Consider the following 57,046-nt stretch of genomic DNA (forward strand, 5'->3'; position numbering starts at 1 on the left):
TGGTGAGTGAGCGGACGCGGGCGTAAAGCCCGCGCCTACCAAGATCAAGAAGCGCCGGCCTCGGGTAGCCGCACCCTTTATGGGTGCGTCTTCGGACGCAGGCATAAAGCCCCATGCCACGGAGGGCATGGGACCATGAGATGTCGCCGCGCCCAGGATGGCGCGGCATGTAACATGGCCCGCGCCTACCAAGATTTATTGGCGAGGACAGATCAGTTCTCCGGGGTTCTCCGGGGTTCTCAGATGCTCCCCCATGCCGTACCCTCCGTGCATCACTCCACATGCGTTGACGCATGAGAGTCCTTTAGCCCATTTTACCGCTCGTTGTCAAGTGGTTGTTAATTCCCGTCGCGGCAATCGCGGCGTGAGTCTTCGGCCTTGGACCCTCCTCCTATGGAGACTGGACCTCGATAGCGGCTATCGAGGACTAACCTCGGGACCTGAGCCGGTCTGCCCGGAACCTTGCCGCAGAACATTCAGTAATCCAGGTTGGACGAAGTACCCGCGCGTGGGGCCGAGACCGGCAGGCTTGGGGGAGATCCGAGAGAAGCGGCGTCAGCCGCTCTTCTTCTTACGGAGGATCCAGATTTCGACGCGGCGGTTGCGAGGATCGTCGGGCGTCAGATCCTGGAGTGGATCGTAGTGGGCGCGACCCGACACGGCCATTCTAAAAGGGTCCACGCCCTTGAATTCCATGTAGCGCGCCACCGATGCCGCGCGCGCGGAGGAGAGTTCCCAGTTGGAAGGATAGATCGGGCTGGAGACAGGCTCCGGATCGGTGTGGCCCTCCACGCGAACATCGTTGGTCAACCCACGGAGGAGTTCCGAAATCTTGTTGAGCACCGGCAGCGACTCCGCGCGCAGCCGCGCGCTCGCTGGATCGAAAAACAGAGACTCGTTCAGGATTTGCAGGACAAGGGCCTCCTCGCGGGTTTCGATCTTGACCTCTCCGCGCTTGAGTTCCTGGCTCAGTCGCTCGTAGAAAGCCTCTTCAATCTTCTTGAGCTGATTTATTTCCGGAATGGGATTCGGACGCGAGTGAACCGGCTCTTTCCCGATGATCGTGAACGCCTCCCGCCACTGCTGAAGAAAACTGACCATCCTTGATTCACTCACCTCCGAAACCGAGTACAAGAAAATGAAGAGTGCAAGAAGGAGCGTGATCATGTCCGCGTAGGTGAGGAGCCATCGGAGCCCCCCGCCCGCGTCGTGGCCTCCCCCTCCCCCTTCGCCGTGACCGCCTTTCTTTCTCATGTTCGTATGAGGGTAGCGGAGCCTGAAGGCCCCGCTGCGAGATGAATGGCCCGCAGATTCAGCGTCAAACCGCCGGCAACTCTAGGCCGCTTTCCGCTCTTCACCGGCCGCGGCCGCCGCGCGGCCCTCCTCCTCCCGTTTGAAGGCGAAGAAGGAGTTCACCCGGTCCTGGATGTAGGTGGGGTGCTCGCCCTGCTGAAGCGAGAGGAGCCCTTCCATGGCCACTTCGAGCATGAACCGTTCGTTTTCCGAGCGGGCTTTCAGTTTCCGCTGGATTGGGAGAAAAAGAATGTTTGCGCTGAGAATCCCATAGAACGTGGCGATGAAAGCCGTGGCAATCGCGCCGACGACCTTCGATGCTCCTTCCCCTCCAGCGGCGCCCGCTTCGCTCAACGCAGCGATCAGGCCTACGACGGTGCCGATGATACCCATCGTCGGCGCGTATCCTCCCATGGACCCCCACACCTCCGAGCCGATGTTGTGGCGCTGCTCCATCCGCGAAACATTGTTCTCCAAGACCTCACGGACGAGCTTGGGATCGACGCCGTCAATGATCATACGAAGTCCTTTGTAGATGAAGGCGTTGTCCAATGCGGCGAGGTCCGATTCCAGTTGAAGGATGCCGCCGCGACGCGCGCGTTGAGCCCAGTTGACCAGCGTGTTCGTCAGGTCGTCCTTGTCGATGGAAATCTGCGAGAAAGCCATGAAGAAAAGGCGGGGCACTTGGAGCATGTCCTTCACGGGAAACGAAAGCATCGTCGCCCCGTAGGTGCCGCCGAAAATGATCATGATCGGCGAGATCTTCAGGAAGGCCGATCCAAAGTCAGGATTCATGTGATTGAACTCAATGACAATGGCGCCGACGATCGAGATCATCCCGATGGCCAAGCCGAGCGGAGTGGAAGGTTGGAGTCCCTTGTTGATCCTCATGTACTACATTCCTATTTCGGAAAAAATTGGAAAAACTCTGCTATTTTATCGCGATAGATATCTGAAGTCAACTCGACTCACTCGTGAGTGTGGTGGCTCAGTGAAAAGGTCCTGCCATGACTGCCGCGCACGATTGGAAAAAATCTTCGGAAGGATTTGCTCCTGCCCGATCGGATCCTCGCGTTGAAGAAACCGCCCCCCCCCGTTCCTGGAGCGGAATCAAAGACTCAGCCGGGAAGCAACACCCCTATGCGGCGCAGAGGTGGCGGAGGACGGCTTGGAGGATGCCGCCGTGGCGGTAGTATTCGACTTCGACGCGGGTGTTGAGTCGCGCGATGGCCCGGAACTCAGTGGTCTTCCCCTCCCCCGTTTTCACCCGGACGGTCAACATTTTTCGCGGCTCGATCCCTTCGGAGACGCGGACGATGTCGAAGGTTTCCCGCCCCGTCAGGCCGAGTGATTCCCTCGACTGCCCGCTCTCGAACTGAAGCGGGAGCACGCCCATCCCAACCAGATTGCTCCGGTGGATTCGCTCGTAGCTCTCGGCGATCACGGCGCGCACGCCGAGCAGGCTCGGCCCCTTGGCCGCCCAATCGCGCGAGCTCCCCGATCCGTATTCCTTGCCTGCGAGGATGATCGAGGGCACGCCCTCCTTCCGATACTGCATGGCGGCATCGAAAATGGACATCTGCGCGCCATCCGGCATGTGGACCGTCACGCTTCCTTCGACTCCCGGCAGCAGAAGATTCTTCAGTCGGACGTTCGCAAAAGTGCCGCGCATCATTACGTCGTGGCTGCCGCGGCGGGCGCCATACTGATTGAAATCCTTCGGCGATACTCCGCGCTGGATCAGGTAGCGGCCCGCCGGGCTGTCCTTCCCGATCGAGCCGGCCGGCGAAATATGGTCCGTGGTCACGGAATCGCCCAGCACGGCGAGGACACGCGCCCCCGCGATGTCGGCCAACGCCGGCGGCGTAAGCGTCATGCCCTCGAAAAACGGCGGTGACTGAATGTAGGTCGAACTGGAATCCCACGCGTAGAGATCACTGGCCTCAACCTTGAGCGCGTTCCAACGTCCATCGCCTTCGAAGACCGAGGCGTATCGTGAAGAAAACATCCTTGAGTTGAGCGCGCGGCCCATGACAGCCCGCACGTCGTTGAGTACCGGCCAGATCTCACGGAGGAAGACCGGCTTGCCGTCCAAACCCGTCCCCAACGGCTCTGATTCAAAATCGATGTCCACCCGGCCCGCGAGAGCAAAGGCGACAACGAGCGGAGGCGACGCCAGATAGTTCGCACGGACGTTCGCGTGGATCCGTCCCTCAAAATTCCGATTGCCGCTGAGAACGGCCGCCGCGACGAGGTTCCCTTCTTGAATGCCCCGAACGATCGGTTCGGGCAACGGCCCGCTGTTCCCGATGCAGGTGGTGCAACCGAAGCCCACGAGATGAAAATTGAGCCGTTCGAGTGGTTCGAGGAGTCCCGCCGATTTCAGATAGTCCACCACCACGCGGGAACCGGGAGCAAGGCTTGTCTTGACGTGCTTCGGAACGCGGAGTCCCCTCTCCGACGCCCGTTTCGCAAGCAGGCCCGCGCCCACAAGAACGGCCGGGTTGGACGTATTGGTACAACTCGTGATTGCGGCGATGACGATCGAGCCGTGCCGGAGAGCGGCGGATTGGCCATCGAGTTCGACGTTGACGCATTTCTCCACCACCGCGGGGGCGAGTTCGAATCCGCGCTCTTTCACCGGGGCCGTGAGCACCTCACGGAAGGCTTTCTTGGATTCGCGGAGCGGCACTCGGTCGTGCGGCCGCTTCGGTCCGGCGATGGACGGTTCCACCGCGGCAAGATCCAGCTCCAAGAGATCGGAAAACTCCGGCTCGGGAGCGGACGCCGTCCGAAAAAGCCCCTGCTCCTTGCAGTAGGCTTCCACGCGATTCACCATGTCCTTCGGGCGGCCCGTTAGCGTCAAATACTCAAGTGTTTCTTGATCGACAGGGAAGAAGCCGACGGTGGCGCCGTATTCCGGACACATGTTCGAGATCGTCGCGCGGTCCGCGAGGCTCAGGGAATCGAGGCCGGAGCCGCAAAACTCGACGAACTTCTCCACCACGCCGCGTTTCCGGAGCATTTGGGTGACGGTGAGGACGAGGTCCGTTGCCGTTGCCCCCGGAGAAAGGCGCCCCGTGAGTCTGAACCCGACTACGGGCGGAACGGGCATATTGAACGGCTGACCCAGCATGGCGGCCTCCGCCTCGATTCCGCCGACGCCCCAGCCGACCACGCCGAGTCCGTTGATCATCGTCGTGTGCGAGTCGGTTCCCACGAGCGTGTCGGGAAAAGCCATGCTTACGCCGTTCACCTCCCGCGCGGTCACGACCGAGGCAAGGTGCTCCAGATTGACCTGGTGGACGATGCCGGTTTCAGGCGGCACCACGCGGAAGTTCTTGAACGCCTTCTGCCCCCACTTGAGAAAAGTGTAGCGTTCGCGGTTCCGTTCGTATTCGAGGTCTGCGTTTCGCGCAAATGAATCGGGGGAGCCGAAGGCATCGACTTGCACGGAGTGGTCGATCACAAGGTCCACCGGAAACAGCGGGTTGATCTTTTTCGGATCGGATCCGAGCCGCTTCGCCGTGTCCCGCATGGCGGCCAGATCCACCACCACGGGCACGCCGGTGAAATCCTGGAGAATCACGCGGGCCGGCAGGAATGGGATGTCTCCCTCGGGAACCGATCGGGGGTTCCATTTCAGCAGCGTCTCAATATGGGATTTTTCCACGACCCGCCCGTCTTCATTTCGCAATAGATTCTCCAGCAGAATCCGGATCGAATACGGCAAACGGGAGATGGAGACGCCGCTTCGCTTCTCCAAGTCAACCAAGCGGAAGATCGTGAAGGCTTCTCCGCCGACTTTCAGAGCGCCACGGACGCCGAATCCGTCCTTGGGCAGGGGCTCACCCCCACCCGCCACGGAACCCGCCTTGGACTCGGCGGGCAGGTCGGCGGGTAGGCCCGCACCCTCCCCCGTCGAGGGGGAGGGAAAAGAAGGCTGGCGCTGCTTCCCTTTTGTCCCTTCCCCCCTTGAGGGGGAAGGTGAGGATGGGGGGTGCTGGACGGACACCCTCTTCCTATGAGCCGCGGCCCGGCGGGTTTTCCCACGAGATTGGGGGGAACGACGTGACCGGGACTTTGAAGTGGAACGACTCGAAGCTTTCTTGCGTTTCATTGTGCGGATTGTGAGGACACTGTCGCCACCGTTACAACGGCGACGGTCAAACTTTTCCGACTATCTTCGCTTGCCCTTCTTCGCTGCCCGCCGCCCGGCCTTCTTCGACCTGCGAACCGGTTTTCGGGCTTTCCGAGCCGGCTTCCTCGACGCTTTCTTTCGCGCCTTGACCTTGGGCCTGGGCTTCGCCGATTTCTTCTTCGGCTTCGCCTTCGGTTTGGCCTTCGGTCGGGATCTTGGCTTCGCAGCAGATGTCTCCCGAGCCGCCGGTTTGGGGGCGGCTGCGGCCTTGGAGGATGCAAGGAGGACGGCGCAGGACACCTCTCCGGAGGTTACCGCCAGAGGGCAGTACCAAGCCGTCTCCCCCTGCTCGGCCGTGATTCCATCTCCACGCGACTCGCTGAGAACCTCGGGGGGCTCGATGTCCACTTCCTTCCCCATCTGGGCCATTCGGGCGGCGACGTTTCCGCACACCACATTCATGAACTCTTTCACCGCATCCAGCGTCAACTCCGGCGACAGCTCGCTCGCCGGTTTTTCCAGCATGGCCGAGGCAATCTCCTGAATCTTGTCATCCGAAAGCGAAAGGACAAAGGTTCCGCCGAGGCCGCCGTTGAACTTGACGCCGAAGGTGGCGAGTCCGTGGCCGATTCTTCCCTCCGTTCTGGCGACGGTCTCCGCCTTCACGAGCACATTCGCCACGCGGCGCAGCAGCTTCGCCACGAGATCGATGTACACGTCGTACTGCCGGTGGTAGGGCACGTCCGATGGGAAGAACTCGCGGTCGGCCACATACTCCCTCTGGGATTCGTCGAATTCTCTGAGCTCCCGATCCAAAACGTCTCTCGTGAGCGCGCCCTGTTCAATCAAGAGTTCCCCGAGGAACCGGTGGTCGTTTCTCTGGACGGTGAGAAGCTCATCCACCTGGGCGCGCGAGAGATAACCCAGTTCGACGGCAATTTCGCCGAAAAGCTTGTCCTTCCGTTTCTGCTCCTCGTGGATGAAATGGGCCTGCTCTTTGGTCAAGTAGCCCTTGCGAACCGAGTAGTCGCCGATGCGGAGGTTATATCGCTGCTGCTCGGAGACGGCCTTCACGAGACCTTCGCGGGTGACGAGATTCCTGTGCAGAAGATGCTGACCGAAAAACTTCACTCCCAAGTTGCCTTTCGTAGCTATAGCTCCTTGACGGTCTTGAGGATCTCCTCGCCGCGGAAGGGTTTCGAGATCACGCCTTTCGCGCCGAGCTGGAGGGCCTGGAGGGCTTTGTTGCCCACGGCCCCCACCGATGAAATCATGACGACGCGGGCGTTTTTGTCCGCATCGAGAATCATCTTGAGCGCCTTGAGACCATCGAGAACCGGCATGACGATGTCCAAGAGTACCGCGTCCGGTTGGTGCGCCTTGTACATCTTGAGCCCCTCCGCCCCATTCGGGGCATGACCGACCACGTCGAATGTACCGTCGTCATCGAAGATTTTCTTGAGTTGGGTGAAAACGGACACACTGTCGTCAATGATGAGAACGCGCTTCTTTGCGGCTGCGGCTGGGGCTTCTTCCATTATTGATGCCGTAACTTATACCACAGGTGCCGATTGTCAAGTCAATTGCGGCTCAAGCAACGTCAGCAATTTGATTTCAAGGTTTGCCCCTTTACACGGCCACCGGTTTCCACTATCCTACCGCGCCATGACCCCACCACCCGCAACCGGCTCGCCTGGAGAGCCGAAGAGCTCTAAGCTCGACTTTTGCCATTTTTCCATGCTGTGTGAACATCACTTCACGGGGGAAGGCCATTTCCACGCCGTGAATTTTGAGACAGGAGCCGTTCTCCGGTCTCGTTTCAAAATTCATCGCTCAGAATCTCGCTCGGACGGGAAGGTATCTTCAGCCACCGCTCAAGCGATTCGTAGGGGAGCATCTTCAGATGCTCCCTCTTGTCGGGAGGGTCTGAAGACCCTCCCCTACTTGCTCCCTCTTGTCGGGAGGGTCTGAAGACCCTGGAAGGAAATCAGGCGCAGCTCGGCGGGTCCGCCAAGGTGGTCGCTGAGATCGTCGCGCAGGGCAAATCGAAGAAGGTTGTCGTTTTCAAGAAACGTCGCCGCAAGCGCTATCGCCGGTTCCGCGGTCACCGGCAACCGTTCACCACGCTCCTCATCAAGGACATTCAAGTCCAGTAGTCCTAGGCTATGGGAAGAAAGAAAGCGGGCAGCACAGGCGGTCATAACCGGAACAGTCCCGGTCGCCGCTTGGGAGTCAAGCGATTTGACGGTCAGGTCGTTCGGGCGGGAAACATCCTCGTCCGCCAGCGGGGCACTCGAATTCATCCTGGCTTGAATGTGGGACTCGGCCGCGATCACACGATTTTCGCCCTGATTGATGGCGTGGTGAAGTTCTCCCTGACCACCGCCGGACGACAGAAAGTCAGCGTCCTCCCGGCCGCCCAGCCCGCAGCCTGATCGGCCCTGGTCCTACGCGTGCCCCGCGCGTCGGACGTAGATCGGCAGATCCGTCAACTCCGACCGCCTTCGATATTGCAGATGTCCTTTGAAGTACGACTCGACCGCCACCCCTCTCTCTTTCAGGAGATCCAAGTGCCCCACCAGCCAGGAAAAGGTACTGAAATCGAGAGGGCCGTGTGATAGCCCATTCAGACCCGCGTGGACTTCGTGAGGGGACACGGCCATATGGGTCAATCGCGCCGCGATCGCGTTGGATTCCCGTTCCAGTTCACTGAGGACCGTTTCCACGCGCTCCTTGGATTTCTCCACCACTTTCCCATGACCGGGAAGGATCAGGGAGGGCGAAAGGTAGTAAACCTTCTTGAGTGACCGCCAGTATTGGGGGAAGGACCGATATCGGTGCCCATCCGGATCGAACATGACGGCGGCCACCGGGCGGGCTGCCCCCTGCAAGTGGTCTCCGGAGAACATGACATCCGCTTCATAACTGAAGAAGCAGGAGTGCCCGGGGGTGTGCCCCGGAGTCCGCACGACTTCCAGCGAGAAATCTTCGAATTCGATCATGTCGCCGTCGTCGAAACCGATGTCCACCACAAAGGGCGATGCCTGCCGGGCCTTCCTCGCCAGTCCCCGCAAGATGCGCTTCCGAGGCTCCGAGGGAAACCGACATTGCCGCATCAGGCGCGCGAGGCGAACAAGGCCCCGTTTCAAGGGAGCGGGATGGGTCTTGTATAATTCCATGTCGCCCCGATAGGCGCAAACCTGCGCGTCGGATAGATCCTTGATCCGCCGGGCCAGTCCGAAATGGTTGATGTGCGCATGCGTTAGGAGAACGCGCCGGACATCCTGGAGGGTGTACCCCAAGTTCTTGACTCCCCGGTCCAGCACCTCAAATGCTTCGTCCTGATCCGGGCCGGTATCCACCAAGGTAAGTTGCTCGTCCTCGATCAGGTAGACGTTCATGGAAAACCTTCGGTCCTTCCTCTGCGGATAGAGGGGCAGACGGATCAAATGAATCCGAGCGAGAATTCCTTCCCGAGTCCCACGGCCGGTTCCGAGTGTCATAGGCTCAAATTGTAGCAGAGGGCCTGCGCGGCGACCATTGGATCTGGCGCGCATTGACATCAAATATCGATTTCCCTATCGTAACCGGATGTTGCATTTTCTCTACAACCTCCTGATCTTCATTTTCGTCCTGAGTTTTATCTTTGTGTTCCTGACGTATTTCATTTTCCTCTACGAATGGGGCAATGCCACCCCCGAGGAGCGCAAGGAGGTAGAGCCCCTGGCCATCGGTCTGGCCTTTATCAAGGAGGTCTTTTACACCTACGTGCAGGCCCTGGGCCTTCCCCTCGGATATCTCCATTGGGAGAATCTTCTCAGCGTGAGCGCGCCCCGCAACTCTGTACCCTTTGTATTCGTCCACGGCTACATGCAAACCCCCTCCGTGTTCCTCTACATGCGATATCGGATGAAAAAGCGGGGTTGGGGGAAGACGTTCGTGGTCCACCTGAGACCCCGCACCGCACCCGTCGAGATTCTTGCCGAAGTCATCATGCGCAAGGTCGAGGAGGTCAAACGCATCACCGGCCAACCCCGCGTGGTTCTCGTCGCACACAGTCTCGGAGGATTGGCGGCGATGTACTACATTGAAAAACTGGGAGGCAGAGGCTCGGTGCACCGGGCCGTCCTCATCGGTACTCCGTTCCAAGGAACGAAGCTCTCGATCCTGGGGCTCGGGGCGAATGCGCGACAGATGCGATACAAGAATGCGTTTCTTTCCTCCCTTTTCGAGCCCAACATGCAGACCGGCGTTCCGGTGCTGGCGTGCCAGATCATCCCGGACAATCTGATCATTCCCAACCATTCGGCGTTACCCCCGTTCATGGCCAAGACCACGGTTGTTCGAGCCATGGGCCATCTGGGGTGCCTTTTTTCGGAGGAGCTCCTGGATGAGATCCTCAAGTTCTCCGACCCCCAGGATGGGGGAAGTGCCGCGAGTAGACAGGAGTCTGGAGCGGCCGAGGCGGAAACCTCACCGGCCCCTTCCATCGGAGCAAGCGCCGAACCCAAAGGACAGGAGTCCGCGGCGTAGCCGCCTCGTTCTCACCCGGGGCCCCGACAGATATCCCCATGACCCGCCTGTTCCACAAGAAACTGGTCATCGTTACCGGCAAGGGCGGCGTAGGCAAGAGCACCACCTCCGCAGCGTTGGCCGTACTGGCTCGGCGGAAGAAGAAACGACCCCTCGTCCTCGAGCTGACCGAGTTTGAAGCCATGCCCACCCTTTTCGGTTCCAAGAGAGGGCGAGCGAACGGCGATCTCGTCGCCGACGGGATCCGTTCGATGAGAATCATACTCGAAGAGGCGATCCCCGAGTATCTCACTTTGAAGCTCAAGATCCGCGCCGTCAGCGACATGCTCTACAAGAATCCGGTGGTCAAGTATTTCACGAAGACCGCGCCGGGATTTCAGGAACTCGTGGTCACAGGAAAGATCTGGTACATGGCGCAGGAGATGGCCAAGAACGGAAAGCGCCATCCCTACGACTTCATCATCTTCGACGCCCCTTCGACGGGCCACTGTCTTCAGATGTTGAAGGTTCCCCGGGTCGTTTCCCAAATGGTCCGCGTCGGGCCGATCGTCGAGGAAACGGAAGCGATGCACGATTTCTACCATGATCCTGACCGTTCAGGCATTCTTTTGGTTACACTCCTCCAGGAAATGCCGATCAATGAGGCCACGCAGATGGCGGCCTCGTTGAGGGACGATCAGGATTTGGGCATCGAATCGCTCGTCATCAACGAAGTATTCCAGGTCGACAAGGACGTGCTCGACGAGAAGGCCCGCGCGGCGTGCCCGGAGGGCGCCTCGGAAGAAGCTTGGGCTGCACTTGAAAAGGCCCGCCAGGATCTCGAAATGCTCCACGACGCTCAGGAGATTTATCGCGAGCGGCTGAAGGAGGAGGTCAAGGCACCCCAGGTCGAACTGCCGCTGCTCCTCAAGTCGCCGTTGGCCACCGAAGACATCGAAATCATGGCCGATGCCCTGGAGGAGAAATTCGAGTGACCTTCCTCGACAAACTCATCCGGCAGAAAGAGGTCATCATTTTCGGGGGTGGCGGCGGCGTGGGCAAAACGACCCTGGCCGCGGCCGTGGCGCTTCACGCCGCCGTGGAAGGACGGAAAACGCTGGTCATGACGATTGACCCGGCGAAGCGCCTGGCCGATTCCCTCGGCGTTCGCTCGCTCGGAAACGAAGAACGCGAAGTATCCCTCGATGAACTTTCCAAGAACGGCACGAAGCCCAAAGGCCAACTCTTCGCCCTCATGCTCGACCCCAAGAAGACGTTCGACGACATGGTCCGCAAGTTCGCTCCACGCCAGGAGGTGGTCGACCGGATTTTTGGAAACCGTTTATACCAGCAGATTACCACCACACTCGCGGGTATGTATGAGTATACGGCCATCGAAAAGCTCTACGAATTGCATCAGGCCCGAGAGTACGACCTCATCGTGGTGGACACGCCGCCCACCAAGCATGCGCTCGAATTCCTCGAAGCGCCCAACCGGCTCGTCGAATTCTTCCAGAGCGGCGTCGTTCGATGGTTTCTCCGCCCCTACGTCAGCATCGGCAAACTCGGATTCAAGCTCGTGGAGCGGGGCGCCGACCTGCTCTTCAAGATCTTCGAAGGCATCACGGGATTCAGCATCGTACGCGACGTTTCGGAATTCTTCATGGCCCTCGAAGACATTTGGGAGGGCCTCGCCTTCCGGGCCAAGGAATCCCGGGAGCAGTTGGAGCAGGATTCTACCGCGTTCGTCCTGGTGTCCTCCCCCCATCAGCAGAACGTGAAGGAGGTCCTTTTCTATCACGAGAAACTCCGCGAGGCCCGAATCCCGTTCGGCGGCTTCGTGGTGAATCGATTCCACTTCCCGTATCTCCCGAAAAAGGACAGGAGAAGTCTTTTGGACGATACGGAGAGGGCCATCGAAGAGCATTTGAGCAAGTCCTCCCAGCCCAAATACCGAAGGCTACTGGAAAACCTCCGGGCGATTGAAGACCTGTCAGACTACGATCAGCGCGGCGTGGACCTGATTCGCGAGGAAGTCGCCAAATCCCCCATCGTCTGTGTCCCGGCGCTTCCCACGGACGTCTACTCCCTCCCCACCCTCCACCGCCTCGCCACTCACCTCTTCGGCAACAACGGCAAGGACGCCTGACGGCGTCGGGGACTATTCAAGGGGAAGGGCAATGCTGAAGCCGGAGCCGCCGGCACCGGGCTTCTGACCACACAGCTTGGTCTTGCTGATCGGCTCGATCGAGCCCTTCGGATCGCCATGGCAGGTGAGGCACACCGGTAGGAAGTATTCGGGCTGAATGAGCCTGAGCGACCTCTTTCCGCGAAATGTTGTGATCTCGGAGTACGGCTCCCCTTTCGGGAGTTCCTCCTTCCTGAACCGCATGAGGATCTTCTCTTCCCAATCATCGGGATCGTTCACCGGGTTGTGGATGATTTCCCGGATGGACGTCAGCTTGGCGTACGCCCCCGGCATCTTGGCCGTGAATTTCGCCGAGGTTTGGCGCGCAAAGACCACGGGCAGGAAACCCTTGTAGGACTTCCCCTTTTCGTTGATGAGATGTTGCGCCTCACGGACCACCTCGTTCATGGACTCCCACAACAGTTTCACCACAGGCGGCATGGCCGCATCGCTCGGATCGATACTAAACAGCCTTTTCGAGCGCTCGATCGTTTTTTGCGCAAACACATCGGCCGTGAATCCCTTGTCGCCCAGATTCGGTTCATTGATGAGTCCCTGGTTTTCCGCAAGAACCTGTCGGGCGGCCGTCATGACCTGAGCCAGGAGGGTCGCCTCGTATTTCTCCTTGGCCGCCCGCTCCGCCGCCCCGGAAGGGCCCGAAGCCAGGATGAACAGACCGACCATAGCTGCGCTGACGAGTTTCTTCACGTTAGCCTCCTTGATTTTGTCGGACCCACCTGCGGTGGCCCTGCCTTTGAAGGATCGGGCAGCTCCTGCCTCGGTGCCTGTCCGGAACCGGCCGTGCCCTCGGAAGACGGCCTGCCCGAAGACCGAGCTGCCGTGCCGACGGTCGGTCCCCCCGCGATCGGTCCATCGCGGCGTGCAAAGGGTGGCGCATGGATCAGGCTCGCGGGCGGCTTCGGCGGAGGATATTTGAACCGTGAGGGGGCACTCCCCGCGCCGGGATTCGATGCCGCGGTTGCGGCCACGGCAGAAGGGCCCACCACGGGTCGGGAGGGCTGGGGCATCGCGGCCTGGGCGGTCACGGGCGCACCCGCAAGCACGAAATCGGGATACGCCTTCGCTCCATGTTCATGCACGTCGAGGCCGTCGATCTCTTCCGCCTCGCTGACTCGAAGACCGAAGAGCGCCTTGATCGCCGCAAAAAGCGCGAAGCCCCCGGCCACGCACACCAGGAAAACGGAAATTGATCCCAGCAACTGCACGCCCATGAACCGCCATGCAGCGACGTCTTGAAAATGGTACGCGACGCCCTGCTTCACGTGGAACACCCCCGTCAACACCGTGCCGAGAACCCCGCACACGGCGTGTACGGAGACGGCCCCCACCGGGTCGTCGATGCGAAGTGAATCGAGCGCCACGACGGCGTGCACCACCACGATTCCCGCGGTGAGCCCGATGCAGATACTCCCGGCCGGGCTGACGAAATAGCAGCCGGCCGTGATGGCCACGAGACCGCCCAGCGTTCCGTTAAGTGCCATGCCGATGTCCGGCTTTCCGAACTTGAGCCAGGAGGTGATCAAGGCCGCCACGGCGCCCATCGCCGCCGCCAGGTTGGTCGTCACCGCCGTGTTGGAGATCCCGTCCCAGTCCAGCCCCATCGTGCTGCCGGGGTTGAAACCGAACCAGCCAAGCCAGAGAATGAACGTCCCCAAGGATGCCAGCGGCATGGAGTGGCCCGGGATCGGATGGACTTTTCCGTCGCGCCCGTATTTGCCAATCCTCGGCCCGAGCATGATGGCTCCGCAGAGGCCGAACCACCCGCCCACCGAGTGGACCACGGTCGATCCTGCAAAGTCGACCATGCCGAGTTTCGCCAGCCATCCTCCTCCCCAGATCCAGTGGCCGATGACCGGATAGACCACACCGCTGATGATGAGGCTGTAGATCAAGTAGGCCCTAAAGGTGATGCGCTCCGCCACCGCCCCCGAGACGATGGTGGCCGCCGTCCCCGCAAAAACGAGCTGGAAAAACCATGCGCACAGTGTCGGGACGCTCGTCCAAGCCAGGGCCGGGTAGAGATCCCCCGTATCGGCTTTCGCGAAAAATCCGGTCCATCCCAGGAAGTCGTTTCCCGCGCCGAACATGAAGGCGAAGCCGACGGCCCAGAACGCCAGCGAGCTGATGCAGAAATCGAGGAGGTTCTTCATCATGAGGTTCACCGAGTTCTTCGCCCGGCAATAACCGCTCTCCACCATGGCGAAACCCGCCTGCATCCAGAACACGAGCATGGCCGTGATCATGGTCCACGCCGTATCCGCCATCAGCTTGTGTTCGCTGACCGATTCACCGTTGATCTTGCCGTCGAGGGCCCACGCGATGCCGGGCATAAGGATCATGAGCACGAGAACCGGGAAGGATCGAAATCTCACTTCACTCTCCTTTCGCCGCGCCGATTCCCGTATGGAACCAGGCGATGAGGGCCGACGCCAGGTCGTCCACCGGCACAATCCGGTCGACGCAACCCAGCAACACGGCCGATTGGGGCATGCTGTAAATGACAGACGTCTTTTCATCCTGGACCATCGTGCGACCCCCTCGACCCTTGATCGCCCGAAGGCCTTCCGCCCCGTCGTGTCCCATCCCCGTGAGGAGAACGCCCGCCGCGTGAGAGCCGAAAGCTTCGGAGACCGATTTCAGCGTCACATCGATGCAGGGTCGATAAGGATACAGGTCAACGTTTCCGTTGAGCCGAACCCGGCCGTCCGGTGCTACGGTGAGATTGGAGTTCCCTGGAACCAGCAGGGCGGCCGCGGCCTCCAGGTTGTCCCCATCTTGGGCCTCCCGAACACGGATGCGCGAGATTCGGTCCAAGCGCTGCGACAGAGGCCCGGTGAATTCCGGAGGCATGTGCTGGACGATGATCGTCGCCGCCGGAAAATGTTCGGGCAGACGGGGGATCAGCGCCTCCAAGGCCGAGGGCCCCCCCGTTGAGGCGCCGATCACCACGACGCACAGACCTTTCCCATTCAGACGAGCGGGGCCCGCAAGGGCGGCGGATGGCCGCCCGCCGATCGGCCCGGGCCGCGGCGTGGTCCCCCGCACGGCCCGGACCTTGTCCACCAATTCCTTCACCGTGCGGGTGAGATCGACGGATACCTCGCCGGACGGCTTCGACACAAAATCGACCGCTCCGGCCGCCAGTGCCTCAAGCGTTTCGGAGGCCCCTTCCCGCGTGTAGGCGCTCAACATGATGACCGGCGTCGGCCGGCGGTCCATGATCCTTCGCACCGCGGCGATACCGTCCATCACCGGCATCCGCACATCCATGACCACAACGTCCGGGCGGATTTGAAGAACCTTCTCGACGGCATCCTCGCCGTTCCGGGCCGCGTCCACGACCTCGATATCACCGTACTGGGCGATCTCTCGCTGGAGGGCGAGCCGCATGAAGTGGGAATCGTCCACGAGCAGGGTTCGAATTCTATCGGATGCCGTCACGAGGACTCCTCCTTTCCGTTGGCAGGCAGTAGGCTGGCGGCGCGGAGGATCATGATCAGGCGACCGTCCATCCGTGCCACCGCCTCCAGGAAGCTCCGGTGGACGCCGATCAGCTCGGCAGGAACTTCCGAGAGGGACGGCTTGGGGACTCGGATGACGCGGCTTAATGCATCCACGATGCAGCCGACCGTTCGTTTCCCACCGCCCCCTGCCGACGGAGATTCCACAAAAATAATGCGGGACTTCGGACCTGGCGAATCGGCACCCATCCCGAAAAGTGCGCGGAGGCTGACCACCGGAATCACTTCGCCCCGCACATCCACCATGCCGACCACCGCCTCGGGCGCGTGGGGGACCTGGGTGACGGCCTGCATCTTGTCCACCTCCCGAACGTCCTGAATCGGGAAAGCAAAGTCTTCATCCCGGACCCGAAATCCGACGAGCTGAATCATTTCCAAACCCGGCTGTGCCTGCGCTTTTTCCCGGTTTCGTCGCCTCATGAATTCACGCCTGGAGATAACGGCGCACGGTGGAGAGAAGCCGGTTGCCCTCCAACGGCTTGAAGATGTACTCATTCACCCCGGCCTCGAACCCCGCGGCGACATCCTGGTCCTGCTTGCGCGAACTCACCACGAGGATGGGCACCTCGCGGTAGCCGGGCAGCGAACGAACGTGCCGGGCGAACTCGATGCCGTCCATCCGCGGCATCATGATGTCCGTCACGATGAGGTCGAACCGCTCGGACTGCACCTTCTCCCACCCGTCAAGCCCGTCCTCCGCCATGAACAGTTGGACCTGCGCGCGTTCGAACAACTTTTCATACATCTTCCGGAGGACCGCCGAGTCGTCCACGACCAGGACCCGCGCCCGGCCCGCAGTCACGGCAGGGGTCGGAGGCGCTCCGGTCCGTTCGATCCCCGGCCCGCCGATCGCCGCTCCCTGGCTTGCCGCGTCGATAATCGATTGGATATTGAGAATCGGGACCACCCGCCCATCGCCCAGAATGGTTCCCCCGCTCAGGTGCTTCACCTTGAGGAGCACGTCGCCCAACGACTTGATGACGATCTCCTGCTTGCCCCGAATCCGATCCACGATCAATCCGATCCGGCTTTCCGCGGAGCCGGCCACGATCACGGGACGCTGGCGCCCATTGGACGGGGCCGGCCCGGAGGGGAGGGCGAGGACCGATTCCAGGCGGACCACAGGCAGCACGCGGTCGCGCAGGTGGATGACCTCCCTTTTCCCCACCCCTTTCACATTCTGCTCGGTGATCCCGATCGCCTCCTCCACGGAACTCAAGGGCAATGCGTAGGTCTGTTCGGCCACGCCCACGAGGAGGGCGTTGATGATGGCCATCGTAAGCGGCAATTTGAGCGTGAAACAGGTTCCCTCACCCGGCTCCGTATCGATATCGATCGTCCCGTTGAGCTTCGCAATGTTGAACTTGACGACGTCCATCCCCACGCCTCTCCCTGAAACGGCCGTCACCTCCTCTTTGCTCGAGAATCCGGGAAGGAAGATCAGGTTGAGGGCGGCGAATCGGTCCAAATGATCCGCCTGCTCCCGGGTGAGAAGCCCCTTGCGCACGGCGACTTCCCCCAACTTCGTGGGCTCCAATCCCCGCCCGTCATCCTCCACCTCAATGATGATGTGGTCTCCCTCATGAAACGCATTGAGGCGAATCGTTCCGATGGCGGGCTTACCCGATCTTTCCCGTTCCGCGGCGGACTCGATCCCGTGGTCGATGGCGTTGCGGACAAGGTGGAGGAGCGGATCGCTGATTTCTTCCACAATATTCTTGTCCAGCTCCGTTTCCTCACCACGAATTTCGATCACCACCTCCTTTTGCATGCTCCTTGAGAGATCGCGGACGAGGCGGGGAAACTTCCCGAATACCGTTTGGATGGGAACCATCCGAAGACCCATCAAACCCTCTTGCAGTTCGCCGATGACGCGCCCGAGGACTTCATTGGTGCGGCCGATGTCGTCCCGCAATTCGCCCGGCGCCAATTCTCCTGGATCGTCGCTCTCAAGAAGCCTTCTCAGCTCGGCCATCAGGCGGCGCGCCTGCGCCTGTGATCGTGAGCCCAAGGCCCCGTGGTGTACGCCCTCCCGGTCTGGTCCATTCACCACCGGCGCGGCTTGGCCGTTCGACTCGGGCAGGCGCGGCAAAACGTCCGACGCCATTCGCTCCCTGTCCATGGACACGGACGAGGCAATCTTCTCCACCACGGCGTTCGCCCACCCCATGCGCTCCAACAGCCGCAAGGCCACCGACACCTGCCGATCCAGCCGGCTCTTGTTGATGACGATCTCGCCCATGAGGTTCATGACTCGGTCCAACTTCTGAACGTCCACGCGGAGGCTCCTCATGCCTGCCGCAGCGGGCGCCGGCGTCCCATGCGCATCCCGCAAGCGTTCACCCCCACCCGCCACCGAATCGGCGGGCAGGCCCTGACCCTCCCCTTTCGAGGGGGAGGGGGTAGGCGCAGGCTTTACGCCTGCGTCTGAAGACGCACCCATAAAGGGTGCGGCTACCATCCCTTCCCCCATTGCCCGCCGCGGCGAACCGGCGGTCACGCCTTCGAGACGGAGGGCCAAATGGGAAAGATCCCTCTCCACGTGCCGCCCCTGGGCAAGGTTCGCAAGGTTCATTCGGAGTCCGTCCAGACAGGCCAGCATTCCGTCGGTTACCCTGGGCGTGACCGCAAGCTTTCCCGATCGCGCTCGCTCGAAAACGTTCTCCATTTTGTGGGCCAATTCGCCGGTCTTCCGCATTCCCACGGTGAACGAATTGCCCTTCATCGAATGTGCAATCCGGAAGATGCCGTTGATCAGCTCGTGATCCTCCGGCTGTTGCTCCAAGGTCATGAGCTGTAGCTCCAACTGCCCCAGGAGCTCCTGACTTTCCTCCACGTAGGCGTCCACGAGATTGGCATCCAATCGAACGGGGATCTCCTCGGTCGAAGGCGCTTCGGCGCCGGGCGGCGTTCCCTCGGCGGGAGACGGCATGCCCTCCACGGCGGGCGGCGTCGCGGCGGGAGGCGCGGTGGCTGCCGCGCGGTACTGCGAGACGAATGAGTCGACTCGCTCGTCGGCGGGGCTGGGAATCGCCTCACTCATCTTTTCCAGAAGTTCCAGAACGAGATCCACGGATTTCTTCACGCGGTCCAAGGTCGGCGGGCTGACCGGAACGCCGCGCGCCGCCACCTCTTCAACCAACTCCTGAACCTTCCTGCCCAGCTTGCGCGCCCCCTCGTTCCGAATCATGCCGGCGTTCACTTGGATCACGCGGCTCGACTCGACCAACTTGGACACGGTATCGGGCAGGCGACCTTCCACTGCCACTCCAAGCATTTCCAGGTTCTCGAGAATCGACTTTGCCGAGGCCATCGCTTCGTCTCTGAAAACGCAGGTCGTCGCCCAGTCCATGCGGCTCAGGAAGCTCGGCGCTCCCGGCGGAAGACCCGGATCCCATGGACCTCGCTTCGTTCGAGCCCGCACCCGAGATCCACCGTTTCGGCGTCCGACACCATGAGGGCGCCTCCCGGCGGAAGCACCTCGGCCAGCCGCCGCCAAAGCTGTTTCCGCGCCGATTCCGTCATGTAAAGGGATACGTGCCTGCAGAAGATGATTTCCCGGTCCCGGGGAAACGGATCGCACGCCAGGTTCAGCCGGCGGAATTGAACGTGGGTCCGAAGCCCGTCGCGCACTCGCCAATCCCCAACCCCTGCCGCCGGAATGAAATAACGGTCACGGATCTCCCTGGGGCAGTCCCTGAAATGATCCGCGCCGTAGATTCCCTTTCGACCGACCTCCAGTGCGGCCTCACAAATGTCGGTGCCGAGAACATCGATCCGGCTGTTCACACGATTTCCAAGCGCCTCCGCCGCCGCCATGGCCATCGAATAGGCTTCATCTCCCGTGGAACAGCCTGCACTCCAGAGCCGAATAGGGTCGGTGTCCGTCCGCGTCCCCGCTTGTTGAAGGATCCCACCGAGCGCCCTGAAGTGGTGCTCCGAGCGAAAGAATCCGGTTTCACCGATGGTAATCGCCTCGATCAGCCGGTGGTACTCCTCCTGTGTGGCGGACAACCGCCCGATTTGCCCGGACCATCGAGGGCCCGATTCCGCCATCCACCGGCCGAGCCGCCGTTCCAGGCGGCGGCGAACATTCGGCCAATCCTTCAAGGTGATCATGAGACCGAATCGCTCCTCGGCGAAGGCACGGATGAACATCTCGGCCGCGGGCTGGACGCGCCCTTCCACGTGGGGATCCGGCATCGGGGGCGCCTATGCCTCCTGGAGCGCCTTCATCTGCGGAGATTCCAGAATGCGGGCAAGGTCGAGGTAGACGAGCGGATGATCCCCCATCTGTTTCACGCCCTTCATGAACTCGGCCTCCGCGCGCCCGAGCATGGCCGGGGGAGATTCGAGCTCGGACAATTCCAGAGCACGCACCTGCGAGATGTGATCTGCGAGCGCGCCGAGCGCCTTGTTGCGAAGGGAAAGAATCATGATTTTTCCCCCGTTGACAACCGCCGTTTCGGGAAGATCGAAGAACCTCCTCAGATCGATGACGGCGATGATCTGCCCTCGGAGATTGATGACCCCCAGAACAAAAGCCGGGGTATGCGGGATGTGAGTAATGGGGACCAGATCGAGAACTTCCCGAACCTGCGTCACGTCGGTCGCATACTCCTGACCGCCCAGGTGAAAACAGAGAACTTTCACGCCGGCTGCGTCCGATGATCGACAGGAGGTTGCAAGAAGGCCCGACTCATACCATCACGTCCGTCCATTGTGGGACTGCCTCCTTGGCCCCCGCCCCAAGCGCCTCTGGACCACCGCCATTGGACGGAGCCGGCGCGAGCGCCCGCGGCCCCTGGCCGTCCACCTGGAAATGGCTGATGGCCGTTTCCAATTTCAGCATGTCGTCTTGGAGCGATTTCGTCTGATTGAGGGTCGACTGGCTGACCTTGACCGTTTCCTCAGCGGCGGATACGATGTTGTCCATCCTCTTCGCAACCTGGTTGGCAGAGCTGGTTTGGAGGGTCGTCGCCTTGGATATGTCCTCAATCGCGGAATTGATCGACGTGACGCCCCCCACAATCTCCTCAAGAATGCCCACAGCCGAGCGGACCACCTGCGTCCCCTTCTCCACCTCCTGGCTCCCCAGCCGCATGGCCCTGACGCTCTCATCCGTGTCGACCTGAACCTGCTCAATCAGGTTCGATATTTCCTCGGTGGATTTCGCGGCGCGCTCGGCGAGATTGCTGACTTGGTCCGCCACCACGGCGAATCCCTTCCCTTGCTCGCCCGCGCGGGCCGCCTCGATGGCGGCATTGAGGGACAGCAGGTTCGTCTGCTCCGCGATCCCCGAAATGACTTCCACGATCTTCCCTATTTCTTTTCCCCGCCGGCCGAGCTCTTCGATGCGCGAAGCCGTATCCTCCACGGCCCGTTTGATTTGAAGCATCGCTTCCTCCATCTGATGCATGGATTTCCCTCCGAGGCTGGCCTTCTCATGGGTATCCCTCGTGATCTTTACGGCTCCCTCGACCGTGCGGTTGATGAGCTGGATGGACGAAGATAATTCCGCCACCGCCTGGGCCACCTCCCCCGCCTGAGAGTTCTGGCCGCTCGCCGCCATGCTGACCTGCTCCGAGGCCGAGACGATATCCTTGATGACCGTGCCGACCAGCGCTGCCGTCTTGGAAACCCGGCCGATCAGCGCGCTGAGGTTGGTCAGGAGATCGTTGATGCCCCGACTGAGTTGACCCATTTCGTCCTCGGATTCAATTTGAACCCGCTGCGTCAGGTCACCCTCCCCCACGGCCTGCACGCGCTCCAATACGTGATTCACCGCCGCCTGAAGGTATTCGCTCCGCTCCCGCTCCCGCTCCAGGTTCAGGCCGATCTGCTCGACCATGTCGTTCAGGCTTCGGGCCAGGATGGAGAACTCATCCGATCCCCGTGCCTCTACCCGCTTGGCCAGGTCACCCTGCCGGATGGAAAAAGCGGCATCCGTAAGGTCCTGCACGGGCCGCACGATCATCTTCCTCAGGAGGGAAACGCAGACGACGGCCAGGACGAGTGTCGCGAGCAGCAGCACCAGCACGATGATGCCGATCGAAGACATCGTTCCCACGCGGTCCCGATCGTTGGCCTGGATGGTTTCCTGCAGGGTGTCGGTCAGTTCCTTCCTAAACGCGGCCAGGATCTCGGTCGATTTGGAATCGAACACGGCGAAGTCCCGCTCGATCTTGCCTGAGAGTTCGGACGCCTCCTGTTGGGAGCTTTGCAGTCGGGCGGTCTTCTCCGCGCCAAGCCGGCCCTTGAACGCCTGCTCGGCGGAAAGGGCTGCGATCTCCTCTTGGGCCGTTCCAAGCCGGCTGATCTGTGCCAGGAGTTCGTCGCTCAGGTCGTGGGCCTCCCGGACAATCTCCGCCGCCCGCGAAGCGTAACGGGCGGGCAGACCTTTCGGAACGAGACCCTCGGTTTCAGAAAGGGCCGAGGCCGTGGCATCTCGGAGTTCTTGGAGGTGACCCATCAGGTGCCCCGCGGGGTTCAGCCTCTGGGCCTCCACCATCGTTTTTTCCAGTTTCAGGGCCGCTTCCACCCGACCCAGCGCGTCCACGGCGGGCCGTTGGACCGAGACGACGTTGGTGAGGTCCGATTTCAGCTTGAGGATTCCCATGTAGGTCGTAATGCCCATCACCAGCGCGAGCATCCCCAGGGCCCCGAAGGCGAGGACCAGCTTCTTCCCCACCGTAAATCCGCTGATTTGCCACTCGCCTATGTCTGTTTGAGTCACCGGCATGGATACCTCCCTTTGGTCCGCATTCGCTATTTCACGCTTCTCACCACGTAGGCCTGGACCTTCTCCGATTTTCCCTTCAAGGTAAGCGGAGGCACCTCGTCCACCTCCACTTCCGAACGGACCTCGTCAAGCGTGGCTTGGCTGATGAGCACGCCGCCGTGGGGGGCGGCCGATTCGAGCCGCTGCGCGAGGTTCACATTGTCGCCGATCACGGTGAAATCCCGTCTCAAGAAACGGCTGCCGATATCGCCCTGAATGACCACGCCTGTGTTGATCCCCACGCGCATGTTGAACGGCGTGGCCCGGCCCTTGTTGAAGTCCTGGAGCGCCGCCTGCATGGTGAATCCGCTCCGAACCGCCCGAAGCGCTCCGGACGCTTCCGAACTCTCCTCAAAAACAGCCATGATCGCGTCGCCGATAAATTTGTCCACGATGGCATCGTGCTCCCGCAAGATTTTCGTCAGGAGATCGAAATAGTCGTTGAGGAGGTCGACGACTTCCCGGGGCTTGAGCCTCTCGCAGGTGGGAGTGAACCCGCAGATGTCGCTGAAGAGGATCGTCAACTTTTTCTCATCGGCCCGCAGGGCCATCGGAGAGGATTTCTGCGCGGCCACCTCTTCGGCCTGCTTTAGGGCCGCCTCCGAAAGGTAATGCTTCATCGCCTCCTTCTCGCGCTGAAGCCGACGTTCGGCGAGGAGCCGCTCCACGATCACGAGAAGTTTGTCCACCTGGAAAGGTTTGGTGATGAAGCCGGCCAGACCCGCCCGCGTGGCGCGGCTGAGTTCGGCCTTGCTGTCGCGCGCCGTCATCATGACTACCGAGATGGCCTTCGTCTCCTCTTTCTCCTTGAGACGGGCCGCGAGTTCGAGTCCGTCCATCCCCGGCATGTTGAAATCCGTGACCAACACGTCCGGCTTGAAGGAGAGACACTTCTCGTACCCTTCGCGGCCGTCGCGCGCGATATCCACGGTGAAGCCCTGTTGCGCGAGGCCAATCCGCACCATCCCGCGAATCAGATCGGCATCGTCGACGACCAGAATCCGTTCCCGACCCCGGAGCTTCATGGATTCGAAGTATCGCCGGACGAGGTCGAGGAGTTCCGCCTTGTCGAGCGGCTTGGTGAGATAGTCGTTCGCGCCGGCCTCGAAGCCCTTCTCCACGTCGATGCCGCCCGAGAGGGACGAACAAATGATGACCGGCATGAACTCCAGGGTCGTTTCCGTCTTGATCTTCTGGCACAGTTGATAGCCTGTCATCTTGGGCATCTCGATGTCCGTGATGACGAGGTCCGGCCTGAACTGCCGGACCATCCGGACGCCCTCCTCGCCGTCGTATCCGTGGAGGACGTGATACCCGGCGGAGGACAGAACATCTCCCAGATCCTTGTGGATGACGCGACTGTCGTCCACGAGGAGGATGGAGCGCCCGTGAGCGAAGATGGTCTCAACGAGAAGCGAAAGCTGTTCGGCCTCGAAGGGAATTCGGATGAGATACCGGATTCCGGCCTCGCTGCACCGCTCCCCCAAATCTTCGCCCGCGACCATCACCACGGGCAGTTCTTGGAATCCGTTCATCTTCCGGATCGAATGGAAGAGCTTGAAGCCGTCTTTCGTATGAAACTGGTCCTGGAGCATCACGAGGTCCGGGCGATATTCGGAAATACGGAGGAGCATTTCGTCGCCATCCTCCGGGACGGCGATCTGATAGCCCTTTGGCTTGAGCGCATTCTCGATAAGGGCAGCCATGGCCCGACTGCCCATACCCAGCATGACTCTCCGCCCTGCCTCCGCCCCTGCATTCATGACTTGCGTGGTCCAGATTATAGGAAGTGGAAAAACCGCTGTCAACACGCAAGGTTGCGCTAGACCCAGGATCGCGAAAGTCCAGGGCCGGGGTGTTTTTCGGGTTAGGGTGTCAGAAGAAAATCACGCATCGCGGGATTGACTTGGTCGGGGTCCTCTTCGTGAGGCGAATGGCCGGCGTTGTCCACTACCAACATTCGTGAATTGGGGAGGAGGACGTTGAGCTTCTCGCCCAAGGCAAGCGGCACGGCCCGATCCTGCCTCCCCCACACGATCAGAACCGGTTTCCGATGGCCGGCCAGCGTGTTCACCGTTTCGGTCAGCCCGCCGAAATCCATCTTTCGAAGGATGCCCAGAATCGATTCGCTCGACCCCTTGATGCTCATCGGAGCGATCACGGCATCGACGTAGTCGTCCGTCACTTTGTTTTGATCGTAGAACCAGAAATCCTGGATGTTTCGACGGAACAAGGCCCGGCCCGGGAGCGCAACCAGGAACTCTCCCAGTTTCGGCGCCCCGAACGCCTTGGCGGTCAGCGGCAACGGGTTGGGCAGTCCCGCTGCATCGACCAGCACAAGCTTGTTCACCCGCTCGGGCCACTGAGCCGCCACCATCATGGCGGTGCCGCCTCCCATCGATTGCCCGATGAGATGTGCGGACGGGATACCCATGGCGTCCATGAAATCCAAAACCTGTTGCGCGTAGATACCGTAGGAATACGGCGCGCCAGGGATACGCGTGCTGTAGCCCCACCCATAAAGGTCAACCGCCAGCGTGCGAAACGACGTGGCCAGCGCTTCCTGCGTCCCCCGCCACATGACGGTATGAAAGAGAAATCCATGGATCAGGATGATGGGCTCCCCCTGCCCCTTCTCGATGAAATGCGTGCGGAACTCTCCCGATTGGACGAACGATCCCGGCGCCAGAGATTGCACACGATCCCACGGCACGGTGTCGCGCGGCCGGAATTTCGGAAGCGCAAACACGGCGCCCGCGATGACAATGACGACCAAGAAGAACCCGATCCAGCCCAGTTTCATGCACACCTCCCCGGAAGTCGCGCCGTCAGCCTCCACTCGATGAAAGACCATTCAATTCGTCGACCACCGCGAAAAGATCGCCGATCGAATAGAAGTCGACCGTCACAAAATTCGGCCGCCGACCACTTTCGCCCCAGCACTGTTTCGCGCGATCGATCAACAACGGATTGAAGTTGACCTGCTCGGCCAGGGACGGATGGGCGATGGGACTCGTCAGAAAATGGTTCATTATGAAGAGCGAGTTTTCCGGCCTTCCCCGGTTGATCTTGCAGGTGAACTCCCCCGCTGACTCGAAGTGATAGTGGGTTTCCCACGCGTACTCCCACACGTCGTGGTACCACGGAAGTGCGCCTCCGTCAAAATCCGTGAAGACGACGAGGCGATCCCCACTGCGGATCATTGCCTCCAAGGTGGGCCACGGGGCGCCGGGAGTCTGTGCGTGCACATAGCCGAGCAGCCCGCTCTCGACGAACGACGCTTCGATCTCGGCCGCTCCGACATTCGATTCGAAAATGATCGAAAGGATTTCGCTCGGATGGCGGTCCATGAACGCCCGGATCTCCGCCAGTCCCTCCGCGAGCGACTTTCGGCCGAATTCGCACCGCGCATGACAAAGGTAGGGCTCACCGCGGTACTCGTGAACGTCCAGCATCATGCCGCGAATCCCGTCCTCGAGCTGGCGGGAGATCCCGTGCTCCTGGTTCGGCCCGATCCAACCGTCATCGGCATTCGACATCGCGTTGTGGGCGGTAGCATACGAGACCTCATCAAACCGGCGAAAACATAGATCCTTCGACCCGTTGCACGCCGCGGGGTGCTCCTCGCGTGTGCAGCCGCCCACCCTCATCGCCGCAAGCACCAGGGCCAGGGCCCAATGAATCCGGCGCAGCGAATACGCGTGGAGGATCAAGGGGTTGTGGGGTAGCCGATTCGCAGGGACAACACGTTCATGTTCCTCTGGGAGCGTACCGATTCTAGAAAGTAGAGGACATCGTGACGAACCATGGACTCTCCTTCGCTTGGCAAATCAAAAGATTTCTCCGCAGACAGGTCGCGCGCCTCGAAGAGATCCGCAACCAAGCCGAAGCCGACCGGATCGAACGCGAGATCAACGCTCACAATCGCCTCGCTTTCTCCGAACGCCCCGCGACTTTGCGCTGGGCACGCGCCGGCGCGTAGCTTGCATGACGTTTCCACTCGCCGCCCCGCGAGCGTAGCTCCAAGGGTAGGGCCTGCCCCCCGGGCACCATCCTCCCCGGGCGTCGCCGACGCTTCGGCGGCCCCTGCTTGACCAACTTTTCTTTTCGCGGTCGTGGCATGGCTTTGATGGCCGCCTCCCGCACCAGCGCTTGGGACCGCGTCATGCCCTTCTCGACGTAGACCGGCGCCACCGGTCTTCTCGACCTCGCATAGGCCGAGCCCTGACCCCGGTTGTGCTGCTCGATTCTCGCCTCCACATTCTTTGCAATCCCCGTGTAAAGAGAGTCATCCGCGCACCGCGCGATGTAGACAGACCACTCACGCCGCCCCTGCCTCGATCGGGCGATCATCACGCGAATCATCCGCAGGTAGTTCCGTTCCATACCGTATCTCGGTTCCAAGGAGTATTGTATCCTTTCGAGGCGTCATGAGAATCGGTATTGATCTCGGTGGGACGAAGATCGAAGCCATCGCGCTCGGGGGAGGAGGCGAGACTTTGGACCGCCGCCGCATCCCCACACCTCGAAATGACTACGCAGGCACCGTTCGCGCGGTTGTTGAACTCGTCCAAGGGATCGAATCGCAAGTGGGAGCAACCGGAACGGTGGGCGTTGGGATTCCCGGAATCGTGTCGCCGGCGACGGGTCTCGTGAAGAATGCCAACTCCACGTGGCTGATCGGCCACCCGTTGGACCGGGATCTGTCCGACAGGCTCGATCGCCCCGTCCGACTGGAAAACGACGCGAACTGCTTCGCCTTGTCCGAGGCGACCGACGGCGCGGGGGCGGGAGCGGCGGTGGTATTCGGTGTCATCTTGGGAACCGGGGTGGGCGGGGGAATTGTGGTCGACGGCCGTGTGATTTCCGGTGCGAACGCGATCGCCGGGGAATGGGGCCATAATCCCCTGCCCGCACCCCGGGACGACGAGCGGCCCGGCCCGCCCTGCTACTGCGGCCGCAATGGCTGCATTGAGACGTTTCTCAGCGGTCCAGCCCTGGAGAATCAATATGCGGAGCGGTCCGGCGCTCACCTCAAGGCGGACGAAATAGCCGCACTGGCGATGTCCGGGAACTCCGGCGCGGTTCCGGTCCTCTCCCGATATGCCGAACGCCTGAGCCGCGCCCTTGCCGGCGTGATCAACATCGTCGACCCCCACGTCATCGTCCTGGGCGGCGGCGTTTCCAACATCGAGTCGCTTTGCGACGGCGTTCCCCGTCTTTGGGCTTCCCATGTGTTCTCCGATCACGTCAATACGAAGCTCCGGCGCGCCGTCCACGGCGACTCCAGCGGCGTGCGCGGCGCCGCCTGGCTCTGGCCCGCCTCCCGCTGACATCCGGGCTGCCACCGGGGGATCGCCCGAGTCGCTTGACACGCGCGAATTCGAACCTTAGGATTAAACGGAATATGTATTCCGTTTATATCGCCGGGCGCCCTCATGGGTCGTAGAACCGCCAAGCAGTTGGCCGACAGCCGGCGGAACATCGTGGCCGCCGCCGAACGCCTGTTTGCCGGAAAGGGATTTGCCCGCACACAAGTCGCTGAGATCGCGCGGGCCGCCGGCGTCGGGATCGGGGCGTTTTACCGTCAGTTCTCCGGCAAGGAAGAACTGCTGAGCCTGATCCTCAGCGGACTCTTCACCGACATTCGCGCAAGGGTGAAGGCCATGCGGGCCGACATCGTTCAGCAAACGCCGCTCGAACAATGGAGGGTAATCCAACAAACCTTCGAAATCGTTTTCGACGTCTTCGCCTCCCACCCCAAGGTCACCCTCACGATGCTTCGCTCAGGCTACGGGATGTCCACCAAGGTCGAACAGATGGTTTGGAAATCCCTCAACCAACTGGCGGACGACGTGGCCGCGGATGTCGTGAAAGCGCGAGGCGCGGGTCTGCTGGAGATTTCAACGCCCAGATATGTCGGCGATGTCATCGTCGGCATGGTCCTTCATCTCTCGCACCGGATGCTGGTGGACCGGGCCTTCACGGCCGCCGAGGCTGCCCGATTCTGTACCCGCTTCACGGTGGGCGGACTCCTCGGCTTTGCCCCACCCGCCGCTTTCCAGCGAATCGCGCCCATCGTGCTCGAATTGAATGCCTGCGAGAGGCAAAGGAGGCAGAGATCTTGGCAGCCATAACGTTCGACTCCGTTTCCGATGGAGACCCGCTCCCAACCGTCCAGTACACCGTCAGTCAGGAGACCTTCTGGAAGTTTGCCGTCGCCTCCTTCGACTATAATCCGGTTCACTGCGACCCGCAGTGGGTCAAAACCGCCCGGCCCTTCACACTCGACACGACGGTGGGACACGGAATGATGACCGCAGCCTTTATGTCGTCCGTCCTTACGCGCTGGATGCTCCCGAAGGTCCTCAAGATCCGAGTCGGCCTGGCCGAGTACGAAGTCGTCTTTCCCGATTGAAGTCGGTGAGACGATCCATATCAGGATGAAACCGCACGATCGATTCATCAAGCGGGGCAAATACCACCTCCAATACAAGGTGGATTTGTACAACCAGGACAACGTCCTAAAGGTGGAAACGGTTACCACCCTCATCCTTCCCAGGGACAGGGAGAGCATCCGGAAATTCCTCAAGGGTGAACGAGGTCTCGATGACTGATCGCTCCACCCGGCTATCGGCTGCCAATGGAGCCCCCAGGTCGGTTCACCCCAGACCCGCGAAGGGAAATTGGCTGATTTACGGCGCCAACGGCTTCACCGGGGGAATGATCGCCCGTCGCGCCGCGAAGGAGGGACTTGCCCCCACCCTCGCAGGACGGAATTCCGTGGCGCTACAGACCCTGGCTTCCGAACTGGGCCTCGAATGGCGCGCGTTCGATCTTTCCGATTCTCAAACGATCCGGCGGGCTCTTGCGGATTGCCGTCTCGTCCTGCACTGCGCAGGGCCCTTCAACCAGACCTGCAAGCCGGTGTGCGATGCGGCGATTCAGAGCCGATGCCACTACCTCGATATTACCGGCGAAATGTCCGTCTTTGAGTATCTGCGTACTCAATCGGACGCCGCGGCTCGCGCCGGCGTCATGCTTCTGCCGGGCGTCGGGTTCGATGTCGTCCCCACCGATTGCCTGGCCGGCCGCCTGAAGCGGGAAATGCCCGATGCGGTCCGTCTTGAATTGGCTTTTGTGGGTCCGAACAAAGCGGCCTCGGGATCCGTCAAAACGGCATTGCACCAACTACCGTACGGCTCGCAAGTCCGGGAGAATGGGCAAGTCAAGACGATCCCCCATTTCAGCCGGAAGCGCACGATCCACGTTGCAGGCGTCGATTACATCGTCTACTCCATCCCCTGGGGGGACATCGTCACCGCGTTTCATTCAACGGCAATCCCCAACATCATGGTCTACACCGGATTCCCGAAAGCTCAGGAACTTGCACTGAAATGGTCTCTGCCCCTTGCCAGGGTGCTCAGAAACAAGACCGCGATGAAAGTCGCGGAGTCCGTCGTGAAGTTGATCGTTCCCGCTCCGAGCGCCGACTATTTCGCGCATGCGCGCTGCCAAATCTGGGGTGAAGTGCGAAATGCGACGGGACGCGACATCAGCGCATCGATCGAAACGCCGGACACGTATTCCCTGACGGTCTCCACCGCCGTCCTTTGCGCCAAGAGGGTTCTGGAGGGTTCAATCAAGCCGGGATTTCAGACTCCATCCCTTGTGTTCGGCCCGGAATTCATTTTCGAAGTGGGCGGCACCGTCAAGGTGGACTACTTCGGGGAATAGATCGGTGGCCCGGCACAGTTTCAACGGCTACTTCGACGGGAAGGTGGTTCTCATCACGGGAGCCACCGGAGGTCTCGGATCGGAAGTGGTCCGGCAGCTCGTCCAAACCCAGGCGAGAATGATTCTGTCGGACAAGGGACCTGATCCACAGTACCGGAACGCGCGAGTCCTGGCCTATTTCCCCGCCAACCTGGCCTCACGCGAGGGCTGCGAGGCGTTGGTTCAAAGCTGCCGCTCCGTCTCACCCGTCATCGACATTCTCTTCAACAACGCCGGCCTGGCATCGGTGGGATTTTTCGTAGACGTCCCCGACGATAGGTGGGAGGAACAGATCAAGGTGAATCTCATCGCACCGATGATGCTCACGAAGTTGATGCTTCCGGACATGATCGCAAGGAGATCCGGCCATGTTGTGAATATCTCGTCCGTCGGCGGGCACGTGGGGTTGCCCAAGACGGCCACCTACGCCGCGACCAAGTTCGGCTTGAGAGGATTCGGAACGGCCCTCCACGGGGAAGTCGACCCACACAACATTGTCGTCAGCAATGTTTACCCGACTTTTACCCGGACACCGATCTTGAATTCCGATCGGTTCGGCTACACCCAGTCAAAGGACATGCCTGCGTACTTGATTGACGACCCCGAAAAAGTCGTTCGTGCCATTCTCAACGGTATTTCGAGGAAAAAGGTTCACATCTTTCCGAGCGGCCGCGCCAAAGCTATTGGCCTGCTGGCCCGGATCTCTCCGAACTTCACCGCCTTTCTCACGCGGCGACTGGCCAAGCAGGTAGACTGACACCGAAAGCTGCCACCCGCGAAGGGATCGCCGCAAAAGCGGGGATTTGGTAGCCGCAGGCTTCAGCCTGCGTCCGAAGACGCACCCGTTTGCCCAGGCTCACCCCGGAGCAGGGTACGCCGGCAGGGTGGAGAGCCTCGTGTCTTCCACCGCACCTCCCACGGTGAAGTGATAAAGCGTTTGGAACCGGCACCCCTCGACCCCGATCAACTCGTGCAGCGAATCGTCGAAAAAGCATCCAATCCCGGTGGCCTGTACCCCCGCCGCCTCGGCCTCGAGATAGAGGACCTGACCGATCGCGCCGGCCTCCCAGTGGAGCCGCCGATAGAACCAAGCCCCCCTCTCCCGCAATGGTTTTTCAAACTCCGCCAACATGGCGACCGCGAATGCGCCATCCGACGCGATGTCCTGTCCACAGCTCACCGCGGCCGCGTCACTCCGAACGTCTCCCTCTTCTAGAAGGTAGAGCGGCATTTCCACCGGAGAGCCTGCGGCCTTCGTCCATCGGAATCCATCGGACATGGATTCCTTCAGCACCTTGAGACGAGCGGGATCGCGGACCAGACAATAGAGGCCGGACGGCAGACCCTCCACGCGGTGCACGAAGAGAACCAGATCGATGGCGGGTGGCCAAGGCATCATATCCCACGGCGCCCGATCCCCCATCGGGAGCACACGGTGGAGGACCAGAAAGAACTCTTCCGCCGTGAGTCTCGTGGAACCATCCATCGCAACGGCACTCCGGCGACGGCGAATCACCTCCGCCGCACTGAGATTCCGGTTCGGAGACAGGCCGGGAAGCGGGCGGCGCACCCCGGGTTTCGGTCGGCCCGCCGGATGTCGGACGGCGCATGCCGCGGTCACGCCGTCGATGACGGGCCACGGATGGTGCTCCGTGCTCAGTCGGTTTGCGCGCCCGAACCATTGAGCGGCACCGTCGTGCCGAAGAACTTCCAAGGCCGTCCCCTTCGCAACCGTCGCCGACGGCTCAGAGGTCGATATCCGCGCCAACACGGCTGGTTCTTCTCTCTCGGCGGGATCGAACTCATCTGAACGGTCCAGTCCCAGAAGTCTGGAAAGCACCGCATCGTCGATCGAATCGTCCAGCACCATCGACCAACCTTGCAGGGCAGCCGAGATTCGAACGGCCGCGATCGCATGACCCATGTCGTGCTGGCAGTATCGGTAGGCCCTTTCGCCGTACTTCCACGCCTCCCTCCAATGAATCGAGGTGAGGCCGACCCAGATACTGTCTACACCCGGTCCGTTGGAAGGCAGCGGGAATTCGATCGGCCATTCGCACCGAAGCTCCAACGCGTGGACCTCCGGGGCGTAGTGATATAAGGCCGTCCGCCCGGTGGGTCCGTCAACCCGACTGGAGAGGATGTAAGCCTCTGTCGGATGAAGATTGCCGCTGGAAGGATTGACGCGGAGTGCCCAGGTGGATCCTTTGAACGATTTCCACGCCGAGAGCGCCAGGGAGAAGTAGAACAACTCGGAGATCGTTTCGAGGGTCAGTCTCTTCGGCGAAAACCGTTTTCCAGAAAAGAGGTCATCATACGCAGGCGAGCGGTTCGCGTCCGGTATGGGCAACCTGATGAGCGAACTCCCCTCATACCTCCGGAACGGGTTTGGCTGTGTGTCCCAATCCAAGTAACCCAGCGAGGCCGCGTGGCGATGGGGAAAATGCTTCGTCCGCTCGTGATAGGCGAACACCTCATCGAGCGCATCCGGGTTCGGCCTCACCGAGGTCTCCATCCGCCGGAGAAGGACTTCTACTCCACCTCGGAGCAGAATGGTTCTGAATCGCGGGGACGGGTGGGAAAGGAGACGCTTTCCAGTTCTTCCACCCAGATCAGTCGGCCCTCTTCGTAGCCCGCGCTCCGAATCCGCCCAGCCCCTCTCGCAAACACCTCTTCGAATTCCGCTTCCTGGCTCGACCATCCATAGGGCTTCGACCGGCGCACAAGCGCTCCGGAAAACTCCCCTGCCCGGACTTTCACCGGCGCAGAGGCTGGCAGCACCTGGTAGCGCCACGCCACCTGCGAACCTGGCAGAAACAAGTCGGCCAGCACCGACCGATAGGCATGGGGGTAGACGCCCCCGCTGACGGAATCCGTGAGCCAGCATCCGCTGCCGGTCCACGAGGTCGCTTCAATAGCAGACCCAGGTAGGTACGGTTCCAGACTCTGACACGTCACGGCGCGATTTCCGATCTCCATCGAATCAAAGAAGGTGAAACCCGAACGGCCGTCCACAAGATAGCTTGCGAGCGCGTCCATTCCCTCCCCACTCCGCGTTATCCAAGTTCGCACGGCCGGTCCCTCTTCCACTCTGAGTTTGGCCACCCACTCCACCGCCTGCGTGTCGGCCCTCCCGCTGAAATAGCGTCGGCGATATCGGCGTATCGTGCCGGCGGGGGCCAAGGTAAAGTCTCCGCCGAACTTTGATCGAGGGCAGTAGACACGCTGATACACCCACCTTTGGAATGCCATCTCGCAATGATCGGTAGGATCGCCTCCACGGACGTTTTCAAAACATCGCCGGACCCCCGCGAGAACTCGGTAGGCTGAGTGGCCCTCTGAGGTCGTCCCCGCGGCCCACCCGGCTCCGGCCGCAAGCAACCCGAGAATGCCCAACCCTCCGGAAAATAATCGTCCGATCACAGTTCTCCCAATGATGCCCATCGCCGCCTCTAAGAGGCATTCTACCGCACGGTGCCGACAATCGCACCACGCCCCGGCGAACTCTCCATGGTAGACTCCCGCGATGGATCAGCCCGTATTCGACATAGCCGCATGGGGCAGGAGAGGCAAGCGCCTTCACACTCCTTGGGGGGGCGTTTTCGGGCTGGACGAAGGCCGCCGGGATCTTCCAATCCTCGCCATCCTCCACGGGTTCCCTACGTCTTCGTACGACTTCCACCGTGTGTTGCTGTCCCTGGCCGAGCGGTTTCGCGTGGTGATTCACGATCACCTTGGTTTCGGACTTTCCGACAAACCCGCCGATTTCGGCTACTCGCTCATGGAACAGGCGGACGTCGCCCTCTGTGTCTGGAGGAGTCTGGGCCTCAAGCGGGTCCATCTCCTAGCGCACGACTACGGCACGAGCGTGGCCACGGAGCTTCTCGCCAGGCGTGAAGCCGGTCTACTGCCCATCGAGATCGATTCCGTAACTCTCTGCAACGGAAGCGTGCATATCGAACTGGCCCATCTCACCTGGGCACAGAAAGCGCTCCGGAGTCCCCGCATCGGGCCGCTGTTTGCACGGCTCGGCAGCACACGGGTGTTCAGATCCCAGATGCGGCGGATTTGGGGCGACCCCTCCAAAGTGGAAAAGGGGGACATCGATGCCATGTGGTCGCTTGTTTCGCTCAACCAGGGACGAAGACGCCTCCCCCAGATTTCACGCTATATCGATGAGCGATTCCGATTCCATCGCCGATGGATCGGCGCCTTGGAGCGGCTCAATCTCCCTGCGCACATCTTGTGGGGAAGGCGAGATCCGATCGCGGTTCCGGCCATCGCGGAAAAACTGGCTGGGGAGATCCGCGGGGCGCGCCTCACATGGCTGGAGGCGCTTGGGCACTACCCGATGCTGGAATCGCCCCCCGAGTGGTCCGCGGCAGCGCTTGAGTTCCTGCTCAGCGTGCCTGGCCGGCGAGGATGAGGCCGGGCGTGCCGTCGATTCGACGCGCCTCCGTCTTCACCAAGGGCAACTCGGATAGTAGCTTCCGCGCGTCGTCCAGATCCAGTCCCAACCCGGCAACGTAGGTCCGGAAAAACGACAGCGCCGGTGTTTTCAGGATCGATGGGATCCGCCAGGCGTTCACAAATCGGCGGGCGTCGTCGAGTCGGCACCCCCGATCCGCTTCCATCACCAACAAGTATCCCCCCGGTTTCAACACCCGCACACACTCTTTCAACCCCTTCAACGGGTCCGGCCAGTGCTTGATCGATGCCGAACTGAATACGCCATCGAAAGTCCTCCGCGGGAACGGCAACTCGAGCGCCGAGGCCCTCAGTCCCCGGAAACGCGGGTTCAGCCGCTTTGTTCGCTCCCGCGCTCTTCTGACCTGCGAAAAAGCCAGGTCCAAGCCGGTCACTCGAAGCGACGGAAATCGCTTCAGAACGTCCGAAGCCATCTGGCCGCCCCCACAACCCACTTCGAGCACATGGCCCGAGCCGGGAATACGATCCTCGAAAAGGCGGATCATCTCCCGCATAAGATCCAGAACAGCCGGGGCGACGAGGTGATCGTATCCCCAAGCCTCAACGGCGCTGTAAGGAGCGGTGATGTCGAATCGTCTGCCTTCAAGCACGGCAGGAGTATTGCACCCACGGCAGGACCCCACAAGGCCCAGCGACATTCCCAACTGGAGTCCTGGTAGCCGCGGACTTCAGTCCGCGTCATCTTCCCAAAGGTTCTACTCCGTAATCCTCCCGAATCGGCCGCTGCGGTAGTCGTCGATCGCCTCCCGAATCTCCCTTTCGGTATTCATGACAAATGGACCGTACCGCGCCACGGGTTCCTTCAGCGGCACGCCGCCGATGAGCAGACACTCCAAGGGTGATCCCGCATCCGGCGCGCACGCCAGGGACACCTCATCCCCGTTCGCCCCGAAGATCACCATTTGCCCGTCCTCCGCCGCGCGAGCCGGCTCGCCGAGACGTCCTTCCCCGCGGAAGACCAGGCCGAAGGCGTTGTAATTCTCAGGCACGGGTTGCGAGATCTTCGCTCCCGGCAACAAAGTGAAATGCAGATAGAGGATCGGCGTCCGCGTCTCAATCACCGCGCGCGCGCCGAGCGACTCGCCGGCAATCACTCGCACGGTGGTCCGCCCATCTCCGCTCTTGGCGATGGGTATTTCAGGGGCCGGAATGTCCTGATACCGCGGTTTCATCATCTTGTCCTTCGCGGGAAGATTCACCCACAATTGGAACCCGTGCATGCGACCCCCCGTTTTCTGGAACGCGGCCGACGGCATTTCGGAGTGGATGACCCCCGATCCGGCCGTCATCCATTGAACATCACCCGCGGCGAGCTTCCCGGCGTTCCCGGCTGAATCCCGGTGTTCCATTTCTCCGGAAAGGACATACGTCACCGTCTCGAAACCGCGGTGGGGATGATCGGGCGCCCCCTTCGCTTCACCCGGCCCGAGGTCCGATGGCCCCATCTCATCGAGCAACAGGAATGGATCAAAATGATCCAGCGTCCTCGTCGGGAACGGCCTCCGGACATCGAATCCCGCGCCTTCCAAGGTGCGAATCCCATCAACGATTCTGGTAATCGACCGGATACCTGTCCTTTCTTCCACCAAAGACTTGAAACTCATCGAGCTATTGTACACTCGCCCAGTCCACATTCCTCGTAGAAGCCTGTCGGATTAGCGGCTCCACTAATTTATTTGCGATGCCGCCGAAGCGCGCCCGAGCAGTGGCTTTGACGATTCATCCGATTTCCACGTTGTCCAAAGACTTCTACCCCCCCCCGGTTCATGCAGGTGCGGGCTCCCACCCCCGCAGGTAGAGCTTGAGCAGATTGTGGGTGAGGCGGATCAACCTCCACTCCTGACGAACCTTGCCCAGCCGGCGCAATAGAAATCTCCGGAACCCACGCTCACCTTCTACGGCGCCACCCCCGTGTTCTCCCTAATCGCCTCCACCATCGACCTCACCTGCTACTTGTCGTTGGCCCCCTGCGTCACCTCGCAGGCTACCACGGCCTGACTCTCCGAGTCCACCGCCGCCTGCGTGTTGTACGCCTGCTCAAAACTCTTCGTCGCACCGTCCTTCATGATCCGACTCTCGGGATCGGTAAAATTGTCCTGGTCCTTGTCCTCCGGGAGAGCCACTTGACAAGAAAACAGGGTTTGGTACTATGGTCCGGTGGTTGAACCAGTGAACCAAATGCAACGCCCAGCCGACCGATCGGAGGTTTCCATGGCTCCATCCCCAGCTCACACGCCGGCAGCCGCCGTCTCGCTCCTGCCAACACCAGCAAACCAGGCGGTTCGCGCCCTCGAAAAGGACCTCGCCGACTTCGAGGCGACCCGCGGCGAATGGATGCGGCGGATTGCCCTCAACATCGGAAAACTTCAGCAACGATTCGGCAACAATGCTGTGGGACGCTTCGTGCTCAAACACTTCACCACCCGAATCATCGCAGGGATGATCGTCCGCCTCCGGGTGCTCGGCGTAGGTACAACGGCTCCCCAATCTGCGCGCGACCTCGTTTACGACTGGCTCAAGCTCGCCAAGTTTTTTCACGCCCCGGTGGAGGTGCAATCGATGACCCCCCATCAGGTCGTCGTGTGTCACCACGAATGCACGATGGGATTCAGGCCCGGCCAAGGCAAGCTCTGCCGCGCCAGTATGAATATGGATGTCCAGATTATCCGACGCTTGGGCGGCAAGATGACCATCGAACACACGCTGGCTGAAGGCGCGGACCACTGCCGGCACGTGATCGAGTTCCCCGCTCCTAGAGCTGAAGTAGGGGCGACTCGGTGACTCAACCCCAAACGGGCGCAAAAGCGCCTCGCACCGAGTCGATTCCGAACGGGGAGGCGCTTCAGGCCGCCTTCCACCCCATCGAGAAGCGCAAAGCGATCTATGAGGAGGTCATTCGACAGGTCCAGAAACTCATCGAAGACGGCCGTTTCCGCCCGGGGGATCGGCTCCCCGCCGAGCGTGCGCTGGCGGACCAATTCGGCGTGAACCGCGCCTCAGTGCGCCAGGCGCTCCATTCCCTCTACCTGCTCCGCGTCGTCGACATCCGTCCGGGCGAAGGCGCCTTCGTTCGTGATCCCCGGAAGGAAGGCAGCATCGAGGCGTTTCTCCTCGCCGTCATGTCCGAAGAAGGGCTGGATGCCCGCCTGATGGCCGAGGCCCTCGAAGCACGCCGGCTTTTGGAGGTTCCGCTCGCCGGCTGGGCCGCCGAGGGCGCGACCCCGGAAGACCTGGCGCGCCTCCGCGAGATTTACACCCGAATGGAAAAGGCCTTCGGCGCGGGCGACCCCTCCTACATCGAACTGGACTGGGAGTTCCACTTGGCCATCGACCATATGAGCGGGCGCCGCCTTCTGCCGCGCCTCCTCACCACCTTCTATTCCATGTTCCGCGGCAAGTTCTATTCCCTCTTCGTCGAGATGGGCAAATACCACTTCTCGCTCGATGAGCATCGCAAAATCATCTCCGCTATCGAGAGAAAAGATGCCGCCGCAGCCCGACGGGCCGTTGCCGCACACCTCTCCGGCGTGGAGGGCTTCCTCGAAAGCGATTCAACCCATGCGGATTGAAGTCCCCTGGGGCGACGCGTCACTGGCCCTCGACCTGCCCGACGATTGGGAGATCGTTCGCGCCGCCAACCCCTCCCGGCTCAAGGCCGTGGAGTCCGTTGAGCTTGAATTGGAACGCGCGCTGTCCAATCCCATCGGCTGTGCTCCGCTGAGCAACATCCTTCGCCCCGAACATCGAGTCGCCTGTGTGGTGGACGACATCGGCCGCCCCACTCCGGCGTTCCGCCTGCTTCCTTTGATCCTCAAACGGGTTGCCTCCGCGGGTATCCCCCGCGAAAACCAGACTCTCGTGTTCGCCACGGGTCTGCACCGCGGACTGACCGAAGAGGAAATGGTGAAGAAAGTGGGCCGGGAAGTTTTCCAGTCCGTTCGATGTATCAATCACAACGCGAAGGATGCGAACAATCTCCTCCGGCTCGGGACGACCTCCCGGGGGACACCCGCCATCTTCAACAAGGGGGTCGCCGAGGCGGACGTTCGAATTCTCGTGGGGACGATCGAGCCCCACGTCCAGGCCGGATTCGGCGGCGGCTGCAAGAACCTGCTCCCGGGAGTGGCGGCAGCCGAGAGCATCGGGGCGAATCACTTTCTGGGCGCCGACCCGGAGCACTTCAGCATGATCGGATTCGCGCCGGACCGGAATCCCATGCGGCAGGACCTCGAAGAGGCGGCCCTGATGCTGGGGGGCGCCACGTTCATCGTCAACACCCTGCTGACTCCGAAGCTCCAAGTGGCGCGTATCCTTGCAGGGCACCCGATCCAAGCCCACCGGGAAGGGCTTTCCGCCGTAAGTCATTCCTACGCCGTGCCGCTGGAGCAGCCGGCCGACCTCGTGATTACGAATTCCTATCCGCTTGATGTGAATCTGAGACAGGACGTGAAATCCGTGGCCAATGTCCTCTTCGCGGCGAAACCCAACGGGACGATTCTCGCCTTGTTGCGATCGAGACTCGGTCTGGATGATGTCCGCATCCCATCGTCCCGGTTAGGCCTGCCCCTTGAATGGATTCGGACCCTCCTCCGCGCCGCGCCCGCTCGCGCGATCCGCGCCCTTTCCACCAGTCCTCGAACGGGGATCGCCGTGGAAGAGCGGTTCTTCCTCTATTTCGCCCTCCAGGCGCTCAAACGTAATCGCATCTTTGTGTTTTCGCCCACGCTCGCGAGCCAGGTCAACGGCAAGCTCAGAGGCATCCCTCTCAGCGGTGATCTGGATGTCGCCATCCGAGAGGTGAAACGCCGACTCCCTTCACGTCCGCGTGTGGTCGTATTTCCCGAGGGCGGAGTGACCTACCCCTTGATGGAGGGTCACGCATGATCCTCGTAGCCGGGGGAAACGGCTACCTGGGTCGCCATCTCGTGCGAGCGCTCTCTGAACGTGGCGAATCGGTGCGGGTATTCGACCGCGTCCGCCCCACAGCCCTTCCGGAACGCTGCGTTGTGCTGCGGGGCGACGTCAGGGACGCCGACAAATGCCGCCAAGCCGTGGAGGGCTGTTCCGTCGTCTTCCACCTCGTCGGAATCATGCCGCAGGCGAAGGCATCCGAAACGCTCATGCACCAAGTTAACGTCGGAGGAACGGCCAACCTTCTCAAGGCGAGTGTCGAAGCGGGAGTGAAACGATTCGTTTTTCTTTCCAGCATGGAAGTGTACGGGGCATCCGGAAAAGTCCCTCTTGAAGAAGGCGATCAGCCGCAACCGATCGGGGAATACGGACGCAACAAGCAGGAAGCGGAGGCGCTCTGCCTCGACACCATGAAGAAATCCGGACTTGAAGTAGTCATCCTCCGTCCTTCCACCATCGTGGGACGGCAGGTCATCGACCACCAGCTCCGCTCACTTCTCAACTGGGTCGCGCGCAAATGGCCGCTCGTCTCGATCGGCAACGGCCACAGCCGATTCCAGATGTCCTCACTCCAGGATTGCGTCTCGGCATGCCTCCTCGCCGTCGAAAGACAGGAAGCATCCGGCCAGGTCTTCAATATCGGGGCCGACGATCCCCCGTCCATCCGGGAGTTCATGAAGTCGGTGCGCAAGTTGAGTCACAATCCGTTCCCGGTCCTCGCGGTCCCGGCGAAACCGATCAAATGGGTTCTGGCGGCGCTGGACGGGATGGGCATCTCCGCCGTGCCCCCCGATCACTTCAAGCTCCTCGATGCCACGTTCGTGATGGACTGCAACAAGGCCAAGAGGATTCTTGGCTGGCGCCCCACGCAGTCCAACCTTGATATGTTCCAGGAGGCCTACCAATCGTTTGTAACCGACCGAGGGAGGGAATCATGAAAGAAAGTCCAACGCCCGAATTCACTATCGAGTATTTCCGCCGCATTCAGGCCACTCTTGAAAACGACGAGGCCTTCAAGAACTCCCTCCGGGGCGTGGAGGCCGAGTTCGGCATCGGCTATCCGGGGAAACAGATGATTCTCTCGCTCAAGGAGGGCCGCCTCGACATTCGGGAGGGAACCCCCGAGCAAGCCGACGCGGGCGTGTTCGTCAGCGAGGAGGGCTGGAAGAAGCTCATGGCCGGCACCAATCCCGCCCGACTCCTCATTACGCGCAAACTGAAACTCCAAGGCAACTACATGCGCTACGCCAAGTTCATGGGACCCGTCCTCCAGGTTCTGGAAATCCTCCAAGGCAAGCGGCCGCTCGTCGAGGTGCCGTCGACCGTCACCCGTGAACCGTCACCCGCCCCGATGACCTCCCGCAAGAACTCTTCCCCAGCCCCTGAAGCACAGCCTCTGACCCCTGATTCCGATCCGTACGTATTCAAGAAGAAAAGCAAGACGCTGATCGAAAGTGAGGACGGCATTCCCACCGGAGTCGTCCGGCTGGCCATCATGCGGGGCGCCGGAATTCCGGTGGATTCCATTCAGAAAAAACCGGTGATCGCCATCGCCAACACCTGGGCCGAAACCACCGCGGGACACGTCCATCTGCGCGAGCTCGCGCGCCACGTCCGGGATGGAATCCTGGAAGCCGGAGGAGTCCCGCTGGAGTTCAACGTGCTCGGACCGTGCGACGCCTACGGCAACGGCAACTCCGGCATGCGCTATATCCTCGCCCAGCGCGAGATCATTGCGGATTCGATCGAGACGTTCGCCCGCTCCCACTGGTTCGACGGACTCGTCACGATGTCGTCATGCGACAAGAGCAACCCCGGCGTGCTTATGGCCATCGCCCGCCTGGATCTGCCGGCCATCTGCGTTACCGGCGGCTCGAACATGATGAACGCCCGTTTCCAGAAGGGTTATCGAGGCCTCAATCATCAAAACTACGAGGACATGGCGATGAAACTCGAAACCACCACCTGCGCCACGTGCGGCTCGTGCGAACTCATGACCACCGCCAACACGATGCAGGCGGCCATGGAGGCCATGGGCATGGCGCTGCCGGGTTCGGCAACGATCCCCGGTTTCATGGTGGACAAACAATTCGCGGCGCGCGCGGCCGGCCGACGAATCGTGGGATTGATCAAGGAAGACCTCCGGCCCTCGAAGATCATGACGTACGAGGCTTTTGAGAACGCCATCATGGTCGACATGGCCATCGGCGGCTCCACCAATGCCACTCTTCATCTCCCGGCGATCGCCCACGAATGCGGATTCAAGCTTGACCTTGAACTCTTCAACAAGTACGCCGCGCGCATCCCTACTCTCGCCGGCATCGCGCCGTCCGGTCCTTTCGGCATGTTCGACCTTCACCAAGCCGGAGGAATCTTTGCCCTGATGAAGAGAATCGAGGATGATCTGCATCTGGACGCACTCACGGTAACGGGACGCACCCTCCGCGAAGAACTCCGCAGCGCGCGGGTCCTGGACGACAAGGTCATCACATCACGCGAGAAACCATTCTATCCCGAGGGGGGAACGGTCATATTGCGCGGCAACTTGGCCCCGCGCGGCTCAGTCATCAAGCAGTCCGCTGTCGCCCGCGAATTCCACCGCTTCCGCGGACCCGCCCGTGTCTTCAACAGCGAAGCCGATACGCTGCGCGCTCTCCAAAACGATCAGATTCAGCACGGCGACGCCGTGGTCATCCGGTACGAAGGCCCCAAGGGCGCGCCCGGGATGCCCGAAATGCTGACTGTGACGATGATGCTTGAAGCGATGGGGCTGAGAGACGTGGCCCTCGTGACCGATGGGCGATTCTCGGGCGCGAGCCACGGGCCGTGCGTCGGCCATGTCACCCCCGAGGCCTACGCCGGCGGCCCGATCGCAGCCGTCCGTGACGGAGACGCCGTGCGAATCGATATTCCGGAGCGCGGGATCGAGGTTGAGCTTTCGGAATCCGAGATTCGCAGTCGGCTGGCGGACTTCACCCCGGTCTCGCGACCCATCGAACGAGGGTATCTTCAGCGCTATCGAAGGCTCGTCGGTTCCGCCGCCGAAGGGGCCGTGCTGAGTTGAAAATCACTTTCATTGGCCAGTCCTCATTCAAGATCGAGCTCGACTCGGGGGCGGTGGTGCTGACCGATCCCTGGTTCGGCGGCTATCCCCTTCTCCGAGCGCGCCGCCCCGCTCTTGGGCCAAACGAAATCGGGGATGTGAAATTGATCCTGGTTTCGCATAACCACATCGACCACATCGATCGGCGCGCTCTTCGGCTGGCCCTGGAGAAATCCTCCATCGTCGCCGGCCCCCCGTCCGTGGCCCATCGAGCGAAGGTCCGCGGCATCGAAGCCGTGAGCCTCGCTCTCCGGAAGGACTACGATTTCGGAGGGCTCAATGTCCACACCGTGCCCGCCGACCATCCCTTGTGCTCCAGTCCATTCGGCTACCTAATTCAGGGTGACGGGAAGACGTTATACTTCAGCGGTGACACCCGGAATTTCCCGGCTCTGCGTTCCGCCCTTAAAGGCCGCTCCATCGACGTCGCCTTGCTCCAAATCGCCTGCGCCCGGTACTTTGGAAAGCCGGACGGAATGGACGTTCACTCGGCGGCCGATTTGGCACGCGAGATACATCCGAAGTGCGTCGTCCCGATGCACTATCACGCCCGTTTCAAAGAGGCCGATCCCCGGCAATTCAAGGAGACACTGACGGAATCGGGAATCCACGTCCAAATCCTGGAGCCGGGAGTTGAGGCGGTTCTGTGACCCTTCAAGCTTTCGAAGGTGTCTATCCCGTGGTTCCCACGCCACTCAAAGAAGACTACAGCGTGGACGAATCCGCCCTTGCCGCGGTGATCGAGTTCCTGATCCGGCGCCGTGTCCACGGGATCACCGTCCTCGGTTCGAACGGGGAATTCACCTATTTCACCTTTGAGGAGAAAGGCCGCATCCTTCGCGCCGCCGTGCGGGCCGCCAAGGGGCGCGTCAGGATTCTCGCGGGGACGGGAGCCATGGGAACCGAAGAAACCCTCGCTCTGACTCGCATGGCGAAGGATGTGGGCGCCGATGGCGCCCTCGTCGCCCTCCCCACCTACTACCCTGCCGCTTTCCCCCAGGTGAAAGCCCACTACCAGGCCGTCGCCCGTCTCGGCCTCCCGATTCTCTTTTATCACTTCCCTGATTGCACCCACCTCGTCCTCACGCCCCGCCAGGTGGCGGAGATTTGCATGCTGGAGGGCATCGCGGGGATGAAGGCAAGTATCGTCGATCTGCGGGCCTTCAAGAGCTACCTCCGAAGAATCTCGAAACCGGCCTTCCATGCTTTCACAGGCGTGACGTACTTGTTCAGACCCGCGCTCGAAAGCGGCGCGAGCGGATTGATCTGCCCGATCTCCGCCATTTTTCCCGAGGCCGCCGTCGGTTTCTACGAGGCGTGGAAGAAAGGCGATGCCGCAGCCGCACGGGCCCACGAGACATCGCTTTGGAAAACGCTCCCCCTCATGAGCGGCTCGGAGGCTCCGTGGCAGGCCTTGTCACTGGGATTTCAGATCGTGAGCAAAACAGGCATCCCCGTGCCCGCCCGCGGCGGCGACTCTCCGGCCGTCTTCAAGGAGGTCCTGCGGCTCCGCGGACTGCCGATCCGACCGCTCGTCCGCCGCCCCCTGCGACAACTGAATTCGGCCGAGGCCGCAAGAGCCAAGCGAACCTGGCAGGAGATCCAGAAGAACGGAGTCATGGACACATGAAATACCTGTTGATGCTGTCGCTGATCCTGCTCCCCGCGCCATGGGTCCATGCCCGCGAGCCCAAAGGCATATACCCCGAAATCCGCGGAACTTTTGATCCGGTGGCGTTGGCGCCGGTCCTCGAAAAGGGCACGATCGTCATCATTCATGAAGAGCCTGGAAAACCGACCTTCTTGACGGGCATCCTGCTGATTCATGCCTCCTTCGAGAAGGTCTGGAGCGTGGTGACGGACTACGAGAAATATCACGAGTTCGTTCCAAACGTCATCCGCAATACCGTGCTCCAGCGGCATCCGGAAACCCATACCCAGGACACCGAGTACAAGACCGGGTTCAAGGCAGGACCGATCGAACTGGGCATCGTTTGGACCCTGGAACAACATCTGGAGAAGGACGAACACACCATTTGGGCCGGTCCCTCGAAGATCGGTGAGCAGGCCTTTAGCGCCGTCAACTACCGCGAAATCTATTTTCCCGTGGACGAACATCGAACGATCATGACCTACACGAACTACGCAGACTTGGCTTCCTTCGGCGCCCTCGCCAAGCTGGTATTCAAGACCTTTCCCGAGTTGGAGACGCCGACCCTCGTCTCCGTTGGCACGCTCTTCCCCGAGTCCATCAAGGAGCGCGTGGAGGGCACGCGGGTGATCGTCGAGCCCAAGGAGTTCGATCGCGACCGCGTGAAAATTCCCCCTCCCATCGAGAACAGCGGTGTTCTCGACGGACTGATCCGCCGCTTTCGGAAGATCGTCCTCTCGTGGTATCCCGATTCGAATGGCATCCGCTTCTTTTCCGCCCTGGCGTTGGTCGACGCCCCATCCGAACAATGCAAAGCCGTCGTTTCGGATTTCGCTTCCTACCCGCGGATTTTCAAGACCGTCGAGAGCACGCGCAAAGTAAAAGGCACCCCCGATCGATTCACGATGGAGTATCGCATGAAGTACAAGGTGGCCCTCCCGCTGACCTTCGAATACTCCCTGGACTACACTTGGGATCCCGAAGGCCGGCGGCTCTCATTTGCCCTCAATCGCATTCGCGATCACACCATCGAAGGGGAGTGGGGGGCCTGGGATTTCTATCCCTCGGACGAAAAGACCTTGGTCGGCTACACCAGCTTCACCGATCTTCGGTCCGGCGGGTTATTTCTTCGCCTTCTCATGGACAATATCGCGGGCTTCGGCACGGGCTTCCGCGTCGGCCTCAACTCGATGGTCATGCAGGCCCTCTCTTCGGCCATGGCCAAACCGACCCCCAGGACGGGGGAAGTGCCGCGGGAAGACAGGAGTCTGGAGCGGCCGCACGTCTCAAACGGCTCGGAGGTAGGATTCTGATGAAAGTGAAACGTCTCGAACTCTATCGCGTCACGATTCCGCTCCCGAAACCCTTCTACCCATCGTGGATTCCCGGGTATCCCCAGACGGAAAACCGCTTCACGCTCCTGCGGGTCTTGACCGACGACGGCATCGAGGGCTTCAGCGCGGGCGTGGAAATGGAGGAGGAACGCCAGGGACTCGGCACGCTCCTGGGCCCCTATCTCATCGATATGGACCCCCTGGACATCGAGTCCATCCAGCAACGGCTCCGCGAAGCCTCCTACCTCGGCTGGCGCAATAGTTGGATCGAGGCCGCCTTCTGGGACATCAAAGGCAAAGCCGCCGGCAAGCCGGTGTACGAATTGCTCGGCGGGAAGGGCGGGCGCATTCCCGTCTACTGCTCAACGGGCGAGATCCACGATCCCGCCCGGCGCGCGGAGGAGGCGAAGGTCATCAAAAAAGCGGGATACCGGGGCATTAAGCTCCGCGTCCACTCCTTCGATCCGAAGGATGACGTGGCCGTCCTCGAATCGGTGAGGAAGGCCGTGGGAGACGACATGGACATCATGGTCGATGCGAATCAAGGCTGGCGCGTCACCGTCATCGAGGATGCTCCGCTGTGGAATCTGGAACGCGCGATCCACTTCGCCCGCGAGTGCGAACGTCTCCGCATCCGCTGGATCGAGGAACCGTTGGATATGTACGGCTACGACGATCTCGCGACGCTGTGCAAGGAAAGTTCCGTGGCCATCGCCGGCGGCGAGCTCAACGCCGGTTGGCACGAATTCAAGATCATGCTGGAAAAAGGCTCGTACGACATTTACCAACCGGACGCCACATTCGCGGGTGGAATCGCCACCTGCAAGAGGCTCATGGATGCCGCTCTCGCCGAGGGACTCAACTACACGCCCCACACTTGGACCAACGGCATCGGCTTCATGATCAACCTCCAGATCGCTGCTACTCATCCGAATCCGCTGCCCCTCGAATATCCTTACGAGCCACCGGGCTGGATCCCCGAGGTCCGCGATGCCCTCTTCAAAGAACCGCTCCGGCCGGACAGCGAGGGCAATCTGCTCATCCCGAACAGGCCGGGCCTCGGCTTCGATATCGACCCCTGGAGGCTGGCACGCTATGGCCGGAAGTTTTTCACCGTCACTCCGCTCAGGCTGGGCCTGCACGTCCTTCGCCGCAAGGGCATCCGAACCACGCTGGAACTGGGCCGGAGAAAGATGGGGAAGAAGAAGGGGTCAGCGGTCATTCCGCCTCAGGCGGATCAGCCATCAGCAAAGAAACCAGTTTCATGAGGCACGTCCAGGCCCTCGCGGTCTTCCTCGCGTTCCTGAACATGATCCCGAGGGTCTGCCCGGCCAACACGTTCGACATCCTGGGGTTCAGCCCGCGGTCCATCGCCATGGGAGGCGCCTACACGGCCGTGGGCGGAGATGAGGGCAGTCTGTACCACAATCCCGCCGGGCTCGGGCAACTCCATTCCAGCTCCTTCCTCCTCTCGCCGCTCTGGGATTTTCCGCGATTCTCGGCCCGCCCTGCCTCCCGTCAGGGCGGCGCGCTCCCAGCTCTCACCTTGGATTTCCCGACCGCCGAAAGAAACAGCCGGCTCATCTCGGCCGCTTCAGGTCCGGATACGGTGTCTGGCACAACGATCGGCCTCGCCCTCAAGGCCGGCCATCATTTCGGTTTCGGCCTCGCGATGTACCTCCCCGGACGCCCCAACGGCCGCCATTTCCTCGACTTCAATGTCATCAAGTATCGCTTCTTTGACTCCTACACTCCCTACGACCTCCAACAGAACCGAATGGACCGCCTGATTATCCTGCCCGCCGCAGGTTTGCGAATCCTGGACGGGCTCTCGGTCGGCGCCGGCACTTCGGTCTTGGGCAATGCCACTTCCGAATTCGTCACCACCATTCCGCTCAGTCCGGATAAGGACGTCCGCATCGTGAGCGATCTGGACATTCCGCCCATCGCCTCCCCCTTCGCGGGAATCTTGTATAGTCCCATCGAACGGCTCTCCCTGGGCTTGACCTACCGCGATGAGATCAAGCTTCGAGTCAAGGCCGCCGCGAAAACGGAGGTCAGCATCGGAATCGGCTCCCTTCAATTTCCCGTCTGGATCCCGCTCCAAATCGACGCCGTCACGCACTACACGCCGAGGCAAGTCGTCTTGGGCACGGCCGCACATCTTCTCCCGGAGGTGCTCGTAACAGGCGAACTGACCTGGGCGCAATGGTCCAAATACGTTCCTCCCTTCCCGAAAATTACGGGGATCGATGAGGAAGCGTTTCAGAAAATCCCCGAGATGCTCCGGCCGCAACTGCCCTTTGTCCCACCCGTTGAACCGGCTCATTTCAAGAATACGCTCGTCCCCCGGCTCGGCACAGAATGGTCGCCGTCGAAAGATCTGTCGTTCCGCGCGGGATCGGCGTATGAACCGTCACCCGTCCCCGATCAGAAGGCCACAAGCAACATTCTCGACAGCGACCGCCTGCACCTGACGGGAGGTGCCGCGTACCACATCGAACCGAATCGCGTGCTTCGTTACCCTATGCGCCTGGACGCGTTTATCCTGTATACTCGTCTTCAACCTCGAACCTTTGAGAAGAACCTTGATAACCTTCGAGATGAAGACGCTGAAAAAGAAGGGATTCAAACCACCAATCCCGGTTATCCGGGGATCACCTACTCCGGAAACGCCCTTGCCCTCGGCATTTCGGCAGCGTTCGAATTCTAGACGCCACACCGTTCTGGGGCTGTTCATCACCCTGATTCTTTGCACGGTCCTGGGCTTCGCGCCGATCCCCGCCTCCGCCGACCCCATCAAGCTGCGCGGCTCCATTCTCACCCCGGAGGGATCGAGGTGGACTGAGGAAGTGAAGAGCGCCATTCACAAGATCAAGTCGGCCACCGGAGGCCGCGTGGACGAGACCCTCTACACGGCCGGGGTGCAGGGCGAGGAATCCGAAGTGGTAGAAAAGCTCAAGAAGGGTGATCTCGATATCGCCGCGCTGAGCGATCTGGGTCTCGCCTACATCGTGCCGGACATGCAGATCCTGAACCTTCCGTTCTTCATCAAGAATGAGAAAGAGTCGGCCTTCCTGGAGGGCAAGCTGCACGATCGGTTTGTGCGGGAATTCCGGGAACGTGGTTTCGAACTTCTCTTCTGGAGCCCGGTGGGGCCCGGGTACCTCCACTTCGACCGACCCATCCGAAACGTCGAGGACATGAAGGGCGTCAGAACGTGGCAATGGAAAGACGATCCCGTGGGCAAGGTGATGATCAAGGAACTTCCCGGACTGATCGCGGTACCGCTTCCCCTCGCAGAGGTGCGGTCGGCACTGGAGGAGGACAGGGTGGACGCCGTATATAATGTGCCCCTGGCAACGGTTGCCTTCCAGTGGCATCCGTTCCTCAAGTACGTCCTTGACGTGCCTGCCGTCGTCGCGGGAGGGGGGACGGTTATCGCCCACCACGCGTGGAACAAGATCAGCCCGGGCGATCGGGCGATCATGGCGGAGATCAGCCGGAATCAAATTGTCTCCTTCCGGGCGGGCATCGCCGCCGACAGCACCGCCGCCATCCGCGGGTTGAAGAAGTACGGTGTAATCTTCGAACCGCCGAGTCCGGAGGCCCTGGCGATCCTGGAAAACGCCTCTGACCGAATCCGAAAGCAGCTCGCGGGCACGCTGTTTTCCAAAGAAATCCTTGCCGAAGCCGAGCGTCTCCTCGCCGAGTACCGAAAAGGACTGAAACAATAAGCGCCTTTCGCTTCCGGATGCGGCCCCGGATTACCCTCGCCATTTCACTGATCTTTGCCTGCGCCCCCCGTGCCTCGGCGCAAGAAGAGGAAAACCTGACCCGAAAGTGGACTCTCTACGTCGTTCCCTACAGCCACCTAGACGTCGGCTTCACCCAATCCCAAGCCAAAGTTCTGGCCAAGCAGAAAAACAACCTGCGAATCGCCCTGGATTTGATCGACCAGACGAATGACTGGCCGGAAGGTTCCAAGTTCAAGTACCTCATCGAAACGTCGTGGCCCGCGATCGAATTCATGAAGGACCCCGCCGTCGCGCAGTCGGACAAAGACCGGCTCGTCAATGCCCTCCTCGCCGGTCGAATGGAAATGGGCGCTTTCTACATCAACCACCAGAACCGATTTCTCGACGGGGAAGCGCTCCTCCGATCCGTCAGTCTCACCAAAGACGCTTTTAAGGAACCCTTCGGAGTCCCCATCGACACGGCGATCATCGATGACGTCTGCGACGGAAGCGGGGTGTTGAACATCCTTACCCAGCACCGAGTGAAATACTTCATGCTGGGTTGCAACGTGTCGCATTGGGCGCTTCCGCCGCTGTTTTACATGGAGGCGCCAGGCGTCTTCCGCGACAAGCTGTTGGTCTACCTGCCGCCGTTCATCGGCGGATACAACGGCGCATTCGACCTCTCGCTGGTGACACCCCTTCCCTTCGATCCCAACGCGGCCATCCCCAAATACGAGCCGAAAATCTACGAATTCCTCGAAGCGATGGAGCAGCGCGGCGTTGCCCCGCTGGCTGAACGGGCCTTCGACTATCGTGGACAGACCATCGACTATCCCTACGATGCCTTGCTCGTTCCCTATCCCTCGCCGCACGGCCCCGACAACGGCGAGCAAGATCTCACGATCAGCGAGATCGCACGGGACTGGAACGCACGGCATGGCAATCCAAGGATCGTCGTCTCCACCCCGCGCGAATTCTTCGAGCACATCGAGAACGGTTTCCGAAAAGAGATCCCCGTGCTGGAGGGCGAACTCGGCGGTTGGTGGGGCGAACAGATCTTCTGGGACTTGCTCCAGACCGACCCGAGGAAGGAATCGATGAGCCGGGATGTTTTCCGAATGGCCGATTCCATCGGCCCTCTTCTCGCAATGGTCGATCCCTCGACATCAGACACGGCTCGCGAAACACTCCGCGAAGCCTATTCCAAAATCTTGCTCAACACGGATCATAATCCCGCACCGGTCCCGTTCGGAAATACGCCTTACACGGAGGACGACGTGCGGATTTGGAAAGAGACGCGTCGGAATGGGATGGAGGAGGCATGGCAATCGGTTCGCGATCTCTCAGCGAAACTCTCATCGACACCACCATCCGCCGACACCGCCGCAATCTCCCTCCCGTCCGCACAGGGGGGTGATAAGGACACCTGCGAAATCTCCCTTGGCGATGGCGATGCGACGGTCGCCGATGGGGAACTCCTCGTCCATTTCTCCGTCCACCCATTCGGTGTTACACGCATTGAGCATCGCGCCACCGGCGAAACGCTGCTGGAGAGCGCCGAGGGAACGCCCTTGTTTCAGTACGGCACGCTGACGCGCCCCGAGGCAGGCCCAATGGCCGGCGGACCCTTGAACGGGATCGGGGGACCTCCCACGTATCACCGGTCCACATCCAATGAATCCCTCGAAGCGCTGAAGGCTCCGCCCGAATGCGGCTTACGCTCGACCTTGGCGGCCGAAGGTGGATTCGCCCTTCAGCGAACTATTCGGGTCGTTCCATCTGTCACGCGAATCGAACTCACCGCGGAATTCACCGCTCCCTCGCCTCAGTCTGCAGAGCATGTCTTTTCCTTCCGTCTCCCCATCGGCTCCCCTTCTGATCTGACCGTGGATGGGCCCTACCGCGTGTACCACTACGGCGCCTCGGATCCCCTTGGCTGGTATCCGGTTCCCCTGCGCGGTGATCTCTTCGCTACTCTGGATTTCATCCATCCGGCGCCGACCATCAATGCAACGAACGATATCTTCCAATGGATCAGGGGAATCCCCCGCAGCCTCGTCGCCCGGAGTTTCGTGGAAGTAGTTGCGGGAAGCAATCGCATCACGTACTCACCATTTGATTCAGGCGTCATCATCCCCTACCCCTATCGCGTTGACCCTGTCGGGCCGGAGTCGGTATCCGGTTTCGATCATGTCTGTCTCGGCTCGACCACCTGGGGCAATCTGGGACTTGGGGCCGACCTCGGCGGACTCCATCTTTGCAGGGCGACTCTGCAAATCAACACCGCTGCGCTTCCTAACGGCCCCGCCCTATTCGTTACAGATCCAGAGTCGCCGCCACTGTCTCTCGATGCACGACACACAATTGTACGCCTGATCCCGGAAACCGATTCGGATCGTCCGGTGGTACGGCTCTTCCAAGCCGGCCCTTTGGAACAAGTGAGCGTGAAAATGGCCTCCAGATTCGCGGCGCGTTCGGCAGCTCGCGCGACACCCAGCGGTGTACCGCGGTGCCGGCTCCCGTTCAATGTGGCCGGCGGCGAATTGCGACTGGACCTCGCAGAGAACGAATTGGCGACCCTCGTTTTCACGCAAGAGGATTTCGCCGGTCTGCCCGCTTGCCCGGGCCGCACGGAAGGATCCTGCGAATGCGAAACGGTGGGCGCTCCGGTGACCTCCGCCTGGGGAATCCTCGTGTCCTGCCTTCCGCTCGCGGCCTTCTGGTTCGCGAGGCGAAGACGCTACTGGGGCAGGGCGGGGGACTGAGAAGACCCGTGCAGCTTGAATCGCGAAACCAGCCGATCCCATTCGTCGGCGGGCATTTCCCCTTGGAGTTCGCCTAGCCGCTTGGCGCGATCTTCGGGGGCAAGAGCCGATTCCGCCTCGATGGATTCGAGTCCCTTCCACACGGCTTCTTCCCGGACCTCCCGAGTCTTCTGCTCCAGCTCCACTTTCTTCAATCGGTCCGCCGCTTCCTTTCCAAAAAGGCCTTCCCGAAGCGAATCGAGTGTCTTCTCCCTCTCCGTCGGCGTCAGTTCAAGATTCTGCGCCATTTCTCTCGCCGTCTTCTCGTAGTATTGAAACCAGTCCGTGGGGAAGGCATCCTCCGAATTATCCCCGAAGATCTCCTTCTTCAGCCGCTCCTCCCGCACCTTCTTGTCTTCAGCCGATAGATTCGTATCTTTGAGTATCTCCCCCCGACGGACGACGAACTCGGCCATGCGCTCGTCTTCTCCAAACAGCGATTTGGCCAACGCCTCGCCAAATACCTCGCGACGGAGTTTCTTGAGTGCCTGTAGCCGCTGCGCCAAAGGGAGCGCGGCAAACGCCTTCGCCCGATCGCGGTACTCGGCGTAGAGATGGAGCAGGTCCTGCATGGGGTGCGACGGATGGGTTGTGGATCCGGCTCGCAGTTCCTTCGCCACCGCGCCGATGGGGTCCTGGACTCCCGATTCCTGCGCGGCCCAGATCTTTCCCCTCAGTTCCAGAAGTTCTTTCCGTGTCGGCGGATCTTCGTTGTGGTGGGTTTTGGAAGGGATGTACCAGAAGACGAACGCCAGCAGAAGCCCCGTCAAGACGCTCCAGCCAACCACCTCGACCCTGAAATTCCGCGCCGAAGCCACGGACGAATCTTAGCAGAACCCAGGAAGGTGTAAACGCGCCGGTGTTATCGGCTGAGAATGTGGGTCATTGCGGCGCCGAAACCCATCAAGACGAGTGACGACAGGATAATCTTGAATGTTTCGACGAGCAGGCCGTTCCTGGCCCCCTCCGCTCCGCTCCGGGGACGATGATCGGAGGGTCGATTGGATCTTTGCATCGCCATAAGTTGTCCTCCTTGACGCATTGCGGCATGATACTACATGCCAAACACTTTGTCAAGGTGCGGCTTTGACCGCCCGGAACTTCTCCAGCTCGGCGAGGACGAGATCCAGCAGCTCTTTGGGATACAACTTACCGGCGAATAGCTCCCAGACCGGCTTCTGCAGTTCCCTAAACTTCTCCCGCTCCTCCTGGCTCGGCTCGGTCACTTTCATTCCGCGCTTCACCAGCGCATCGAACGCGCGCTTCTCATCGGCGCGGGTTTTCCGCAGAATCTCCGGCTCCCGCTCGCGCACCCCATCCTCGATCAACTTTCGGACCGTGTCCGGAAGACTCTTCCACGTCTCATTCTTCAGGATGAGGAAGGCCGGCTCATAGCGGGCGTTGACCTTGGTGATGTATTTGAGGTCGGAATACCACTGGAGCGCCAGGATCGTAAGCCCGGTGCCGCCGACGGTCTGGACCAACCCGGTCTTCAGCGCGCCGAAGACCTGGGGAATTTCCAGCGGCACACCCTCCACGCCCACCGCCTTGTAGGCTTCCACGCTCACGGGGTCGCCTTGCCACAGCCAGATTTTCGTCTTCTTGAAATCCTCCAGAGTCGAGATGGGAACTGTTGAAAAAATATTCGCCAATGCGCCCACATCGGTCCACGACAGCATCTTGAAGCCATTCTCTTCCAAGACTCTTGTGAAACGGGCTCGCGTTTTGGAGCGGATGTGGTCCACTTCCTCGAGGCTGTCGAAAAGATACGGCAGTTTCAGGACGCTGATCTCCGGCGCGATGGTGCCCACTCCCATCGAGGCGAAGGCGCCGCCCTCCAGCGCGCCGAGCCGGATTTTGCGCACCATGTCCGCCTCATCCCCCAGGACCCCCCCCCCATAGATCACGAATCGCACCTCGCCCTTGCTCTCGGCTTCGATCCGGTCGAAACCCTCCCGAAGGTCCGACTCCCACGAGGAACCCCGCGGCGCAAGCGTTCCGATCTTGACCGTCATCTTGGCCTCCGCGGGTAGCAGGAGCGCAGCCCACAGGAAGACCACGGCAACCCAATTTCTTGTCATTATCTTTCCTCCATCAAAATCCCAGCCGGAGGGCAGCCGAGAGGCCGAAGACGAAGGGCGACTGTTCCTCGACAAACAGCCATCCCAGGGTCGCGCCGAAATCGAAGACCGCCTGCCGTGAGGCCAGATACCTCATTCCCACGATGGCATCCCCGCTTTCCCAATTGTCTCCGTCCCGAAATACCTCGCCAAGCTGCGCACCGAGGAGGTAGGACCCTTCGAACGCATTCACCACGTACGTCGCGCGGCCCCGCAGCTCAAAGGCCACAAAATCATCGATCGACGAATCCGCGCGATACATCGTGGGAATGAGAGCCAACTCCAATTCAGGGGCCGGAAGGACACCGATGGGAAACCCCAATCTCCACGATTGCGATCGTTCCGGCTTGGTTCCAATCCAACTGACCTCGGGCTGGACACCGATCAGGACGCGATGGATGAACTCCCGTTTCTCGCTCCCCGGTTTCTTGACCCACTCCGTTTCAGGCTCTTTTTGCTTCCCCTCTTTCGTTTCTTCGGCGTTAACCGCCCCGCACGCGATCAACGCACCGGCCAATCCCCCGATCACGACACTACCGACCCTCCGGGATTTCACGTTGCGTCCCTCACTGTGACCGGCCCATCTCGTGCACCATGTCAACGAGTGCCCTCACGTTATCCACCGGAGTCTGGGGCAGCACTCCGTGTCCGAGGTTGAAAATGTGCCCCGGCCGTCCTCCCGCCTGGCGCATGACTTCCTTCGTCTTCTTCCGGATGGTCTCACGGTCCGCCAAGAGAACGAGCGGGTCCAGGTTTCCCTGTACGCCGATCGGGCCCACCCTCTTCCATCCATCGTCCAGCCGGACACGCCAGTCGAGCCCGATCACTTGTCCACCCGCATCGCGCATGAGTTCGAGGAGCGCCGCCGTGCCTGTGCCAAAATGGATGACGGGGGCAGCGGTGATGCGGGCCATGAGTCGCTTCATGTGCGGAAGAATATACTCTCGATAATCATCCGGTGACAAGCAGCCCACCCAGCTGTCGAAGATCTGCACCACCTGGGCGCCGGCCTCAATCTGGGCGTTCACATAGGCCCCGGTCGCTTCCGTCACTTTCCCCATCAGGGCATTCCACGCGCCCGGGTCGCGATACATGAGCGACTTGGTATGAAGGTAGTCGCGCGAGGCCTTTCCCTCGATGAGGTACGAGACCACGGTAAACGGCGCCCCCGCAAATCCGATGAGAGGGATGTGGGGATGGAGTCCCGACCGGGCTTTCTTCACCGCTTCGCACACAAACACCATTTCCTTCGCGGGACTGAATTCCCGTATGGCATCCACATCCTCGGACGTCCGCACGGGGCGATGAATGACCGGTCCCTCGCCGCGGGCGAATTCCAGTCCGACGCCCATCGGCTCGACGATGAGAAGAATGTCCGAAAAAATGATGGCCGCGTCCACGCCCAACTTCTCCACGGCTTGAATCGTCACCTCGGCGGCCAGGTCGGGCGTCTTGCACAACTCCAAAAACTTCACCCGGCGGCGCATCTCCCGGTACTCCTTCATGTACCGGCCGGCCTGGCGCATGATCCAGATCGGCGTCGTTGGAGCGGCCTCGCACCGGCACGCCTTCATGAAAGGGCTGTCCTTCCACAACGCTGCATCCTGCACGAGCGGCCTTCGAACCGGTCGCGACTCCAGCCACTGATCCCTCTCGGCGGCCCCGCGGCGTTTCGCTTCCACAAGTGGGACGCATTTCTGAGCCACCTCGCGCACGAAGAGGCCGATCTTGCCCCGCTCCGCCTGGAGATCGATCGACAGCCCTCGCTCGCGAAGCGCGTCGGAAGTCACGGGGCCTATCGAAGCGATCACCACGCTCTCCAGCGATTCTCGCAGCGATTCTTCGAGCCCGTCCTCCGCTGCCACTTGCAGGAGATGCTCGACTTGCGCCGCATTCGTAAACAGCGCCACGTCCATTTCATTCTCACAGATTTTCGAGACCACTTCGCGAAGCGCTGAACAATCCTCCGGAAGGGCCCAGCGGTACACCGGCACCCTCATGACGTGCGCCCCCCGTTTCTTGAGCTCGTCGAGCAGGTCCGAATTCGGAAGACCGTATTCCTGGACGGCCACCTTCTTCCCGTTCAGGTTTGTTCCGCGATCCACCTCGGCCAAAATCTCCCGCCAAGTGTTCGGCTCGGGAGCCGCGATCGCCGGGGTCAGCCCCAATTCGCGCAACGCGGCAATGGGTTTGGGACCCCGGGCGATGAGAGTCGCTTTGGAAAGCGCTCCCACCATCTTGTCACGAGGGATTCGCTTCTCCAGAACCTGGACGAGCGTCCGCGTGCCCACGCCGGTCAGGAGGACTACGACGTCGATCTTCCCCGCAAGGAGTCGATCGGCGAATTCAAACGCCGAGGAGTTGGCTTCGAGGGGGACTTCGCGCATTGAGGGAGCGACGAATGGGGCACCGCCGAAATTCCTGATGAGTTGCGTCATTTCGAACGCCATCCGGCTCTCGAATGCCGCGACTCTCTGGCCGGAGAACATCTCGGAATCTTTCACCGGAAGCATCGTACACTGCGCCAAGCTTGATTCGTAGCGACGGACTGGAGTGGCGAACTGGGTCTGGGGTCAGACATCGCTATCTATGCTTTCTCAAGCTTCTCGATCTCCCGATGCTCCATCTTCCCCTCCGATAGCCCAGCCTCAAACCGATAGAG

General features: G+C 61.0%; 53 protein-coding genes. 24 read left to right on the forward strand and 29 right to left on the reverse strand.

Annotation, left to right across the window (positions count from 1 at the left end):
- Window positions 1–555: 555 nt before the first annotated feature.
- The 5 genes from HYT87_15405 to HYT87_15425 form a co-directional block, all read right to left on the reverse strand.
- Window positions 556–1,254, reverse strand: coding sequence for an OmpA family protein (locus HYT87_15405; protein ID MBI2061125.1), 699 nt, complete (start codon window positions 1,252–1,254; stop codon window positions 556–558).
- 81 nt (window positions 1,255–1,335) lie between these two features.
- Window positions 1,336–2,184, reverse strand: coding sequence for a MotA/TolQ/ExbB proton channel family protein (locus tag HYT87_15410; GenBank protein ID MBI2061126.1), 849 nt, complete (start codon window positions 2,182–2,184; stop codon window positions 1,336–1,338).
- Window positions 2,185–2,431: 247 nt separating this feature from the next.
- The gene (gene acnA, locus HYT87_15415) at window positions 2,432–5,413 is read right to left on the reverse strand and encodes an aconitate hydratase AcnA (GenBank protein MBI2061127.1); all 2,982 of its coding nucleotides are present in this window, start codon (window positions 5,411–5,413) and stop codon (window positions 2,432–2,434) included.
- 60 nt (window positions 5,414–5,473) lie between these two features.
- On the reverse strand, window positions 5,474–6,571 hold the full coding sequence (locus tag HYT87_15420; GenBank protein ID MBI2061128.1) for a chemotaxis protein CheX: 1,098 nt from the start codon (window positions 6,569–6,571) through the stop codon (window positions 5,474–5,476).
- Window positions 6,572–6,585: 14 nt separating this feature from the next.
- Entirely contained in the window at window positions 6,586–6,972 is a 387-nt protein-coding gene (locus HYT87_15425; GenBank protein MBI2061129.1) for a response regulator, read from the reverse strand.
- 357 nt (window positions 6,973–7,329) lie between these two features.
- Here HYT87_15425 and rplU point away from each other — a divergent pair, with 357 nt between their 5' ends.
- Both rplU and rpmA read left to right on the forward strand, forming a co-directional pair.
- Window positions 7,330–7,590, forward strand: coding sequence for a 50S ribosomal protein L21 (rplU, locus tag HYT87_15430; protein MBI2061130.1), 261 nt, complete (start codon window positions 7,330–7,332; stop codon window positions 7,588–7,590).
- 9 nt (window positions 7,591–7,599) lie between these two features.
- Window positions 7,600–7,869 carry a 50S ribosomal protein L27 gene (rpmA, locus tag HYT87_15435; protein MBI2061131.1) on the forward strand — a complete coding sequence of 90 codons (270 nt, stop codon included), beginning with the start codon at window positions 7,600–7,602 and terminating at the stop codon, window positions 7,867–7,869.
- A gap of 12 nt (window positions 7,870–7,881) precedes the next feature.
- Here rpmA and HYT87_15440 read toward each other — a convergent pair whose 3' ends face one another.
- A complete protein-coding gene (locus tag HYT87_15440) occupies window positions 7,882–8,937 on the reverse strand; it encodes an MBL fold metallo-hydrolase (GenBank protein MBI2061132.1) in 1,056 nt (351 codons plus the stop codon).
- An 88-nt stretch (window positions 8,938–9,025) separates the two neighbouring features.
- Between HYT87_15440 and HYT87_15445 the strand changes: the two genes are divergently transcribed.
- Genes HYT87_15445 through HYT87_15455 form a run of 3 tightly spaced genes read left to right on the forward strand, consistent with a single transcriptional unit; the run spans window position 9,026 to window position 12,095 of the window.
- Entirely contained in the window at window positions 9,026–9,967 is a 942-nt protein-coding gene (locus HYT87_15445) for an alpha/beta fold hydrolase (protein ID MBI2061133.1), read from the forward strand.
- 38 nt (window positions 9,968–10,005) lie between these two features.
- The gene (locus HYT87_15450; protein ID MBI2061134.1) at window positions 10,006–10,941 is read left to right on the forward strand and encodes an AAA family ATPase; all 936 of its coding nucleotides are present in this window, start codon (window positions 10,006–10,008) and stop codon (window positions 10,939–10,941) included.
- Window positions 10,938–12,095: an ArsA family ATPase gene (locus HYT87_15455; GenBank protein MBI2061135.1), complete on the forward strand. Its 1,158-nt coding sequence runs from the start codon at window positions 10,938–10,940 to the stop codon at window positions 12,093–12,095. Before HYT87_15450 ends, HYT87_15455 begins: the two co-directional genes overlap by 4 nt.
- Window positions 12,096–12,107: 12 nt before the next feature.
- On the opposite strand, the gene HYT87_15460 is transcribed toward HYT87_15455, so the two are convergent.
- From HYT87_15460 to HYT87_15520, 13 genes are all read right to left on the reverse strand, one after another.
- Window positions 12,108–12,842 (reverse strand): DUF3365 domain-containing protein, encoded by a 735-nt coding sequence (locus tag HYT87_15460; protein ID MBI2061136.1) that lies wholly within the window; start codon window positions 12,840–12,842, stop codon window positions 12,108–12,110.
- The gene (amt, locus tag HYT87_15465; protein ID MBI2061137.1) at window positions 12,839–14,494 is read right to left on the reverse strand and encodes an ammonium transporter; all 1,656 of its coding nucleotides are present in this window, start codon (window positions 14,492–14,494) and stop codon (window positions 12,839–12,841) included. The genes HYT87_15460 and amt overlap by 4 nt, the downstream gene beginning before the upstream one ends.
- A 34-nt stretch (window positions 14,495–14,528) precedes the next feature.
- A complete protein-coding gene (locus tag HYT87_15470; protein ID MBI2061138.1) occupies window positions 14,529–15,596 on the reverse strand; it encodes a chemotaxis response regulator protein-glutamate methylesterase in 1,068 nt (355 codons plus the stop codon).
- On the reverse strand, window positions 15,593–16,096 hold the full coding sequence (locus HYT87_15475; protein ID MBI2061139.1) for a purine-binding chemotaxis protein CheW: 504 nt from the start codon (window positions 16,094–16,096) through the stop codon (window positions 15,593–15,595). Before HYT87_15475 ends, HYT87_15470 begins: the two co-directional genes overlap by 4 nt.
- A gap of 4 nt (window positions 16,097–16,100) precedes the next feature.
- Window positions 16,101–19,028, reverse strand: coding sequence for a hybrid sensor histidine kinase/response regulator (locus HYT87_15480; protein MBI2061140.1), 2,928 nt, complete (start codon window positions 19,026–19,028; stop codon window positions 16,101–16,103).
- Window positions 19,029–19,033: 5 nt separating this feature from the next.
- Complete coding sequence (locus HYT87_15485) at window positions 19,034–19,879, reverse strand: protein-glutamate O-methyltransferase CheR (GenBank protein ID MBI2061141.1); 846 nt, start codon at window positions 19,877–19,879, stop codon at window positions 19,034–19,036.
- A gap of 9 nt (window positions 19,880–19,888) precedes the next feature.
- Window positions 19,889–20,329: a chemotaxis protein CheW gene (locus HYT87_15490; GenBank protein ID MBI2061142.1), complete on the reverse strand. Its 441-nt coding sequence runs from the start codon at window positions 20,327–20,329 to the stop codon at window positions 19,889–19,891.
- A gap of 46 nt (window positions 20,330–20,375) precedes the next feature.
- The gene (locus tag HYT87_15495) at window positions 20,376–22,418 is read right to left on the reverse strand and encodes a methyl-accepting chemotaxis protein (protein MBI2061143.1); all 2,043 of its coding nucleotides are present in this window, start codon (window positions 22,416–22,418) and stop codon (window positions 20,376–20,378) included.
- Window positions 22,419–22,444: 26 nt separating this feature from the next.
- Entirely contained in the window at window positions 22,445–24,220 is a 1,776-nt protein-coding gene (locus HYT87_15500; GenBank protein ID MBI2061144.1) for a response regulator, read from the reverse strand.
- 104 nt (window positions 24,221–24,324) lie between these two features.
- On the reverse strand, window positions 24,325–25,260 hold the full coding sequence (locus HYT87_15505; GenBank protein MBI2061145.1) for an alpha/beta fold hydrolase: 936 nt from the start codon (window positions 25,258–25,260) through the stop codon (window positions 24,325–24,327).
- Window positions 25,261–25,285: 25 nt separating this feature from the next.
- Complete coding sequence (locus HYT87_15510) at window positions 25,286–26,170, reverse strand: hypothetical protein (GenBank protein ID MBI2061146.1); 885 nt, start codon at window positions 26,168–26,170, stop codon at window positions 25,286–25,288.
- A complete protein-coding gene (locus tag HYT87_15515; GenBank protein MBI2061147.1) occupies window positions 26,167–26,379 on the reverse strand; it encodes a hypothetical protein in 213 nt (70 codons plus the stop codon). Before HYT87_15515 ends, HYT87_15510 begins: the two co-directional genes overlap by 4 nt.
- Window positions 26,376–26,810, reverse strand: coding sequence for a GIY-YIG nuclease family protein (locus HYT87_15520; protein MBI2061148.1), 435 nt, complete (start codon window positions 26,808–26,810; stop codon window positions 26,376–26,378). The genes HYT87_15515 and HYT87_15520 overlap by 4 nt, the downstream gene beginning before the upstream one ends.
- 77 nt (window positions 26,811–26,887) lie before the next feature.
- Between HYT87_15520 and HYT87_15525 the strand changes: the two genes are divergently transcribed.
- The 6 genes from HYT87_15525 (at window position 26,888) to HYT87_15550 (ending at window position 30,990) form a co-directional block, all read left to right on the forward strand.
- On the forward strand, window positions 26,888–27,790 hold the full coding sequence (locus tag HYT87_15525; protein MBI2061149.1) for an ROK family protein: 903 nt from the start codon (window positions 26,888–26,890) through the stop codon (window positions 27,788–27,790).
- 105 nt (window positions 27,791–27,895) lie between these two features.
- Window positions 27,896–28,594, forward strand: coding sequence for a TetR/AcrR family transcriptional regulator (locus tag HYT87_15530; GenBank protein MBI2061150.1), 699 nt, complete (start codon window positions 27,896–27,898; stop codon window positions 28,592–28,594).
- A complete protein-coding gene (locus HYT87_15535) occupies window positions 28,582–28,875 on the forward strand; it encodes a MaoC family dehydratase (GenBank protein ID MBI2061151.1) in 294 nt (97 codons plus the stop codon). The genes HYT87_15530 and HYT87_15535 overlap by 13 nt, the downstream gene beginning before the upstream one ends.
- Before the next feature lie 25 nt (window positions 28,876–28,900).
- Entirely contained in the window at window positions 28,901–29,074 is a 174-nt protein-coding gene (locus HYT87_15540) for a hypothetical protein (GenBank protein ID MBI2061152.1), read from the forward strand.
- Window positions 29,067–30,194, forward strand: coding sequence for a saccharopine dehydrogenase NADP-binding domain-containing protein (locus tag HYT87_15545; GenBank protein MBI2061153.1), 1,128 nt, complete (start codon window positions 29,067–29,069; stop codon window positions 30,192–30,194). The genes HYT87_15540 and HYT87_15545 overlap by 8 nt, the downstream gene beginning before the upstream one ends.
- Before the next feature lie 4 nt (window positions 30,195–30,198).
- Entirely contained in the window at window positions 30,199–30,990 is a 792-nt protein-coding gene (locus tag HYT87_15550; GenBank protein MBI2061154.1) for an SDR family NAD(P)-dependent oxidoreductase, read from the forward strand.
- Between the two features lie 99 nt (window positions 30,991–31,089).
- On the opposite strand, the gene HYT87_15555 is transcribed toward HYT87_15550, so the two are convergent.
- Both HYT87_15555 and HYT87_15560 read right to left on the reverse strand, forming a co-directional pair.
- Window positions 31,090–32,748, reverse strand: coding sequence for a SagB/ThcOx family dehydrogenase (locus HYT87_15555; protein MBI2061155.1), 1,659 nt, complete (start codon window positions 32,746–32,748; stop codon window positions 31,090–31,092).
- A 17-nt stretch (window positions 32,749–32,765) separates the two neighbouring features.
- Entirely contained in the window at window positions 32,766–33,485 is a 720-nt protein-coding gene (locus tag HYT87_15560; protein ID MBI2061156.1) for a hypothetical protein, read from the reverse strand.
- Between the two features lie 274 nt (window positions 33,486–33,759).
- On the opposite strand from HYT87_15560, the gene HYT87_15565 reads away from it, so the two are divergent.
- Entirely contained in the window at window positions 33,760–34,659 is a 900-nt protein-coding gene (locus HYT87_15565; protein MBI2061157.1) for an alpha/beta hydrolase, read from the forward strand.
- Here the strand turns inward: HYT87_15565 and HYT87_15570 are convergent.
- From HYT87_15570 to HYT87_15580, 3 genes are all read right to left on the reverse strand, one after another.
- Window positions 34,634–35,311, reverse strand: coding sequence for a methyltransferase domain-containing protein (locus tag HYT87_15570; protein MBI2061158.1), 678 nt, complete (start codon window positions 35,309–35,311; stop codon window positions 34,634–34,636). The genes HYT87_15565 and HYT87_15570 overlap by 26 nt on opposite strands.
- 105 nt (window positions 35,312–35,416) lie before the next feature.
- A complete protein-coding gene (locus HYT87_15575; protein ID MBI2061159.1) occupies window positions 35,417–36,325 on the reverse strand; it encodes a pirin family protein in 909 nt (302 codons plus the stop codon).
- Between the two features lie 345 nt (window positions 36,326–36,670).
- The gene (locus tag HYT87_15580; GenBank protein MBI2061160.1) at window positions 36,671–36,844 is read right to left on the reverse strand and encodes a hypothetical protein; all 174 of its coding nucleotides are present in this window, start codon (window positions 36,842–36,844) and stop codon (window positions 36,671–36,673) included.
- 88 nt (window positions 36,845–36,932) lie between these two features.
- On the opposite strand from HYT87_15580, the gene HYT87_15585 reads away from it, so the two are divergent.
- The 12 genes from HYT87_15585 to HYT87_15640 are packed head-to-tail and all read left to right on the forward strand — an operon-like array spanning window position 36,933 to window position 52,225.
- Window positions 36,933–37,502 (forward strand): hypothetical protein, encoded by a 570-nt coding sequence (locus tag HYT87_15585; GenBank protein ID MBI2061161.1) that lies wholly within the window; start codon window positions 36,933–36,935, stop codon window positions 37,500–37,502.
- A complete protein-coding gene (locus HYT87_15590; protein MBI2061162.1) occupies window positions 37,499–38,290 on the forward strand; it encodes a FadR family transcriptional regulator in 792 nt (263 codons plus the stop codon). The genes HYT87_15585 and HYT87_15590 overlap by 4 nt, the downstream gene beginning before the upstream one ends.
- Window positions 38,280–39,605: a nickel-dependent lactate racemase gene (gene larA, locus HYT87_15595; GenBank protein ID MBI2061163.1), complete on the forward strand. Its 1,326-nt coding sequence runs from the start codon at window positions 38,280–38,282 to the stop codon at window positions 39,603–39,605. The genes HYT87_15590 and larA overlap by 11 nt, the downstream gene beginning before the upstream one ends.
- On the forward strand, window positions 39,602–40,570 hold the full coding sequence (locus HYT87_15600; protein ID MBI2061164.1) for an NAD(P)-dependent oxidoreductase: 969 nt from the start codon (window positions 39,602–39,604) through the stop codon (window positions 40,568–40,570). The genes larA and HYT87_15600 overlap by 4 nt, the downstream gene beginning before the upstream one ends.
- Window positions 40,567–42,696 (forward strand): dihydroxy-acid dehydratase, encoded by a 2,130-nt coding sequence (locus HYT87_15605; GenBank protein MBI2061165.1) that lies wholly within the window; start codon window positions 40,567–40,569, stop codon window positions 42,694–42,696. Before HYT87_15600 ends, HYT87_15605 begins: the two co-directional genes overlap by 4 nt.
- The gene (locus HYT87_15610) at window positions 42,693–43,385 is read left to right on the forward strand and encodes an MBL fold metallo-hydrolase (GenBank protein ID MBI2061166.1); all 693 of its coding nucleotides are present in this window, start codon (window positions 42,693–42,695) and stop codon (window positions 43,383–43,385) included. The genes HYT87_15605 and HYT87_15610 overlap by 4 nt, the downstream gene beginning before the upstream one ends.
- A gap of 29 nt (window positions 43,386–43,414) precedes the next feature.
- Window positions 43,415–44,365: a dihydrodipicolinate synthase family protein gene (locus HYT87_15615; GenBank protein MBI2061167.1), complete on the forward strand. Its 951-nt coding sequence runs from the start codon at window positions 43,415–43,417 to the stop codon at window positions 44,363–44,365.
- Complete coding sequence (locus HYT87_15620; GenBank protein ID MBI2061168.1) at window positions 44,362–45,699, forward strand: hypothetical protein; 1,338 nt, start codon at window positions 44,362–44,364, stop codon at window positions 45,697–45,699. The genes HYT87_15615 and HYT87_15620 overlap by 4 nt, the downstream gene beginning before the upstream one ends.
- A complete protein-coding gene (locus tag HYT87_15625) occupies window positions 45,696–46,988 on the forward strand; it encodes a mandelate racemase/muconate lactonizing enzyme family protein (protein MBI2061169.1) in 1,293 nt (430 codons plus the stop codon). The genes HYT87_15620 and HYT87_15625 overlap by 4 nt, the downstream gene beginning before the upstream one ends.
- Window positions 46,985–48,433 (forward strand): outer membrane protein transport protein, encoded by a 1,449-nt coding sequence (locus HYT87_15630; GenBank protein MBI2061170.1) that lies wholly within the window; start codon window positions 46,985–46,987, stop codon window positions 48,431–48,433. The genes HYT87_15625 and HYT87_15630 overlap by 4 nt, the downstream gene beginning before the upstream one ends.
- Window positions 48,399–49,457, forward strand: coding sequence for a TRAP transporter substrate-binding protein DctP (gene dctP / locus HYT87_15635; GenBank protein ID MBI2061171.1), 1,059 nt, complete (start codon window positions 48,399–48,401; stop codon window positions 49,455–49,457). The genes HYT87_15630 and dctP (HYT87_15635) overlap by 35 nt, the downstream gene beginning before the upstream one ends.
- A gap of 17 nt (window positions 49,458–49,474) precedes the next feature.
- Window positions 49,475–52,225, forward strand: a complete 2,751-nt coding sequence (locus HYT87_15640) for a hypothetical protein (protein MBI2061172.1) — start codon at window positions 49,475–49,477, stop codon at window positions 52,223–52,225.
- Here the strand turns inward: HYT87_15640 and HYT87_15645 are convergent.
- The 5 genes from HYT87_15645 to hemE are packed head-to-tail and all read right to left on the reverse strand — an operon-like array spanning window position 52,201 to window position 56,897.
- Entirely contained in the window at window positions 52,201–53,082 is an 882-nt protein-coding gene (locus HYT87_15645) for a hypothetical protein (GenBank protein MBI2061173.1), read from the reverse strand. The genes HYT87_15640 and HYT87_15645 overlap by 25 nt on opposite strands.
- A gap of 44 nt (window positions 53,083–53,126) precedes the next feature.
- The gene (locus HYT87_15650) at window positions 53,127–53,285 is read right to left on the reverse strand and encodes a hypothetical protein (GenBank protein ID MBI2061174.1); all 159 of its coding nucleotides are present in this window, start codon (window positions 53,283–53,285) and stop codon (window positions 53,127–53,129) included.
- 52 nt (window positions 53,286–53,337) lie between these two features.
- Window positions 53,338–54,345, reverse strand: a complete 1,008-nt coding sequence (gene dctP / locus HYT87_15655) for a TRAP transporter substrate-binding protein DctP (GenBank protein MBI2061175.1) — start codon at window positions 54,343–54,345, stop codon at window positions 53,338–53,340.
- 13 nt (window positions 54,346–54,358) lie between these two features.
- Complete coding sequence (locus HYT87_15660; protein MBI2061176.1) at window positions 54,359–54,940, reverse strand: hypothetical protein; 582 nt, start codon at window positions 54,938–54,940, stop codon at window positions 54,359–54,361.
- A 10-nt stretch (window positions 54,941–54,950) separates the two neighbouring features.
- Window positions 54,951–56,897, reverse strand: a complete 1,947-nt coding sequence (gene hemE / locus HYT87_15665) for a uroporphyrinogen decarboxylase (protein ID MBI2061177.1) — start codon at window positions 56,895–56,897, stop codon at window positions 54,951–54,953.
- Window positions 56,898–57,046 lie beyond the last annotated feature (149 nt).

The organism is Nitrospirota bacterium, from assembly GCA_016180645.1.
In the GTDB taxonomy this organism is placed as follows: domain Bacteria; phylum JACPQY01; class JACPQY01; order JACPQY01; family JACPQY01; genus JACPAV01.

What these genes read in the sequence shown, in the direction of transcription:
- HYT87_15405 (MBI2061125.1), bottom strand. Translation starts at nt 1,254, where the DNA reads ATGAGAAAGAAAGGCGGTCACGGCGAAGGGGGAGGGGGAGGCCACGAC.
- HYT87_15410 (MBI2061126.1), bottom strand. Translation starts at nt 2,184, where the DNA reads ATGAGGATCAACAAGGGACTCCAACCTTCCACTCCGCTCGGCTTGGCC.
- acnA (MBI2061127.1), bottom strand. Translation starts at nt 5,413, where the DNA reads ATGAAACGCAAGAAAGCTTCGAGTCGTTCCACTTCAAAGTCCCGGTCA.
- HYT87_15425 (MBI2061129.1), bottom strand. Translation starts at nt 6,972, where the DNA reads ATGGAAGAAGCCCCAGCCGCAGCCGCAAAGAAGCGCGTTCTCATCATT.
- rpmA (MBI2061131.1), top strand. Translation starts at nt 7,600, where the DNA reads ATGGGAAGAAAGAAAGCGGGCAGCACAGGCGGTCATAACCGGAACAGT.
- HYT87_15440 (MBI2061132.1), bottom strand. Translation starts at nt 8,937, where the DNA reads ATGACACTCGGAACCGGCCGTGGGACTCGGGAAGGAATTCTCGCTCGG.
- HYT87_15445 (MBI2061133.1), top strand. Translation starts at nt 9,026, where the DNA reads ATGTTGCATTTTCTCTACAACCTCCTGATCTTCATTTTCGTCCTGAGT.
- HYT87_15450 (MBI2061134.1), top strand. Translation starts at nt 10,006, where the DNA reads ATGACCCGCCTGTTCCACAAGAAACTGGTCATCGTTACCGGCAAGGGC.
- amt (MBI2061137.1), bottom strand. Translation starts at nt 14,494, where the DNA reads ATGATCCTTATGCCCGGCATCGCGTGGGCCCTCGACGGCAAGATCAAC.
- HYT87_15475 (MBI2061139.1), bottom strand. Translation starts at nt 16,096, where the DNA reads ATGAGGCGACGAAACCGGGAAAAAGCGCAGGCACAGCCGGGTTTGGAA.
- HYT87_15480 (MBI2061140.1), bottom strand. Translation starts at nt 19,028, where the DNA reads ATGGACTGGGCGACGACCTGCGTTTTCAGAGACGAAGCGATGGCCTCG.
- HYT87_15485 (MBI2061141.1), bottom strand. Translation starts at nt 19,879, where the DNA reads ATGCCGGATCCCCACGTGGAAGGGCGCGTCCAGCCCGCGGCCGAGATG.
- HYT87_15495 (MBI2061143.1), bottom strand. Translation starts at nt 22,418, where the DNA reads ATGCCGGTGACTCAAACAGACATAGGCGAGTGGCAAATCAGCGGATTT.
- HYT87_15500 (MBI2061144.1), bottom strand. Translation starts at nt 24,220, where the DNA reads ATGAATGCAGGGGCGGAGGCAGGGCGGAGAGTCATGCTGGGTATGGGC.
- HYT87_15505 (MBI2061145.1), bottom strand. Translation starts at nt 25,260, where the DNA reads ATGAAACTGGGCTGGATCGGGTTCTTCTTGGTCGTCATTGTCATCGCG.
- HYT87_15520 (MBI2061148.1), bottom strand. Translation starts at nt 26,810, where the DNA reads ATGATCGCCCGATCGAGGCAGGGGCGGCGTGAGTGGTCTGTCTACATC.
- HYT87_15525 (MBI2061149.1), top strand. Translation starts at nt 26,888, where the DNA reads ATGAGAATCGGTATTGATCTCGGTGGGACGAAGATCGAAGCCATCGCG.
- HYT87_15530 (MBI2061150.1), top strand. Translation starts at nt 27,896, where the DNA reads ATGGGTCGTAGAACCGCCAAGCAGTTGGCCGACAGCCGGCGGAACATC.
- HYT87_15540 (MBI2061152.1), top strand. Translation starts at nt 28,901, where the DNA reads ATGAAACCGCACGATCGATTCATCAAGCGGGGCAAATACCACCTCCAA.
- HYT87_15545 (MBI2061153.1), top strand. Translation starts at nt 29,067, where the DNA reads ATGACTGATCGCTCCACCCGGCTATCGGCTGCCAATGGAGCCCCCAGG.
- HYT87_15555 (MBI2061155.1), bottom strand. Translation starts at nt 32,748, where the DNA reads ATGGAGACCTCGGTGAGGCCGAACCCGGATGCGCTCGATGAGGTGTTC.
- HYT87_15560 (MBI2061156.1), bottom strand. Translation starts at nt 33,485, where the DNA reads ATGGCATTCCAAAGGTGGGTGTATCAGCGTGTCTACTGCCCTCGATCA.
- HYT87_15565 (MBI2061157.1), top strand. Translation starts at nt 33,760, where the DNA reads ATGGATCAGCCCGTATTCGACATAGCCGCATGGGGCAGGAGAGGCAAG.
- HYT87_15575 (MBI2061159.1), bottom strand. Translation starts at nt 36,325, where the DNA reads ATGAGTTTCAAGTCTTTGGTGGAAGAAAGGACAGGTATCCGGTCGATT.
- HYT87_15585 (MBI2061161.1), top strand. Translation starts at nt 36,933, where the DNA reads ATGGCTCCATCCCCAGCTCACACGCCGGCAGCCGCCGTCTCGCTCCTG.
- larA (MBI2061163.1), top strand. Translation starts at nt 38,280, where the DNA reads ATGCGGATTGAAGTCCCCTGGGGCGACGCGTCACTGGCCCTCGACCTG.
- HYT87_15600 (MBI2061164.1), top strand. Translation starts at nt 39,602, where the DNA reads ATGATCCTCGTAGCCGGGGGAAACGGCTACCTGGGTCGCCATCTCGTG.
- HYT87_15605 (MBI2061165.1), top strand. Translation starts at nt 40,567, where the DNA reads ATGAAAGAAAGTCCAACGCCCGAATTCACTATCGAGTATTTCCGCCGC.
- HYT87_15620 (MBI2061168.1), top strand. Translation starts at nt 44,362, where the DNA reads ATGAAATACCTGTTGATGCTGTCGCTGATCCTGCTCCCCGCGCCATGG.
- HYT87_15630 (MBI2061170.1), top strand. Translation starts at nt 46,985, where the DNA reads ATGAGGCACGTCCAGGCCCTCGCGGTCTTCCTCGCGTTCCTGAACATG.
- HYT87_15640 (MBI2061172.1), top strand. Translation starts at nt 49,475, where the DNA reads ATGCGGCCCCGGATTACCCTCGCCATTTCACTGATCTTTGCCTGCGCC.
- HYT87_15650 (MBI2061174.1), bottom strand. Translation starts at nt 53,285, where the DNA reads ATGGCGATGCAAAGATCCAATCGACCCTCCGATCATCGTCCCCGGAGC.
- dctP (MBI2061175.1), bottom strand. Translation starts at nt 54,345, where the DNA reads ATGACAAGAAATTGGGTTGCCGTGGTCTTCCTGTGGGCTGCGCTCCTG.
- hemE (MBI2061177.1), bottom strand. Translation starts at nt 56,897, where the DNA reads ATGCTTCCGGTGAAAGATTCCGAGATGTTCTCCGGCCAGAGAGTCGCG.